The sequence below is a fragment of the Flavobacterium sp. CAU 1735 genome, assembly GCF_039888695.1.
Lineage (GTDB): Bacteria > Bacteroidota > Bacteroidia > Flavobacteriales > Flavobacteriaceae > Flavobacterium.
Map to the genome: position 1 here is coordinate 1 of NZ_JBDQQQ010000011.1, position 43581 is coordinate 43581.

The window sequence follows — 43581 nt, forward strand, 5'->3', positions numbered from 1 at the left end:
GTGTGATTAGCTTACCGTTAAATATTAAAGTAGCTGAGTGGTTGTACTTGTGTGCCACTGTTTGTACGGCTATACGTAGCTATGTCTGTACGTTGAAGTGTAGGATCTAACATTAATCTAATTGGTTAATGGAAATATTGTATGAATCCTCTTTCTCCGCGACTATCTTCTGAATAATGAAGAAAGAACAAATTTGTCGCTAAGATTTTTAATCTCAAGGCTTATTATTTTGTAAACGTGGTAATGACAAATAGTGATAATTTGATAAAAAATTGTTCTTTTAAATCGTTACAGAATAGTTACCATGGATCGAAAATGTAGCATAATATACCTCAAACTTATTATCCGAACAAAGTATATAAACGCAAAGTCTTAGGATAATAATCTTTGAAATAAAGGATTATATTATGAACTCTATTGACTATTTCAAACTTCAAGCAAAAAATCTACATAGAGATTTTAAAACAAAGACTCCCATTTTAGACAAAACGACAACTACTTTTCTATTCGAATACATACCAGAGTATTTTGACATACAAATTGAATGTGCAAACAAAAAGTAGAGTAAAAGTTTAGCGGCATTTTTATACATAGCTATTTTTTTACGCCATTCTTTCATCAGTTATATCTAAAGTTTTGTTCATATCTCTAATTCCACACAAAGTTAGCATATCCAGTGTAAGACTATAACTGATGTTTTTTGTCAATAAATTTAATGTATCTTTAAAAAAAATCTAAAATGAATCAATTAATTAAAACATGCGTTGTCACAGACCTTGACGACACAGTTTGGGATTGGTTGGGTATGTGGTACAACTCTTTCAATCCATATTTTAATGCATTAAAGGAAAAGTTTAATATACCAGATACTGAATTAAAAAAAGATTTTAAAAAACTTCATCAAAAATATAATACTACCGAAGTATCATTCGCGTTTAACGAACTTATTACTTTAAGTGATGATCAAAAGGCGGAAATCTCTAGGAAGCCAAATGTTTTTACCAAAAGTATACATCACCAATATAATAGTAATAAAAAAAATAATTTGGCCCTGCACCCTGGTGTCTTATCAACTCTCAAAGAATTAAAAGAAAGAGGTGTATTAATCGTTGGATTCACTGAATCAAACGCTTTCTTTACCAAATACAGACTTAAGCACTTAGGATTAGATGGTTTTTTTGATTGTATTTATACGCCACTTGATACCGGAGTGCCAAGTTCAACATTGCAATATAATGACAAAGATTATTGGGAGCCTGAACTTACTGAAATTAGATACCTACCAAAGTCAACCAAGAAGCCAAATAGTGAAATATTAGAGATTATCTTACGTGATTTCAAAGTTAAACCCAACAATGCAATCTACATTGGAGATAAGATTGATAGGGATATTCGAATGGCAAAAGATGCTGGCATCACTAGTGTATATGCGAAATATGGTAGTGCGGTTGATGGAGAAAAATATGCATTACTTACTTCCGTAACACATTGGAGTGATGAAGATGTTGCTAGAGAAAAAGAATTTGCAGAAAAACATAAAAATGATATTATTAGTGCGGAATATACAATTGAGAAATCATTCGAAGAAATTTTTGATTTCTTCAACTTTGCACCCCACCACAAACTAGATAAGGATCTAATACCTCATGTTTTAACTATGTGGACACAATCAGTTAGCGTGCAGCAACACTTTAACGATATAGCATTAAGAATAAGAAATTTAACTTTAACTGCTTTCACTTTTATTATTGCCGCATTAGGATACGTGGTAAAAGAAAATATTGCTTTTTACATATTCGGCATTGAAGTTAAAGCATTAACAGTATTTAGTATTTTAGGAGCAGTAATTATAGCAATGTTCTTTTTCATGGACAAATTTTGGTATCATCGATTTTTGCGAGGTGCTGTTTCTCATGCATTAATGATAGAAAATAAGTGGAAAAAATTAATTCCAGAAATACGTCTTAGTAGTAAAATTGGTGAAGCAAGTAATTTAAAAATCATGAGAATGTCATTGCAATCTAATCGGAGATTCTTGCTTTTTTATATACCTTTGATTTTTATTTTTTTACTTCTTTTTTCTTCTTCATTTTTTATTTCATATAATGGTAAAAATGAAAAAGATAATTTAAAATCTTCGCGACCTGATAGCGGCAGTATTTTGTTTAAAAATAAAAAATACGAAAAACCAATTCGAAATATTAATAATGAAAATGATACTTTAAATCAGATTATTCTCAAGAAATCAGCCAAAAAAAAATAGCGACTAAATATAATTTGTAATTACCAATTAAATAATGAATTCAAAGGTTTTAAATAAAAATTTAAATATTGCTAAAGCTTCAAAAAAAGATGAATTTTATACACAACTAACAGATATAGAAAAAGAATTAAAGCATTACAAATCGCAATTTAAAGATAAAGTAGTTTTCTGCAATTGTGATGATCCAAGAGTGAGTAATTTTTTTCATTACTTTTCATATAATTTTGAACAACTAGGATTAAAAAAATTAATAGCTACATGTTATAAAAATCAGGACTCAAATCTATTTACAAAAAATAAAAGTAAAAAAGCCATATATCTAGAATATAATGGTGACAAGAATGGAGATAACGTTCCTAATATTGATGAAATTGGTATTAAGCCTTTAAAAGGTGATGGTGATTTTCGAAGTAATGAATGTATTGAGCTACTGAAACAGGCAGATATAGTTGTGACAAACCCACCTTTTTCACTATTTAGGGAATTTGTAATGCAAATAATGCAATATGATAAGAAGTTTCTTATTATTGGTCATCAAAATGCAATAATTTATAAAGAAATTTTTAAATTTGTTAAAGAAAATAAAATTTGGCTTGGTGTAGATAATGGTGGAACTAAGTGGTTTGAAGTCCAGGATCACTACGATATTGGAACAGAATCGCGAAAAAAGATTGAAAACGGCAGGAAATTTTTCAGCATGGGGAGCGTCGTTTGGTTTACAAATCTTGACACGAAAAAACGTCATGAAGATTTAATTTTGTATAAAACGTATAACAGTAATGATTACTTAAAATACGACAATTACGATGCCATCGAAGTTTCCAAAGTTTCAGACATTCCTGTTGATTATGATGGTGTAATGGGTGTGCCAATAACATTTCTAGATAAGTACAATCCTGACCAATTTGAAATAGTTGGTAGTAACAGAGGTATAGATCAAGATGAAAATGGCATTTACGGTAGAGGATCATTTGTAAATGGTAAAGAAACATTTAAAAGAATATTTATTCGTAATAAAAGAATAGTATAGATGAATATTGATCTGAAAAAGATATCAATTAGAGAACTATCTTTTGGTTTTAGCGATAATGCTGAGGAAGGGATAGTTGGTTATGGTGGAAATCTGGATATTCGACCACCTTATCAACGCGAATTTATCTACAAGGATAGGCAGAGAGATGCTGTTATCGATACTGTTATAAAAAAATACCCTTTGAATGTAATGTATTGGGCAATAAATGAAGACGGAAAGTATGAGGTAATTGATGGTCAACAACGAACAATTTCCATTTGTCAATACATAAATGGTGACTTTTCAGTGGAAGGTTTAGCATTTCATAACTTGACAAAAGATAAAAAGGAGAGTATTCTTGATTATGAGGTAATGGTTTACTTTTGTTCTGGAACAGATAGTGAAAAACTCGAATGGTTTAAAACTATCAATATTGCTGGCGAAAGACTAACTGATCAAGAACTGCGAAATGCGGTTTACTCTGGTACATGGATTTCGGACGCTAAGAGATATTTTAGTAAGGTTGGATGTCCAGCATATAGAATTGGGAGTGATTACTTGAATGGATCACCAATTCGCCAAGAATACCTAGAAACAGCTATAGATTGGATATCTAACGGTAAGATTGAAAACTATATGTCTAGCCATCAGCATGACCCTAATGCAGGTATATTATGGCGCTATTTTCAAGATGTGATCTCTTGGGTAAAAACTACTTTTACTATCTATCGAAAAGAAATGAAAGGTGTGCAGTGGGGACCTTTATATAATAAATATAAGGATATTGCGTATGATACAAAAGAATTAGAAGATCAAATCCTGAAGTTGATTGACGATGATGATGTTTTAAATGTGAAAGGAATTTATCCATTTTTATTAACTGGTGAAGAAAGACATCTAAATTTAAGAGTTTTTGATGATAAGATTAAACGTAAGGTTTATGAAGCACAGAAAGGTTTTTGCCCGAGATGTGGAGATAAAGTTCATTATCAACTAACCGAAATGGAAGCGGATCACATTAAACCTTGGCATGAGGGAGGTAAAACTGTTGAGGGAAATTGCCAGATGTTATGTAAAGATCACAACAGAAGAAAATCCGGTAAATAAAGCAAATATATGGATAGTAATTATTGGAAGGACAGGTATAAAGATAGCTGGGATAAAGCTGCACAGAAAGAAAAAATGGTAATAGAGCTAATTGAAGCTCATACAGGTAAGAAAGTTGAACTATACGGTCTAGGTGCTGGTACTACAGACTATATCACCGGCTCCGCTCAGCAAAACAATTCAGCAAAAGGTGATGCTGATCTCTATTTGAAAGACTCTGAGATTTTTCTTGAAGTTACAGGTCCAAATATCAAGGTTTTACCACAGGATTCCTTCTGGATAAGACCTGACAAGATTAGTAATGCGTTAACAAAAATTGAAAATGGTATTAGTAAAGGAACTTACGTAATTCATATCATTGAAAGAAAAGATGTTCAGGATACTCTCATCCGTGTTATTCCAATCACACATGAATTGACCCAATTCCCAACTATAAAACCTACAATACATGGTACAATTGAAACGTATATCGAAATACCCTCAAATTATCAAGGAGCTATGTCAATAAAAGATTTTATTGAATTAATAAAAAGTTCGTAAAATTTAGATGTGAGATAGCACTAGTACATCAGAAACTATTCTATTAGAAACAGATTTATTGAAATTTTGACCATCCAGTGATTTGGGGATCATCTGAGCTTCTCTAAAAAGGTTATGTGAGGGTTGTTAAAACTGGCACTAAACACATTTTTTTTATTAATTCCAATTTTTCTATTCCTCTATGTTCCTGTATTATTCCCATGTACCAAAGATATTTACTAAATATTTTAAACACTTTATGTTTTATAAAGCGTTGAATCATTTTTTTTTATATTTTAATATTACGTAGTTTGAGACCACAAGATTTAATTAATGACATATTGTTTGAGTTCTACAAAAAATTCAACATTAAGCATAAAATTACTGGCGATGATTCCGTAGGTTTATCGAGATATTATAATTTCAGATTAAAATTTATTGAGGCAAAACCGCGTCGTGTTCTTATCTCTAAGGAATCTATAAAAAATATTTTTCTGTCAGATCATAAAAATGATATACTCCTCTTGCTTGATAAAATGAAGAAAGGAATGGATATAAATCCTTACCAAAGCAAACAGTCTTTTAATGCTGACTATCATGACATGTTGTTTAACGACTGGGGAATAAGACATTTCCATCTTAACCATAACAAGCAAAAACCAAATGATTACTTTCATATAAGAACCGGGAACCTACTATTTGCTAAATTTGAGGGTGATGAGGCTTACATACTCGACGTGAAGCACCACAAGGACAAAAATGTGTGGAGTAATACTGATATTATCCGGCTGATTCGAAATAATTGGAATCATATACTAGAGCCTTATGAAGTAGGTTCCGGAAGTTGGTATCCTAATTTTAACGATGAAGAAATAGGTATAGTAAGAAACAAGGGGTATATATTTTCGATAAATGTTGATGATAAAACTTATATGATGCTCGGGGATGGTTATGCGGTTTCAGGAGATAATATGGAAGCGACCAGACTGGCAATTGAAGTATATAGGTGGATTGGAAAAAATCTTGAGCTATTTGAAAAAGATGTGGAAACTTTTAAAAAGCAACTTAAAATGCGGATGCACCTTTAGGCCATGTATAAGTATAGCTTAGCCTTTTGCCAAAGCTATAACTACATATATTGAAACCCTGAAAGTGCAGACAAAAAGTAGAGTAAAAGTTAAGCTGTATTTTCACATTTTTGACTTTTGATTTGTCTCATCTGAAAATTTTCCTACTCTTGACAAACTAGGTCTTCCATAATTTAATGTATGTTTTTGCTTGAATAGATCAGGAACATGGCAATGAGTAGCTTGGATCTAAAATATTATTATATTTGGACTGAGTTGTTTCAAGTCAAAAATGTGACAACAACTGCCTAATGATGACAGTAATTTAGTTACCAAATCGTTACCATTTTTATTTGAAAATTTGAAAAGCCTCTAAACAGGTGGCGATACACGAAATAGGGCGCATATCCTCTTTCTATTAGTATTAGAACTACAAATAGCCTACCAGCCATTCCATTATATATTTTCCAAAAGAAAAACAGAAAAAAGAAAGTAATCTAGACACATTGGAAGAAGCGGACAAACAAAAGGAAACGCAATAAGTCCCCTTGGGGTGGTTTGTGAGCGTGCGAACAAGCCATTATGGCGTAGTCTTTTGGATTGTCATACGCTTTTCCAATGTACATTTACGGTCTTTTTAATGGTTTAATTTTGAGTATTTATAACCAGTCGTAGGGTTTACCTAGTCTGTTTAGGTAACAATACATCTCTTCTTTTTTTAACTCAGGAAAAAGTTCAATAGCGCTATCAATCCCATAATTCGGTAAAAAATAGATTTCATCGCGTAATGCTTTTATTACCCTTTCATAACCGTAAAAACGTACTAACTCATCAGCTTCTTGCTGTGATCCACGTTCTATAATCCTGCCAATTACCATTTTGTAGGCTTCATCCCAATCCATCTGGTCAAAATCATATTCCCAAAAGAATTTTGGATCAAGATTAGGGACATCCTTATTTATGTTTTTGATTTTCATCCTTATAAAGTTAAGCAAACTTTTACTATTATCTTATCTACGAAATCCTTTTGTATTCTTTTTTTTAGGGATTTCTATCGTATTGGTTAGCTTCTTTTCTACAAAATTTTTAGTCGGCTCAAATACGGCTTCTTTAAAACGTTCCTTCATACTGTTCCAGTTTCTTTCATTACCATTTAATATCTTAACCATCTGTGAAGATGCTATATTTTTGTGATACAGCATAGCGATCCCCGCAAGCTTTGCATTACCCTCGTATTTCTGTTCATAGGCATCTAAATACGTTTTTAAGGGATGATGATCCAGTAAAAAGTACATATCTACAAAATCTTTTATTCTACTACCGCTTTGAACAATTGCATGAAGTTTCATTGCTCCAATATCTTCGTTTGAAACCATCCTAATTCCCATTATATCCTCAATGGGTTTTAATAGCGGATATTTATGAGTAATAATATCAACTTTAACTTTTTCAACATAAGCATTTATTGAGTTTTTAGTGCATCTTTTCAAAATAGCATTATAGCTGTTCTGTAAATGGATTGCTAAATTTTCTACATTAAAATCCTTATTTGTAAATAAGTCTATATCAATTGATTCTCGATGTCCTATTTTTAAGGATAGTGCTGTTCCTCCAACTAAAACAAATTCTTTTAGCAATTCATCTTTCATTAGCTTTTGTAGCTGTACCCATAACTCCTCGCTTACCGTTTCTCTATATATCATAATCTTATGGTTTAAATATTCTACGATGTTTTGTAATTGATTAATTACTGTTGAATAGATAAAACTAATTGATTAGTTTACAAGATGTTGTTGGTAAATACGGTGAATTAGGGGGCATTATACAGTAAACCACAACAAATAAAATAATAGCCGGAAAACTATTCGGAGATGAGTATATAGGATTGAAATCAAAACAATAAAATCAAAGCAAAATTAGCAGATGCGTACTACTACGCGCGCATAATGGTACAGCCAAAACTGCACCACCCTTTGGGACTTATAGCGCTTCGTTGCCCTTACATCTGCTTTTGAAATGGCTTTCTTTTTTTCGTTTTTCTTTTGAAAATGATATGAAAGTGATTCCCTTAGTCAGACAAACAGTACCTATCAGAGACAAAGGACTATAAAAGTTTTAGGACAGCTATTTATTATTGAGTTTAATATTAATTTAGAATAGCTAACCGAACTACCCAAGTGACAAAAAAGAGCTAACCCTGGGCATATTTTGATTAGGGTATGAGTTCTTTAATTATTTAATTTTATTGTTTTGCAAAATGCAGTAAAGAATTGATGTGAAAGTGATAAAAAGTATAGGGGTTTACCATTGATGATGTAGGATTAAAATGAAGGAGATATGGAATTAACAGTTTTGGACATTCAGATTGTGGATGCATTATGTAGGGAAATAAGAGAAGTTTCCGGATTGGTGAGAGAGATTACGGCACCGCACAGGGCATTACAGCAGACAAGTAAATGGTTGGATCAGCAGGAAGTTTGTCAGTTGCTTGGTGTCAGCAAAAGAACCCTTCAAACCTATAGGGCAAAAGGAATACTCCGTGCAACACAAATCAACCGAAAGAATTTCTTTAAGTCGGTTGACGTGGAAAGGTTAATGCAAACCCAGTTACCTTTAAAAAAGTAATGGATATGAAGTCAATCGGAGACTCAAATCAGGATATGCTTGCCTTACTGGAAGTAGTGGTAGGCATTAAAAACGAACTATTTCATATTAGGGAACATTTTCAGCCATTATTAAAGGGAGAAATCTATCTTAACGGGGAACAGGTTTGCGATATGTTACATATTAGCAAACGAACATTACAACAGTATAGAGATGATGGACTGATTCCTTTTATTAAGTTGGAGAGAAAAATTCTTTTCCGGGAATCGGATATAGTAAAGGTACTGGAAGAAAATTATAAGCGGTAGCCCGGTAAAAGTGTTTGGTTCTTTCAGGTGAGTAAAAAATCAGCCCATTGCTAAAAGCAATGGGCTGATTGGTTTAATATGGTCGTTATAACTATTTACAGGCTTGTCACAAAAGAACTTTCTAAGCCTTTGAATTTGTGGGCTACTTTCTGCATATCCTTACCGACTTTTTCGTTAAGAATCTTAGCATAAATCTGTGTTGTAGCGATGTTTTTGTGTCCCATCATCTTGCTTAGACTTTCAAGTGGAACACCTTCGCTTAAAAACAGGGTTCCAAAAGTATGGCGAGCCAAATGAAACGTAACCTTTTTTTCGTTTAGGCATTCTATTTCCTGTGATAATCGCTTTAAAAAATTATTACAGGTCACGTTACATGGCATAGGAAATAGCTTTCCGTTTTTTGTTAATCCTGCATATTTTTCAAGGATCATCTTTGCCATATTCAATAGCATTACGTTTGAAGACGTGGTTGTTTTCTTTCTTCGGATTATGATCCATTGGTTACCATCAAAAAACTGTTGAAGATGACTATTTTTTAAGCCTTTTATGTCAGAATATGAAAGGCCTGTAAAGCAACTGAAAACAAACATATCTTTCATAAATTCATCTTTTGATCTTGTGCATTTATAGCTGATTATTTCTTCGAGTTCAGTACGTAATAGGTAACCACGGTCTTTATCTTCTTTGGTATTCTTGTACTCGGAAAATGGATTAAAAGCAATATGCTTTCTACTTATCGCTAAACGGCATACTGTTGTAAAACCGATCATGTATATCCAAATACTGTTATGTTCCAAGCCCAGACTATCACGAAGGTAGTAATCGAATTCCTGTACAAGATCGCAGGTAAGGTCATTAAATGAGAAGTCGGAACATCCATATTTTTTGGTTGCAAAAGAACGAAGGTGTCCTAATAGAGTTTTGTATTTACTCAATGTGTTATACTGTCTGATCCCACTATCAACCTTTTTCTGAAAATCGGCAATATATTGATCAAAGAACTTGAAAAATGTTAGTTCTCCATTACTTAATCCAAGATAGGTGTTTTTGAGTTTTGCACTGTTCACCGTCCCCTCATTCTTTAATAGTTTGGTGTGGCACTGTTCTAAGTCCAAACGAATTTTGTCAAGATCGGCATTAAGGGTCTGTGCTTCCTTACTTTTCCCTAAAACTCTGCCGTATTTCATATCCCAGTTGGATGCTGAAACATCTAGTTTGGCACTGAATGCAGATTGCTTTCCGTTGACCGTAATACGGCACATGATCGGAACTGTTCCGTTCTTTTTTGGTGCATTTTTTTTAAGGTAAAACAATACCTTAAACGTTGATCTTTTTGTCGTTTCCATAACTCGCTACGCTTAATGTTAAAATTAAATTTTCGTGAGTTGGGAAACAAGATGAAGAATAATGCAACAAACTGAAAAATGACATTTTAATATTAGGTTACTAAATCTAAACAGGTAACGATTTAGTAACCTAACTTTGGTTTTTCTTTGCTTTTTACTGCTTTCTAATTCATTGCCTACAAATAAGAAAACGGCTGTAAAACCCTTATTTACAACCGTCTTCAACTATCTTGCTTTTTAAAGCATTTTTAGTAAACTTTTATTTTAAAAGTGTAAAAAATAAAGGTAAGTGGTAAACAATCAGTTATTTATACTATGTTTGTAAGAGATGTTTTAAAAAACAAAAATGAAAAACTGGATTTTATTTTTTGGATTAGTTGGAACACTATCATCCGGTATGGCGCAGGAAAAATCGATAAAAGCGTTGTCGCAGGAGTTGCGTACCATAGGAGAGAACGATCAGAAAGACCGCGCACAAATTGAATATATTCAGAGCAAATACGGTAGTCAGTCGCCCGAAATGAATGCCTTATGGAAATCAATAGGAACGAACGATTCGATCAATATTATAAAAGTCAGTGCCATCTTAGATCGGTATGGTTGGTTAGGTCCGGACGAAGTGGGAGAGGAGGAGAACCGAACCTTGTTTTTGGTTGTCCAGCATGCCGATTTGCCGGTTCAGGAAAAATACCTGCCGATGATGCGAAAAGCTGTAATCGATAAGAAAGCCAAAAGCAGTAGTCTGGCCTTATTGGAAGACCGTGTGGCTTTACGTCAGGGAAAAAAACAAATCTACGGTTCCCAGATCGCATGGGATATGAAAAATAACCGCAATTATATTTTACCGTTGGAAGATCCGGACAATGTAGACAAACGTCGTGCTAAAGTCGGACTACCACCCTTAACGGAATATATTGCCTATTGGAATATGAAATGGGATCCGGAACAGTATAAAAAAGACCTGCCGGAAATTGAAAAAATGCAGCAGTTAAAAATGAAATGATCAGTTAAGTTGCTGAAAACGAGGTTTTAATTGTACTAAAAAAGGCGTATATTTAAAGCTATACTCTACGCCATGTTAGTAAAAGTTTTTGGAAGCGCCGTTTTTGGAGTGGAAGCCACTACGATCACGATTGAAGTCAACATCGATAAAGGAATTGGGTACCATTTGGTTGGATTACCGGATAATGCGATAAAAGAAAGCAGTTACCGTATCGCGGCCGCACTTAAAAACAACGGCTACCAACTACCCGGAAAAAAGATTGTGATCAATATGGCACCGGCCGATTTGCGAAAAGAAGGATCGGCCTACGATTTACCCATTGCGATTGGAATTCTGGCTGCATCCGGTCAGATTAATCCCGAAAACACCGACCGGTATATGATAATGGGCGAATTGTCCCTCGACGGTAGCCTTTTGCCTATTAAAGGTGCGTTACCCATCGCGATCAAAGCCCGAGAAGAAGGGTTTGAAGGATTGATTCTTCCAAAAGAAAATGCACGCGAAGCTGCTGTAGTTGAAGGAATAACGGTTTACGGTATTTCAAACGTAACCGAAATCATCGATTTTTTTAAAGGTATTGCCACACCTCAACCGGAAACAGTCGACTTTGAAAAAGAGTTTGGTCCGTTATCGGATTATTCCGAATTTGATTTTGCCGATGTCAAAGGTCAGGAAAGCATCAAAAGATGTCTGGAAATAGCTGCAGCGGGCGGCCATAATATTATATTGATCGGTCCACCGGGTTCGGGTAAGACTATGCTGGCCAAACGATTTCCGGGGATTTTACCTCCCATGACGATGCAGGAAGCGTTGGAAACGACCAAAATTCACAGTGTCGCCGGTAAGATCAAAGAAAGCGGATTGATTCGGCAACGACCATTCCGGTCACCGCACCATACGGCTTCTTCCGTTTCGTTGGTTGGCGGCGGCAGTTATCCGCAACCAGGTGAAATTTCACTGGCGCATAATGGTGTTTTATTTCTGGACGAATTACCCGAATTTAAAAGAGAAGTACTCGAAGTGTTGCGACAACCGTTGGAAGACCGTGAAGTGACCATCTCAAGGGCAAAATTTACCATAACCTATCCGGCTTCCTTTATGTTAGTAGCGAGTATGAATCCCAGTCCGGGTGGTTATTTTAGCAGTCCTGATGCGCCAATTGCTTCTTCACCGATGGAAATGCAACGGTATTTGGGAAAGCTGTCCGGTCCGTTATTGGATCGGATCGATATTCATGTGGAAGTGAATCCGGTGCCGTTTGAAAAATTATCGGATATCCAACCCGGTGAAAGCAGTGTGATCATACGGGAACGCGTAACGGCAGCCCGACAATTACAAAACCGACGTTTTGAACATCAGAAAAACATTCATTACAACGCCCAAATGACTACCCGCCAGATTCGGGAGTATTGTATTCTGGACGATCAGGCGTTGCAATTACTCAAAAATGCTATGGAGCGACTCAATTTGTCTGCGCGTGCTTACGATCGTATCTTAAAAGTAGCCCGTACCATAGCCGATCTGGAAGCTTCAGAATCGGTACTTCCGGTTCATATTGCCGAAGCGATACAATACCGTAGCCTCGATCGGGAAGGTTGGCTCGGATAATTTTAGTGTTTCCCGGAATGTATCATTTTAAAAAGATGCAATACGTGTGGAAACAGCGCATCCATCGACTCTTTGGCACCGTTTGTAGAGCCGGGTAAGCAAATGATCAGCGTATCACCGATAAGACCGGCCAGACTTCGTGACAAGATGGAATACGGCATTCGATTTTGTCCGTATTGCCGCAGGTATTCTCCGATACCCGGTATTTCCCGATCCAACATCGGCCGAATAGCTTCCGGAGTGAAATCCCTTTTGGATAATCCCGTACCGCCGGTTAGTAGAATCAACTCGATATTTTCGGTAAGATAGTGCTTGATCTTATTTTGTATGGAATCGACGCCATCGGGAATAATGGTATAATCCAGGATCGTTACCGGATGCGCCGCTAGTTTTTCGATAGTAGCTTTACCGGAAGCATCTTCTTTTTGGCCTTTACTAATGGAATCCGAACAAACCACCACCGCTGTGGCAATCGGATTTTCAAAAAACTCCCTGTGATCCGATTTACCGCCTGTTTTTTTTAATAAGCGTATACTTTGAATTTCGATTTCCGAATCGATAGGTTTTAGCATATCATAAAAAGTGAGTGCAACAACCGATGCGGCATGCATGGCTTCAACCTCAACACCCGTTTTATAAATCGTTTTGACAGTAACCTGTATCGTTATGTTCAAATCTTCGATAGCATACGAAATTCCGGTATATTCAATTGGGATCGGATGGCAATCGGGAATCATATCGGGTGTTTTTTTTGCGGCAAAAAGCCCGGCTGCTTTTGCCATCTCAAAAACATCTCCTTTTGGAACGGTTTTATTCCGGATTGCATCAATTGTTTCGGTTTTACCTACTTTAACCACTGCCTGAGCAATGGCGGTTCGCAAGGTGTTATTTTTAGGAGTAATATCTACCATAGTGTATTTGGTTGCATTAATTAGGGTTGATCAATCTGCCGATTGACTTTCCAGTGATAGGATTCGTCTTCAAAAATTTCTTTTCCCCAGATGGGAACTTCCGCTTTGATACGTTCAACGAGTTCATTACAGGCTTGTATTGCTGCTTTTCGATGTTGGGACGAGGTAAAGACAAAAAAGCACAATTCACCGGTAGTAATCCGACCAAGACTGTGATAAATATGCATACAGACCAAATCGTATCGTGCAAATATAGCCTCCCGTATTTCGGCTATTTTTTGCTCGGCCATTTCGGTGTAGGCTGTAAATTCAATAGATTCAACCTTTTTACCATTAATCAGATCCTTTCGGACTTGTCCGAGGAAAATGGAATGCCCGCCAATTTGCGTTTTATGCAGATGTCCGGCGATACTTTCCGCTACTTTTTCCGGTGAAATCGGACCTTCAATAAAGCTGTTTTTAAGTTGTCTGTTTTTCATTTTGTAAATAAGGCAATGCCGTTTTTGAGGTTGTAGTAATTTTTATCGGGATACTGTTTTTGTACCAATGCGATTGCTTTTAGGCTACGGATACCGCTCTGACAGGTAAAAACCAATGTTTCGGAATCGGCCAGTTGCTCCAGGTGTTGTTCGAGTTCCGACAAGGGAATCGCCATCACATTAAAGCCGACGATTTTGGGTAATTCATCTGTATTTCGGACATCAATTAACACTGTTTTTTTCCGATTAAAAACGTTTTTTAAGGTTTCCAAATCATTGATATGTGCTATCGTTTTACAACTATATTCATAGGATTGGTTTAGAATATCGGCTTTATTTTTTGGTTTGAATACCGTGGTTTTCGATTTAAACCGGAGTAATTCCGATTGGTAATCCAGAGAATTAAAGGTCAATAATTGTCCGGACATGACTTCCCCGATACCGGTAATAATTTTAAGGACTTCATTTGCCTGAAAGTTCCCCATAATACCGGTCAACACACCAATTACACCGGCTTCGTTACAAGACGGAACATATAACGGATTTGGGATTTCCGGAAAAAGATCCCTTAAATTGGACGGATTTTCACCGTAATGAAAAACGGATAATTGCCCTTCAAATCGGAAAAGGGCAGCATAGACCAATGGTTTTTGCAGTAGTTGACAAACATCATTTAACAGATACCGCGTTGTAAAATTATCGGTACAATCTACAATAATGGAATAGGAGTCAACCAGTTCAAAAACAGTATCAATACACAGACGACACGGATAGATACGAATGGTGGTGTCACTATTTAGTATTGCGAGTTTTTTTTGTACGATTGTAACTTTCAGATCACCAATATCCTGTTCGTCGTATAGCACCTGACGTTGTAAATTACTAAGTGAAACCGTATCCGGATCGACCACGCCTAGTTCGCCAACACCGGCGGCACAGAGATATTGTAAAACGGGACAACCCAAACCTCCGGCGCCAACAACAAGTACCTTGGCATCGGTCAATTTTTGTTGTGCGGTTATCCCAAAACCCGGTAAAATAAGCTGTCTGTTATAGCGTTCCATAGTATACGTTTTATCCACCTGAAAAAGGAGGCAATAAGGCAATTTCACTCTCTTCGGTTAGTAGTAACGTTTCGTCTTCATTCATTTGCTGATCAATAGCGATTTGAAAACTAATGGATCGGAGTTCCGGGAAATGTTGGTGTAAAATGGTTTTGAAGGTTCCTAAAGAAACCGGATAGTCTACCGCAAATGGTTTGTTCACGATATCGTTGAGGTTTCCAAATATTCGTATGGCCATAGATTATACTGTTTTAAAATTGTTACTGATTTCATATTCGGCTTTCGATAATTCTTCCGGCGTATTGATGTTTTGAAAACCGTTGCTTTCGAAAGGTATCGATACGATATTGGCGTCATTTTCGGTTACAAAATCCATCATTTTGAGTTTATTTGCGATCAAATTACTTTCGATTTTCGGCAACAACTGAAAAGGATATAAACCGCATAAAGGCTGTATTTTACCTTTGTAATCCAATACGTTAATTCGATCCGCTATATGGTGTCTGATCAGGTATTCAATAGCCTTCGAATCCACAAAAGGCGTATCGGCACTAATAATAAGAACGGTTTCCCAGGCGTGAGAAAGGGCGGTATAAATACCTCCTAATGGTCCTTTGTCTTTGATTTTATCCGGAATAACGGTCAGACCAAACGATTTATAACCGGGATGATGCGCAATGATAACCGGGATAATATCCAACTGTCGTAACGTATCTACCAAATAAGAGATCATTGGTTTTCCGGAAAGGGATTTTAGTCCTTTATCTTCTCCCATCCGGGAACTTTTTCCTCCGGAAAGCAAATAGGTTTTTATGGTGATCATTTGTTTATGGTGTTATATCCTTGTAATTGCGAAAGAAAATGATCCTGACTTTTTCGCCGATTTTAAAGTCTTCCTGTTCTTCATTTAATACGACAAAAGCATTGGCCTGAGCGTAGGTATCCATTTGGTACGAAAGCTGTTTGTCCAATATTGTCGCTTTTCCACCTTGTACTCGTGCTTTTACAAAATGCGTCAGCCCGCTTTTTTTACGATAAGGTGTTAGCAATATCGCATTGTGTTCTGTTTGCGGTTGATCTCCGGTTAGTTGTAGCAAAGCGGGTTTTATATAAGCATGAAAACAAGTAACCACCGCACTTGGATTTCCGGGAAGTCCGAAAAAAAGTGTACGATCCTTTTTCCCGAAAAACAAAGGCTTTCCAGGTTTTTGTCGGACTTTATAAAAGATTTCGGTAGTACCAATTTTATTCAGTACCGATTTTACAAAATCATAATCGCCAACCGAAATACCACCGGTAAGTAGTAATACATCTATTTTGGTATGGTTTTCAGAGACAAAATGAAACAATTCGGATTCATTATCGTCAATCCATTGGGAAAAGACAACAGGAATCTCCAATTGTTGTAATAATGCTTTTAAAGCGACCGAATTGCTTTCGTAGATTTGTCCGTTTTGCAATGGGCTTCCGACCGGGACAAGTTCCTTCCCGGTTATAATAATTCCGACTTTCGGTTTGGGAAAAACAACAACAGAATCGATTCCTAAAGTGGCCAAAAAACCGATATATTCAGCGGTAAGCAGCTTCCCTTTGGATAGAACCCGATCGCCTTTTCGGGTTTGTGTTCCCTGTTTTCGAATATGATCACCTATGGAAACAGCTTGTAAACAATTTAGAATTCCATTTTCAACCGTACCATTTTCCTGTGGTATTACGGTATCGGCACCAATGGGAATCGGTGCTCCGGTAAAAATACGAGCGACTTCTCCTTTATGGACTGTTGGTATTTCGGTTTTTCCGGCTTCGATCTCATACTGTAGCTGTAGTGGAATCGTATTTTTGAGGTCTTCGTAGCGGATCGCATAGCCATCCATAGCCGAATTATCAAAACAGGGTACATCCATAGGAGCGTAGATTGTTTCGGCCGCAATAAAATTACAGGCGCTATCCAGTGGAATACGAATGGGAGGCAAGGTATGACACTGCTGTTGGATATGGTGTAAGGCTTCTTTTACAGGTATCATTTTTACGGTTTTACGTTTAACCACCAATTTTGATCATGCTTCGGTTTTGCAATTTGTCCGGGTCGACATGTGTATAATCATCAAATTGACCGCCGAGCATTTTATGTTTTTTCAGAAGACACCGTTCGATGATAGGAATAATATTTTCACCCTTTCGGAAAGCACCGAGGAGGTCAAATTCCTCCGCACCAAACAGGCAGTTTTTCATCTTACCGTCGGCCGTGATACGCATCCGGTTACAGGTACCGCAAAAGGAATCGCTCAAAGTGGAAATAAAGGAAACCGTACCGGCGTGACCAAAAATCCCGAATTTTTTAGCGGTGTCATTTTTGTCGTCCCGGAGTTTAAACAATTCATATTGTTGTGCGACGGATTCCAATACCAGTTGGTTATGAACCACTTTATCTTTATTCCATTCATTTTTATCAAAAGGCATAAATTCGATAAAACGCAGGTGTACCGGAAGGCTTTTGGTCAGCCTTATAAAATCGAGTACCTCATCGTCGTTAAAACCTTTGATCAAAACGATATTCAGTTTGACATAAATCCCATGATCCATACACATCAGGATATTATCCCATACTTTTTGAAACTGATCTCTTTGCGTAATCTGTAAAAACTTAACCGGATCGAGTGTATCGAGACTAATATTAACCGACTGGATTCCGGCTTTTTGAAGCACCTCTTTATAGCGATCCAATAATACGCCATTGGTTGTAATTGTCAACTGAACCGGAAGTGTGGACAAGCGTTGGATTATAGCTGCAAAATCTTTGCGAACCAGAGGCTCTCCACCGGTTAAACGAATTTTTTTGACACCGAGTGTTGTGAATATTTCCGCAATACTAAAAATCTCATCGGCCTGCATTAGTTTTTTCTGCGGGATCAACGAAATCGACTCATCCGGCATACAATAAGTGCAACGAAAATTGCAATTGTCCGTTAACGATATCCGAAGATAATCATGGATTCTATTGTACGTATCGTGTAGCATTTGTTTAATTTTTCTGGTTTTAATGTGCTTTTCTCGGTAAGAAATACAACCATATCACACTGGCGAGGAATAGGACAGAAGACGCGATAAAAGTGCTGTAAGCTACTTCCGGATGTCCTTCCAGTGCATTGTTAAGAGCGGTATACAACAACCAGATCTGAATAAACAAATTTGCAAGTAAGACAGTGATCAACGCAGACATGATCATGCTTTTTTTCTGCGGATGCGATTGTTCCTGTGCGGTTCTGAAAGTACTCATACGGTTTCATTTTTAGGATGTTGTACATAAATAGTGTCACCTTCAAAAGTAACATCCAGTTTTTTTAGAGGTCGTGGCGGTGGTCCTTGTATAACATTGCCGGTTTTCACATCAAACCAACCGTTATGACAAGGACATTCGATCGTTAAGGTTCCGGGTTTATAGTATACGGCACAGGACAAATGGGTACATTTTTGTTCGTAGGCATAAAATTCGCCTTCTTCCGTATGGATCAGGATATAGGGAACGGTCTCATTTTCTAAAACAAACGATTTGGTTCCGCCAACCGGAATATCTTTTTTGCTGCATATTTTTTGTTTTTTTTCATTTTCAGGCTCATTAAAGAAAGCCGCTTTTGCGGCAATAGCGGCGTTACCAACAACCATTCCGCCGGAAACCACAGCGAGTAGCCTTGCAAAATCCCTACGGCTAACCTGATTGGCTTCCGATCTGTTAATCGGGAAATCTTGTTTCCAATGTTTATCTTGATGACTCATTATTGTGTTTTTTAAAATATTTTTAATTCGGTACTACCTTTTGGCATCATGATGTTTACTTTGGTTTTGACTACTTCCTGACCAAAAACAAACTGATTAACAGGAGCGGAGTTTGGACGCATTTTTTCCATTTTCTCCCGTGTTCCGTAAAACAAGGCACCACTCGGACAAACGGTGGCACACATTGGCTTTTTACCCACACTGGTTCTGTCGTAACACATATTGCATTTCATCATCAGATCGTAGTGTTCCACTTTTTTCGGTACGCCAAACGGACAAGCCATTACACAATTGGAGCATCCGATACAACGGGATGTATTGGCCGTATGTACGATACCAAACTCATCTTTGGTAATCGCATCGGCCGGACAGACATTCGCACAAACAGGATCTTCACAATGCATACAAACCTGTACAGTGGTTTGGATCGTTATGGCCCGATCTACATAATTGACGTGAATCATAGACTCTTCACCATTGGTTTCACATTCTGCACAGGCCGTTTCACAGGATTTACAACCGATACAACGCTGCATATCCACAAAGAACTCTTCTTGTAGTTTATAATATTGATTCATATTTATCGTAATTAAATTCAACCAAAATGGATAACTGAAATCCGTTTTAGCAAAGACTTAAAAATGATCTGGGGGAAGGATAGCTTCTTTGCGTTTTGTATTAATTGCTCTTATAATCGAGCGCATCTTTAGCAACGTAGGCTTTTTTACCGGTCGGGATAAGCTGACAGGCACTAACTTTAAATTCGGGGATTTTTGAAATAGGATCCAAATGACCGCTGGTTAATTGATTGGCCGATTTTTTTCCCGGCCAGTGATAGGGAATAAACACGGTATCTTCCCGGATGGTTTCGACAATAGTAGCCGGAAATATAGCCTCACCGCGTTTGGTGATTACCCGGACTTCTTCATGTTGATGGATATTATACTGTTCGGCCAGTGTTGGATGAATTTCGAGTAACGGTTGTGCAAATTGCTCGACCAGTTTACCGATTCTTCGGGTTTGAGTTCCGCTGAGATACTGGGAAACCACACGGCCGGTTGTCAGGATAATAGGATATTCTTCGTCTACCGGATCCATACTGGGATGGTACTGTACCGGATTAAAATGGGCTTTACCATCGGGCGTTTTAAATTTTTTATCTTCCCATAATCGGGGCGTACCGGGATGATCCAGATCCGGACAAGGCCAGAAAACCCCCATGTTTTTTTCAATTTTATCGTAGGTGATTCCATAATAATCGGCCGTTCCGCCTTTGGAAGCCACACGAAGCTCATTAAAAACGGCCTCGCTATTCACAAAATTAAATTTATCCCCGGCACCTAATCGTTCTGCCAGTTCGATTAGGATTTCAGAATCGGTTCGGGCATTTTTTGGTGGATCGACAACCTTACGGATTCGGACTACACGTCCCTCGGCAGTGGTTACGGTACCTTCTTCCTCTTCGTGAAGCGAACCCGGTAAAATAATGTCACAATGCCGCATGGTTTCACTCATAAAAAAGTCGATGCCAACATAAAACTCCAGTTTTTCCAATGCTTCACGGACATAATTGCTGTTGGGTAAAGACACCAGCGGGTTAAAACACAGGGAAAGCAAGCCCTTGATCTCACCACGGTGAATGGCCTCAATGATTTCGTAGGCTGACAAGCCTTTACCGGGTAATTCTTTTTCATCGATACCCCAGACTTCAGAAATATACTTACGATGTTCCGGGTTTTCGATATCCCGGTTTCCCGGTAATTGATCACATTTATGTCCGTGCTCGCGACCACCTTGTCCGTTTCCTTGTCCGGTTATGGTACCATAGCCGCAATAGGGTTTTCCGATTCTACCGGAAGCCAGCACAATATTGATACAACTCAGCACATTTTCAACACCTTTGGTATGGTGTTCAATTCCCCTTGCGTGTAGTAAAAACGACGTAGCGGCTTTCCCCCAAAGTTGAGCTGCCGCTTCAATTTTTTCTTTTTTCGCACCGGTAATGCTTTCTGCCCATTCTAAAGTATATTCTTTTACGGCTTCTTTGGCCGCTTCAAAACCGGAAGTATAGTTTTCTATAAAATGATGATCAAGCATGTCATGCTGAATCATATAATTTAGTATTGCACCAAAAAGAGCCGAATCCGTTCCGGGGCGGATATCAAGATGAATATCTGCCGTTCGCGCCAATGGAATCACCCGCGGATCGACAACAATTAATTTGGCACCATTATCCCGTGCGCGCCATAACCAGTAGGTAAGTGTCGGAAAAGTTTCCGATACGTTTGCTCCGGTTACAATGATCACTTCGGCTTTTTCCAGATCTTCATAATTATTAGAGGTACGATCCAATCCGAAAGCTTTTTTATTTCCGGCTCCGGCCGATACCATACACAGTCGACCGTTATAATCGAGGTTTTTGGTTTTTAAAGCGATACGGGCAAACTTTCCAACCATATACGATTTTTCGTTGGTCAGTGAAACACCCGAGAGAACCGAAAAAGCATCATTGCCATATTGTGTTTGTATTCGTTTTATTTCCGATACGGTTTTAGCCATCGCTTCCTCCCAGTCAACAGCCTTATAACCGAAGCCCGGTACATTTATTAAAGGTGACTTTAGTCGGTCGGGATGATTGTCCTGCATATAACGTTGTACACCTTTAGGACATAAGCGCCCCTGATTGAAAGGAAACTCCATCCAGGGTTCGAAGCCTACGATTTTATTGTCTTTTGCGAGTAGTTTGATACCACACTGCATACCGCAAAAACAACAGTGTGTTTCGACAATTTTGTCCGGTTCGTCGCGCCCGGAAATTCCCTCTGGTTTAGGGAAATTGAGTGTTGGCCCAAATTGTTCGATAATGCGATCGATGTCGATAGGAAGTTTTGCCATACTAAATATAGTTTTATGGTTTAGAACCGGAAATCATCAGCTATTTCGATTTCCGATTGTAAAGCGGTTATACATTTTTTAGTAGGTTTTTTGATTGGGAGTGGGTTTATCCGAAAAAGGTTCCGGATTCTTGTCGGGCTTTTAAATGTGCCATCGCTAATAAATCTCTTTTTCCTTCGGGGCTGTAATCCAGTAGCGATTGTCCATTTTCCGATTCGAGTCGGAATCCTAATTGACGGGTGAGTTTTTTTAAATCCGAAATATGAAGTTGGGGAGCATATTCTTTTCCAGTATGTTTACAGATCTGCATGCCTCTTTTTTTGCCGACTTCTTTATAGATATGTGCGCCAATTTGAGCCGGTCGCTGGATAATATGGAAGAATTTACCAAACGGCATCCAAACCAGAAAAACGATTACAAAAAAAGCATGGGTAACGGCCATAAATTCATACGTCTGTCCTTTCATAAATTCATAATCGAGCGTTAATCCCAGTCCGGTTAGCGATACTAATATCAATAATAATAAAGGTAGGATATCGCCTTCAAAGGTCTGAGTAGCGATTAGTCCGGGATCTTTTAGTCGTTTTTGCAGAAAATAGGAAGCACCGATGATCACCAGTAACGAACACCAGTTTAAGGCTCCGAATGTTAGAAATCCAACAACGGATTTTACCGGAAAATGCATTACATCAAATCCGAAAAAATGAGCCGTATAGATAGGTTCCAGAAGAGGATCCAATCCGGAAGCCGGATCTAAGGAAAAGTGAATCCAGCCGAATGTAAGCGGAAAAGTAATGGCAAATGCGATTGTACAGCCTATTGCCATTGCTATATGCGCAAGACCTCTTTTTTTTCCTCTTTTAAAAATAAAATTCTGAAAGACTATATTTTTAAAGAAATCCTTAATAACATATAGCAGATAATAAACAAATTCCTTAGAAAAAAGAATCCGGATGCTACTTTTAAAATATAGTTGGGTAGGTGGCCTTTGAATCCATACCATATAGCGATACACTATTCCGAAAATTGCGAATAATGTTCCAAACAGGTAAGCGACCAAAGCAGCATCAAAATTTTGCAGGCTACGGGATCCGATAAGCACCAGTAGTAAGGTCAAAATCGTAGCAATAACAGCTACAATAAAGGCTTTAAGGTTGATTATTTTTAACATATTGTAGATAAAAATATTTGTTTTGTGATATAAAGTTATAAAAAATAAATATAATTCATATTATGTTATAAAAATATTTTTGATTATCTTTACAAAGTAAACCCCAAGGGAGTAGCTTTTTATGGCTATTCGCTGGGGTTTTTTTATTATTTGTAATCAATAAAAATTGAGTTTATGGAAAATAATCTACGATCTGCACACAAAATTCTTTTTTTAAATACACTGGCTTTTACTATTTGTTTTGCCTGTTGGACAATGAATGGTGTTTTAGTCACGTATTTGGTAGATAATGGGATATTTAACTGGTCGGTTGTTGAAACCGGATGGCTTTTGGGAATACCTATTTTATCCGGTTCTATCACGCGATTACCTTTGGGTATACTTACCGATAAATATGGCGGTAAAGTGGTTTTTGCCTGGCTGTTGTTATGCTGCTCGGTTCCACTTTTTTTAACCTATTTTGTTACTTCCTATTGGATCTACTTTTTATTAAGCTTCTGTTTTGGTATGGTAGGAGCCAGTTTTGCTGTTGGAATTGCATTTACTTCGATCTGGTATCCCAAAGAATGGCAGGGAAGAGCATTGGGTATTTTCGGAATGGGAAATGCGGGTGCTGCGTTAACAACCTTTTTAGCGCCTGTTACTTTAAATGCTTTGTCGGCCTCTGATCCGCAAAACGGATGGCGATGGTTGCCGGTAATCTATGGCTGTATGTTAATTCTGATGGGACTCATTTTCCTCTTCTTTGTAAAAAATAAAAAAGTAACGGGTCAGGTAAAAACAACAGCGGAATTACTTGCTCCGCTAAAAAAAACACGGGTATGGCGTTTCGGACTATACTATTTTCTGGTTTTCGGTTTGTTTGTAGCTTTTTCACAATGGTTATTGCCTTACTATGTAAATGTGTACAAAACATCGTTGGTATTAGGCGGTTTACTGACCTCAGCATTTAGTTTACCGAGTGGTGTGATCCGAGCTTTGGGAGGTTACCTGTCGGATAAATTCGGCGCCCGAAAAGTAATGTACGGGGTATTGTACTCCTCACTGATTATAAGCGGATTACTAATGCTTCCCAAAATGGATATCCTAACACCGGGGAAAGGTATTGTCACTAAGAAATCGGCTGTTGTCACGGAAGTTACCGGAAATAAAATCGTATTGGATAATGAAACAATCGCGGTAAAAGAAAAGCCGGAAATCCCGGAACAAACAAAGATACTACCCGAGTTTTTTTCGTGGCAGGAAATAGTGGTCAAACAAAATCAGCAAGTCCATAAAAAAGAACTTCTGGCTGAAGGAGTTACATTGATCAAATTTGAAGCCCATATCTGGGTCTTTTCCCTGTTGGTAATTGCTATAGGGATTGTCTGGGGAATAGGAAAGGCTGCGGTCTATAAACATATTCCGGAGTACTTTCCTAATGAAGTGGGAATAGTGGGTGGAATGGTTGGTCTTATTGGTGGATTAGGCGGATTTATCGGGCCCATTCTATTCGGATATCTACTGGATTTTTCAGATTTATGGACGAGTTCCTGGATTTTTGTCTTTGCCATTTCGGCCGTTTCTCTTTACTGGATGATCCACACCATTAAAAAAATGACACATAAAGAAGCACCTCATCTTAAACACCGTATCGAATAATCGGGTATAGGAGTTAGAACATTAACCTACTGACACGGCTATACGAATAGAATTGTTAACATTAAACTATTTTATATGAATTCACAATGGCTGACGAATTATGATCCCAATGATGAACAATTTTGGGAAAAAACAGGCAAGAAAATAGCTTGGAAAACACTTACTATTACAACAATTGCGCTAACCATTTCTTTTATCACCTGGTTTTTGTTTAGCGTAGTAGTGATTAAATTACCAAAAATCGGATTTGATTTTTCGGATGACCAGCTTTTTTGGCTGGCAGCAATGCCGGGTCTGGCTGGCGGTTTACTGCGAATATTGAATACATTCCTGATTCCGCTTTTTGGAACAAGAAAAGTCATTACGATAACGACATTAATTAAGATCATTCCGTTGTTAATGCTCGGTTTTGCGGTGATGAACCCGGAAACGTCGTATCGCTATTTTATGCTGATAGCCTTTTTAATGGGAATTGGAGGAGGCGATTTTTCGTCATATATGCCATCCACCTCTTTATTTTTTCCTAAAAAAGAATTGGGTACGGCATTGGGAATACAAGCCGGAATCGGAAATTTTGGGGTTTGTCTGGTTCAGTTGCTATCGCCTTTAGTACTGAGTCTGGGGATTTTTTCCTTTGTAGGCGGTGGTGAAATCATTGCCGCAACCGGTCAGGTGATGTTTCTGGAAAACGTAGCTTTTATCTATGTGGTACCTTTGTTTCTGGTTGGAATCTGGGCTTGGTTTTCGTTAAAAAATATCCCGGTAACGGCTTCGTTTAAAGAACAGTTGGATATATTCGGAGACAAACATACCTGGTATTGTACTTTGACTTATTTTATGACGTTTGGAACATTTGCTGGTTTGGCAGCCGCTTTTCCGATGATGATAAAAAGCCTTTATGTACCGTTGGAAGCCGATTTGGATCCTTTGCGATACGCTTTTTACGGTCCGCTAATCGGTTCTTTGGTTCGCGTGATTTTTGGTAAAGTTGCCGATAAAACCGGTGGTGCTATTCTGACACATATAACAGGTGTTGCTTTGATAATTCTATTTGCTATATTGATTTTAGGAGGCTATCTAACACCGACGTCTATTGAACAATTTCCGGTATTTGTGACGATCATATTGTTGATTTTCTTTTTCACAGGAGTTGGTAATGCCGCAACATTTAAACAATTCCCGATTATCTTTTCGGATTCTCCGAGAAGAGCTGCCGGTGTAATCGGATGGACCTCGGCAATTGCTGCTTTTGGACCTTTTGTATTTAATGTGTTAATTACGCAGTCCAGAGCCATTACCGGAGATACCCGTTTGTTTTTCGGATTGGTGTTTGTAATCTGTATATGGGCCACTTTTGTCAATTGGAAATTCTATACCCGAAAAGGGTGCGAACGCCCAAGCTAAAAAAATAAAAACTCCCCCTTTTATTTAAGAACAATTTTTTTCGGCATAAAGCTACCCGATAAACTAATTATTAATTAAAAAATCAGGATATGTTAAAAAAAGTAATGGTGTTTTGCCTTTGCTGTGGCTATTATTTTGCCAATGCACAGGTCGACAGTCTTAAAATGAATATTGATTTCAGGACACGTATGGAATTGGATAACGGTCAGAAAACCTTAATTCCAAAAGGAAAAAATGCAGAAGCGACGATATTTTCAAGAGCCAGAATCGGACTGGATTATTATTATCAGCATCTGGAAATGTATTTTTCGGCTCAGGATGTGAGAATATGGGGAGAAACCGCTTCAACTCAAATTAAAAATCAAAATTTTACGGTTAATGAAGCCTGGGCGAAATACCAGTTTAACCCGAAAGTCGGATTAAAAATTGGACGTCAGATACTTTCGTATGATGACGAAAGACTTTTAGGAGCACTGGATTGGGCTATGCAGGGAAGAAGCTTCGATGCTTTAAAAGGGATTTTTTCTTTGGGAAAAAACTCAAAATTAGAAGCAGTGGTGTCGTATAATAACGATGGTGATGATACAAACGATACACCAACTAACGAAGTATATGGCATTGCAGACAGCGGTGAAAAAACAAAATCCTTGCAATTGCTGCACTACCAGTATAAAGGTTCGAATAAATCACGATTTTCCGTTATTGCGATGAACAATGTATTGCAAAATGCAGATGGAACACATTATGATATGCTGACAGCAGGAGTGAACGTCGGAAAATATTTTGAGGGCTTCGGGATTTTTGGATCCGGATATTACCAGACCGGTAACAATACAGCAGGACAAAGTAAAAAAGCGTATCAGTTTTCGCTTAACGCCGATTTTATTGTGAGTAAACAATTTAATGTAGTAGTCGGAACGGAGTGGTTATCCGGAAATAATTATGATACGGCTGCCACCGAAAACCGATCTTTTAGTCCGATGTATGGAACCAATCATAAATTCAATGGTTTTATGGATTATTTTTATGTGGGGAACCATTTTAATACATTCGGACTTAACGATTATTATATCCAGACAAAGATGAAATTCAGCCCGAAATCCAGTCTGGCCGGGAATATTCATGCTTTTATGACAAATGGCAAACAAGGTATAGATAGTAACGGAAAGGATTTGTCTAAATATCTGGGAACCGAACTGGATCTGGTATTTCAGCACAAATTGAACAAGCAATTCGGACTTTTTATCGGACATTCTTTTATGTTAGCATCCGACAGTATGAATACGCTGAAAAATGTCAGTGATCCGAAAAATTTACAAACCTGGACCTGGTTGGCGCTACACTTTAATCCATCTTTTAAATTAAAATAAACCATTTTCGGTTACGCATAAAGTAAAACCCCGAAAACCATAGGCTTCCGGGGTTTGTTTTTATATAATCCCTAATGAATTATTAGTTTAATTCGGCAAAAGTATCACCTTTTCGGATATCACCGGTTTGATAACCGCGTTTGAACCATTCGATACGTTGTGCTGATGTACCATGCGTAAAAGAATCCGGGGTAACATGTCCCTGCATTTTTTTCTGGATGGCGTCATCACCAACTGCTTGCGCAGCGCTAAGGGCTTCTTCAATATCGCCTTCTTCTAGATATTTCTGATTGTAATGCGCCCATAAGCCGGCATAAAAATCAGCCTGTAATTCCAATGAAACAGAAAGTTTATTAGCCGCTGTCTGACTAAGTCCTTGTTGTAATTTTCGAACTTTTCCGGACGTTCCCAATAAGGTTTGGACATGATGACCTACTTCATGTGCAATTACATAAGCAATCGCAAAGTCACCACCTTTGGCGCCAAAACGGGTTCGTAATTCTTCAAAAAAGGCCAGATCCATATATACTTTGCGATCGGCAGGACAATAAAAAGGCCCGGAAGCAGCGGTAGCATTACCACAAGCGGTGGATACATTGTCGGTAAACAATACCATTCCAGGATTTTCATAAGTCATTCCGTTTTCCTGAAATACTTTAGCCCAGGTTGTTTCGGTAAATCCAAGAATAGTAGCGGCAAAATCACCCAGTTCTTTTTCTTCCGGGGTTAATTCCCGTTGTTGTACCTGTTCTGTCGATTGTCCTTGTTGCAACTGTTCCAAAACAGGTGTCAGTTGCTGGACATTTTCACCTCCAAACATATTGATCAGTAAAATAATAATACCGATAAGACCTCCACCGGCAGCTATTTTACCACCGGAAGACATACCGCGACGGTCTTCAACGTTTTCACTTTTACGTTCGCCTTTCCATTTCATAGGCTAGGGTTTTAAAGGGTTAGAAAGAATCATATCGGCCGATGTCTTCAATTTCACTTTCATCGGAACCAAAAATGTTTTTGTAAATGGTGTAATACATACAATAAATATACGGAATGGTAAAGAATACACCCAAACAAAAGGCAATCAAACCGGTTAAAGCTCCTATAAAAGCGACAATTAACGCTAATAAAACGGTTAGAGGCGCTTTGTTGACCAATGCAATACTGTGTATAATAGCATCTTTAACGGATAGATTTCCTAGAATAATAAGCGGTAGGGTAAGGCAGGTCAGAAAACTAATGATCATACTTACAAATGTCCCTACGAAGTTCATGTTTAGCAATTGTAATAATGCTCCGATCAAAGCGGATGTCAGTGCAATGATAAGGCTGGCTGTAAAAACGGGAATAAACTTAGTTGATTTATAATATTCGAAAGCCGTACCAACACTAAATTCACGATTGTTATCCGCATCGGATGACATTTTGATGATTCCAGCCGAAAACGGCGCCGTAATAGCCGCTATCACCGTATTGACTAAAGCCGAGACAATAATAAAATTGCGAGAGATACCATTTTGTTCCAAATGAGAAAAATCCTGTACGTAGCGCTCCAGTCCGTAAAAAACGGAAACACCGCCAATCAGGAAAACAAAAATGATAATAACCATGATCAGAAAAGCCAAGCCGGCCATCAGCGCAATTTTTTTATAGTTTTCAAAACTCTGGTCGATTAGCGCACCGGTTTCCAGATGCAATCCATTTCTATTAATTTCTTCGAGTCTTTTTTTAATGTTTTGCTGCATTTTTTGTTCTTTTAATTATGATTTTGGAGTTTAAAAACCTATTCGGAAACCTAAATAGGCATCGGCTTGTTTGGTATTACTCAATAAGGCGGTTACTATAGATCCCGAGCCCAGATAAAATCCGCCTAAACGGAACCCGATACCTCCGGTTATTCCGGAAATTTCGTTGCTGGACCAAGGAGAATAAATCTCGTAGTCCTGAGCCGAAAAACGAGGTGTAATTGTAACGACATTCTGAGCCGTAGCCAGGTCATTTTTAGTATCGTCAACTACTTTTTGTTGCATATAGGCGGTTACATACCACTTATTATGTACATGTACATCGGCATAAGCCGAAATAAGTGTTGGCATTTTTACCTTAAAATCTTTGGTGGTATTGTCAATGGTAACATAACCACTGTTTATAAGGATTTGTTCGATTTCTTTTACATTGTCAACACCTTCAAACTGGTTCAGGTCAAAACTTTGTAAACCTTCAACCGACAGGCTATAATTTCGGGAAACATTATTATCGGCTTTAAAAGTCATACTTCCGATGTTTCGAACGGCCAGTCCGGCATTAATTTTATAGCCACTGTCATCTTGTTCTTTCCACTGGTAATTCACGCCCAAATCAACCGCATAACCGTGGATTCCGTTACCAAAAAACTGATTAAAATTGCTACTGTCGGTAAAACCATCGGCCAACGCACCGGAATAGGAAACATTCAAGGCGGCATGCGCATTGGTCAATTCTACATCGCCTACTACATTGGTAACGGTACCGCTAAATTTATCCGCGGCAATATTGGCATAAGAACCCGGGAAAAGCAATTTTAAAGTAGCTCCGCCGCTAAATTTATGCTGATGATCTTCAAAAACGATACGGGAAGCCGAAAAACCGATTTCACCCCATGTTAAAGCATTGACACGTTGGTTGTGGTCGAGTGCAATCATAGACGAACCGATAAACGAGTTGCGTACGGCATTGGCTAAATTGACGTCAACATCGATTAAATTGGCCTTAATTTTTGCAGAAGAAGTAACCGCAAAAGCCCATTTATCATGTTTCATAGCGAAAGAAGGACCTAGAATTTCGGCATCCAGACGCATATTGACCGCTTTGTCTCCTTCAAAAATTTTATCTTCCAGGTTACCTCCGTTTACAATATCCTTAAAGCTGATTTTATTATTGGAAACGTTTGCGCTGGTATTAAAAATATTGACTTCAAACCGGTTACTCAGATTACTTAATTCCGCCGGATTTACCGAAGCATTCAGTATTCCGGTTCTACGGGTGGTATTGATACCGCTGAAATGCTCCTGAGCATATAAAGACGAAATAAACAGACAACAGGAAGCGACAAGTATTTTTCGCATAAAAAGAAAGATTAACAATTAAGTGTTAAAAATAATAAAAAAATCAAATGCTTTTCCAAATACTGTCATCAGGTGTTGGCGCAGTTAGTACCAATACTTCTTTACTGACCGGATGGGTGAGTACCAGTTTTCGGGCGTGAAGATGAATACCGCCATCAGGATTGCTACGATCGGAGCCATATTTCAGATCGCCTTTGATCGGACTTCCAATAGCCGATAATTGCGAGCGGATCTGATGATGTCTTCCGGTATGCAAATCGATTTCCAGAGCGGTATAATTTTGAAGTACTTTGATCACCGAATACGTAAGACTGGCCATTTTGCTATCCGGAACTTCTTTTGGATAGGCCTTGGAAGTATTGTTTTTAGGATTTCGCTTTAAAAAGTGAACCAGTGTGGCAGTATCCGGTACAGGGCGGTTTTTTACCACCGCCCAATAGGTTTTTTGAGTTTCCCGGTTTTTAAACAACTCGTTCATACGGGTAAGTGCTTTCGAGGTTCGGGCAAACACAACGATACCGGTTGTAGGGCGATCCAGACGGTGAATAACACCCAGGAAAACCTCGCCCGGTTTGTTGTATTTTTCCTTTAGATATTCTTTAACCACATCGCTGAGCGGTTTGTCGCCGGTTTTATCACCCTGTACAATATCGCCTACACGCTTATTGATCACAATAAGGTGATTGTCCTCGTAAATAACCTGTAAATTATCTTTGTTCGAAACGGTTTTTTCGGTCACAGAATACGATCGTATTAATATTGTTCATTGGCATTCGGGAAGTCCTGTGATTTTACATCACTTACATAACTTCCGATTGCTTTGCTCATATCGTCATAAAGGTTCATATAGCGTCTTAAGAAACGCGGACTGAATTCGTGTGTCATTCCAATCATGTCATGCAACACTAATACTTGTCCGTCAACACCACCTCCGGCACCGATTCCGATTACCGGTATCGAGATACTTTCGGCTACTTTTTTAGCTAATGCCGATGGAATTTTCTCCAGAACTACGGCAAAACATCCGATTTTTTCAAGCATTTTGGCATCTTCGAGCAGTTTTTCCGCTTCGGCTTCTTCTTTGGCACGAACGGTATAGGTTCCGAATTTATAAATGGATTGAGGTGTTAACCCCAAATGTCCCATTACCGGAATTCCGGCATTCAGGATTCGTTTGATACTGTCTTTGATTTCACTTCCACCTTCCAGTTTTACAGCATGAGCGCCGCTTTCTTTCATAATTCGGATGGACGAACGTAAAGCTTCTTTTGGATCCGATTGATAGGTTCCGAAAGGTAAGTCAACGATAACCAGTGCACGGTCAACTGCGCGAACAACCGAAGAAGCGTGATAGATCATTTGGTCCAAAGTGATGGGCAATGTAGTTTCGTGTCCCGCCATAACATTGGAAGCGGAGTCACCAACAAGGATAGCGTCGATTCCGGCACTGTCAACGATTTTTGCCATGGTATAATCATAGGCCGTTAACATAGAGATTTTCTCTCCGTTGCTTTTCATTTCAATCAACGATTTTGTTGTAATTCTTTTGTAGTCTTTTTTAGCAACTGACATAAGTTTCAAATTTTGGAAACGTAAAAGTACTACAATTTCTATCAATACTGTAACATAACCGGGATTAATCCTACTGATGATGTAACCAAAGCGTATAATTATGAAATATAAATTACTGCTAGTCATGATCTGTCTGTCATTTGGAATGTATGGACAGGAAAAGGATGTTGAAACGACCATCCGGACTTTTTTCGATGGATTTCACGCAAAAGACACCCTGAAAATAAAGTCGGTTTGTCATGATAAAATGATTTTACAGTCGATACAGGAAAGCCCAAAAGGGAACCGACTGACAGAAGAAACATCGGCCGCTTTTTTTAAAACAATCGCTACGTTTCCGGCGAAAATGACTTTTCAGGAAAAAATTCTGAGCTATAAAATTCAGATCGACGGGACGATGGCACATGCCTGGACACCCTATGAGTTTTATATCAACGGAAAATTAAGCCACTCCGGAGTCAATTCGTTCCAATTGTTTAACGAAAACGGAACCTGGAAAATTATTTATATTGTTGATACGAGAAGAAAATAATGACCTATTACAAAAAAGCGGAATCAATATTGATTCCGCTTTTTTGTATCGTTATTAGAGGCAATTAACAGTCGGCCATATTTACAGCGACGGCCAATCCACCTTCGGATGTCTCCTTATATTTATTATTCATATCTTTTGCCGTTTGCCACATCGTATCGACCACTTTGTCCAATGGCACTTTTGCATTTTTAGGGTCGGTTTCCAAAGCCAGTTCGGCCGCATTGATCGCTTTAATGGCGCCCATAGTGTTACGTTCGATACATGGAATTTGTACCAGTCCGCCAATAGGATCGCAGGTTAAGCCCAGATGGTGTTCCATCGCGATTTCGGCAGCCATTAATACCTGTTCCGGAGTTCCGCCCATCAGTTCGCACAACGCTCCGGCAGCCATCGCAGAGGAAACGCCAATTTCCGCCTGACAACCACCCATTGCTGCTGAAATTGTCGCTCCTTTTTTAAAGATACTGCCAATTTCTCCGGCTACCATCAGGAATTGTTTGATCTGTTCTTCGTTGGCTTCGTGATTTTCGATCACCATATAATACATTAAAACGGCAGGGATCACACCGGCACTTCCGTTGGTCGGAGCGGTCACAACACGTCCCAAAGAGGCATTTACTTCGTTTACAGCCAGAGCAAAACAGCTTACCCATTTCAGGATCTGACGGAATTTTACTTCTGTCATACGGATAATTTCCAGCCAGGATTGCGGATTGTCATAGGGCACTACGCCAATCAGATTTTTATGCATGTCGTAGGCGCGACGACGAACGTTTAAACCGCCCGGTAAAGTACCTTCGGTATGACATCCGATATACATACATTCCAGCATCGTATTCCAAATCCGTAGCAATTCGCTGTGAATTTCGGTTTCCGAACGCATGGATTTTTCATTTTCATAAACGATTTCCGAGATTTTCTTTTGTTCGGACTGACAATAAGCCAAAAGTTCTTCGGCTTTTTCGATCGGAAACGGGAAATTGCGTTTGGTGGTTTCCTTAGCCGTATTTTCTTCCTGCGTTTCTTTTACCACAAAACCACCACCAATCGAGTAGAAGGTCGAAGTATATTCCTGTGTATCGGTATAAACGGTAAAGGTAAGTCCGTTGGCATGAAATGGTAGGAAGTTCCGATTAAAGACGATATCTTTTTCCGGATCGAACGGTATAATGATTTCGTTTCCTAAAAAAAGTTCTTTTTTATTATTAATGGCAGAAATGATCACATCGATACTTTCTACCGGGATATATTCCGGATCGGCACCACTAAGTCCAAGCATGACAGCCAGATCGGTGGCATGACCTTTTCCGGTTAGTGACAGTGAACCGTATAGGTCGACCGTAATACGATTTACATGATCAATAAAGTTACGATTTCTGATTTCAACAAGAAACTGTTCGGCTGCACGCCAAGGGCCTAAGGTGTGCGAGCTCGAAGGACCGACACCGATTTTAAGCATATCAAATACAGAAATACACTCCATATATAGTAATCTAAATGTTTATTTGCTAAAGCAAAGATAATCCGATAATTCAATAAATAAAACGGATATAACACACTTTTAGCGCTACGGGTGATTTCTGGGTATGGTTTTACCGTTAATTACTTCGTATTCTTAAAAATGCCGCCACTGTCAGTCGAAATAAATACGATAAACTCACAAAGGGAGTGGGACTTGTGATATTATTTTCGAAACCAGTTGGGAAATAGCTGACGGCAAAAATGTCATCTTGTCAGTATTTAAAAGACAGAAAATACGGTATTTATGACAATTTTTAACACTTTTGGCGAATGGCACAATCATTGACTTATACCAATCAAGTTGAAAAAACGAAACGAAAAAAAATATATAATAAGGAGATTTAATTATGAGTAAAATTATTGGAATTGACTTAGGGACGACTAACTCTTGCGTTTCTGTAATGGAAGGTAATGAGCCGGTAGTAATTCCTAATGCAGAAGGAAAAAGAACGACACCATCTGTAATTGCTTTTGTAGAAGGTGGTGAAATCAAAGTAGGAGATCCTGCCAAAAGACAAGCAGTGACAAATCCAACGAAAACGATCGCTTCGATCAAACGTTTTATGGGTAACAAATACTCAGAAAGCCAGAAAGAAGCTGGAAATGTTGCGTACAAAGTGGTAAAAGGCGATAACGACACACCACGTGTTGATATCGACGGAAGACTTTATACGCCGCAGGAATTGTCGGCAATGACACTTCAGAAAATGAAGAAAACAGCCGAAGATTATTTAGGAACAACAGTAACGGAGGCGGTTATTACGGTACCGGCCTACTTTAACGATGCGCAACGTCAGGCGACTAAAGAAGCCGGAGAAATCGCAGGTTTAAAAGTACGTCGTATCATTAACGAACCAACGGCTGCAGCTTTGGCTTACGGATTGGATAAAGCCGGAAAAGACCAGAAAATTGCAGTATATGACTTAGGTGGTGGTACTTTCGATATCTCAATCCTGGAATTAGGAGACGGTGTATTTGAAGTATTATCAACAAATGGTGACACGCACTTAGGAGGTGACGATTTCGATCAGGTGATCATCGATTGGTTGGCAAACGAATTCAACAGCGAAGAAGGTGTTGATTTACGTAAAGATCCAATGGCTTTACAACGTTTGAAAGAAGCGGCTGAAAAAGCAAAAATCGAATTATCGGCTTCTGCACAAACAGAAATCAACTTACCTTATGTTACGGCTACGGCTTCCGGACCGAAACACTTGGTAAAAACATTAACCCGAGCGAAATTTGAACAATTGGCAGACGAATTGGTTCGTCGTTCCATGATCCCATGTGAAAAAGCCTTAAAAGACGCCGGAATCTCAAAATCGGAGATCGACGAAGTAATCTTAGTTGGAGGTTCTACCCGTATTCCTAGAATTCAGGAAGAAGTAGAGAAATTCTTTGGTAAAAAACCATCAAAAGGAGTAAATCCGGATGAAGTAGTAGCTGTTGGAGCTGCAATTCAGGGTGGTGTATTAACCGGAGACGTAAAAGACGTATTATTATTAGACGTTACACCATTATCCTTAGGTATTGAAACTATGGGAAGTGTAATGACAAAATTAATCGATGCCAATACAACTATTCCGACTAAAAAATCACAGGTTTTCTCAACAGCGGCGGATAACCAGCCATCTGTGGAAATCCACGTGTTACAAGGGGAAAGACCAATGGCAAACGATAATAAAACAATCGGTCGTTTCCACTTAGACGGAATTCCGCCAGCACCAAGAGGTGTACCGCAAATTGAAGTAACATTCGATATCGATGCCAACGGTATTATTAAAGTATCGGCTACTGATAAAGGAACCGGTAAATCACACGATATCCGTATCGAGGCTTCTTCAGGATTAACTCCGGAAGAAATCGACAGAATGCGTAAAGAAGCAGAAGCAAATGCTGAAGCGGACAAAGCAGCTAAAGAGAAAGTAGATAAATTGAATGAGGCTGATGGAATGATCTTCCAGACCGAAAAACAATTAAAAGAGTTTGGTGATAAATTATCAGACGGAAACAAATCGGCTATCGAAGGTGCTTTGGATGAATTGAAAAAAGCGTACGAAACAAAAGACGTAGATACAATCCAGCCGGCATTAGACAAAATCAACGAAGCATGGAAAAATGCATCGGAAGAATTGTATAAAGCACAGGCAGATGGTCAGGCTTCTCAGGCACAACCGCAAGGTGGTGATGCGAATCAGGGTGACCAGACGCAGGATGTTGATTACGAAGAAGTAAAATAATAGCAACCGTAATGGTTCGGAAACCGGGACAAATGTCCCGGTTTTTTTATGCCGTATCGCGAAAAACAGCCGGATATGTTAAAAAAATGTTATAATAAGATTTTTCCTGTAACGAAATGAAAAGTGTCGCGTCTAAACTGTAACAATCAAAAATAATTTAAAAAATCAATCATCATGAAAAAAACGATCTTTATTTTAGGAATGGCTTTAGTAGCTTTTACAAATGTTGCTACAGCTGCTACAGTTACAGAAACAAAAGTGTATACTGTAAACACCTATGGTGCCACACCACTTTGTACAGCAATCAGCAAAGGTGACGTTGCGACAATCAAAAAATTCATCGAGTATGGAGCAGACGTTAACGAAAGAACAAACAATCTTACACCGTTAATGTATGCCGTACGTTACAACAACCTTGAAATTGTAAAATTATTGGTTGAAAAAGGAGCTGATTTAGCAGCAGTTGATCAAAATGGAAATACCGCTTTAAAAATTGCTGAAATGTTCAAAAACAGTGACGTTATTGAAACATTAAAAACGGCTGGTGCCAGAAAATAATTGAAACGTAAAAAACAGGAAAAGGGAGTCGGAAGACTCCCTTTTCTTTTTTAATTCATGACCATCACATCGAAATAAAATTGCCCGGTCCAGCAATTCGACGTCTGACTGGCAAAAAGATCGGCTCGTGCAATATTGACCGTTATCGAGTTTTGCGATTTATTAGCATAATTGATCACAAAAGTATCCGGAAAACCACTCGAATTATAAGCGTTAAAAATAATCCCCAGCGGATTAAAAGGCAATTGCGGTGAAAAGTCGTAACGAACCTGCAAACGTTCGGCCGTTATAGGAGCCAATGCAACAGTATTGCCCGACAACGTTGCAGAGGCACTTCGGATTTGTTTGCCCAATATAGTCCAGGTAACCGTGGTGGTTACGCCCCGGATCGGAATGGTAAACGAACCCGAACTTCCATTGGAATAGGAATCACAAACAGGAATGATCATTCCCTGAAAAGACGCAATATCCGGTAGGTTAGTACTCTTCCAGCTCGCATAACCATTCGCATCCGAAGTGAGCACTTTTCCATTTCCCTGACTACCATCAACAATGCGAATCGCCGGTGAAAGCGTTTGCGTATTGGCAATCACAACCTGATCGATAAAAGCGGCATCCAAACCCGAATTGGTAGAGCTGTCTTTTTCATAACGCCAGGATAAGGTATGACTCCCAGCGGTTAATGTTCCGGAATACGTTGCCCAGGCCACCGTTCCGGACCATTGATTTTGCTGAACACCATCGATATAAAAACGCAGATAATCATAACCCGATTCGCTATCCACACGATAATTAAAGGAAAAAGAAGAACCGCCGGCAGGAACAGAAACACTCAGATCCAGATTAGACGAACTGCTATGAACACCCGAACCGGATTTAATTCCAGACAAACCGACATTAAACTGACCGGCTGTTGTGGTAACTGTCCACGATCCACCGCTACCGGAAGTACTAAAAGGAGAAATGGTACCACTTTCGAATCCGCCCGAAAAAGGAGCGATACTAGCGCCCGAACTATTTTCAACATGAAATTTAGCCGTAGGTGCGGTTACACCAACACCCACATTTCCGGAGTTGGCATTATACATGTCATTTCCAACAATAACCCAATCGTTATGCGCTCCGGATATTGGAACCCATTTACTGCCATTCCAGTAATAAAAACCAACACCGGTTGTTGCATTGGTATTGTAAACGAGCAGACTATTGGCCGGACTGGAAACCGGAGCGGCCGCGTTTAGATTCGGAATGGCGATACGAGGAACAAGTAAACCTTTATCGGTTGCCGTTACATCGAGGATTGAACTGGCATGTGGCGTAGTGGTGTTGATTCCGACTTGCGCAAAAAGCACTATTGGGCACAGAAGGATCAGGAGTAGTAGATTTTTCATAAAGTAATTATTATTTAATAATTTATTAACACAAAAATTATTAAAACGAATCACCGTTTAAAAAAACTGGGATATAATCCAATACTTCCGGGATAAAAGTTTCGAAGCCTACTGTTTTAAGGACGAATGATGTAAGCTATTGAAAACAATGTCTTTATAGGTCTTTGAAACGGGGATGTTTTGACCGTTAATAGTAACCACATTTGACGAAAAGCTTTGTATCTTGTCGGTATTAACGATAAACCCTTTATGGGTTTTAATAAAGTTATCGGGAAGTTTTTCCAGAAAATCCGTAACAGTGGCCCGGATTCGGTATTGTTTATGAGATGTGGTAAGAATCAGGTAGTTTTTCTGACTCTCGATATAATAAAGATGATCGAGGGTTACTTTTTCAAAAATATCCTGATGCTTTACAACAATCGAAGCTGGAGTCTCTTTTTTGACTTGTTGGCATTTGTTAAAGTTGATCAGCGCAATTTCAATTGCAGAAAATAAAGCCGCTTTTTGAAATGGCTTTACCAGATAACCGTACGGATTGGTGGCGATAGCATTTTTCACCGTCACTTCATCCACGTAGGCGGTCAGGAAAATATAAGGAATCGCATAGTGTTGGTGTAGTTTTTCGGCCAGCCAGATTCCGTCTTTTTCTCCTTTAATGGTGATATCCAAAATTACAAAGTCTACTTTATGCTGGTTTAAGTAGCGCAGTGCTTCATCGGCTTGCATGGCACAACCCACCACATGATAGCCCATTTCCTTTAGGAAAACGGTAATTGTTTTTTGCGTGATATATTCGTCTTCAACAATAAGGATTTGTAATGGTGCGCTCATGATTGGGGAGTTATTTCATTAAACGTGATATTGATTTGGGTTCCGTTTTGGTTATGCCAGGTTACTTCACCGTCGAGTTGTTTGGTCAGACCCATGATCAGATCAAAACCAATGGAATGTAAATTCGTCGGATCAAAATGATCCGGAAGTCCGATACCATCATCGATAATGCTTAGTTTGTAGTGATCATTTAATTTGGAAAGCCGGATATCGATACGACCTTCGGAACGATTCTTAAAAGCGTGCTTAAAACTATTGGTGATAATTTCGTTAATTATAAGACTAAGCGGTATGGCAGTATTGATATTGAGTTCAATTTGTCCGGCGTCGACTTCACAGTGTATGGTTTTGGTTTCATCCTGATAGGTTTTTTGTATCGCGGAAATCAATTCGTTCAGATAGGATTCGAAAGAAACACGGGCAAAATTATCCGAATGATACAACGCTTTGTGGATAAGTGCAATCGACTGGATACGCGCCTGACCTTCTTGTAGTATAAGCCGTATCGAATCGTCGGTATTATACATTTGCTGAAGTGCCAGAATACCGGATATCATTTGAAGGTTATTATTGACCCGATGATGGATTTCACGCAGTAAGGTTTCCTTTTCGGAAAGAGATTCTTTGATCACTTTATTTTTAGCCGAAATCTCTTCATTCATCTTCTGAATTTTTAACTGCTTTTTACGTGAGTTGATCATATAAATAAAAGCAAATAAAGTGATGATCAATAAGGCGGAAAGGATAATCTGTAAAATGTATTTTTGTTTGTGCTGAATGGCTGTTTGTTGTTGTGCGATTAAATCGTCCTGTTGTTCCAGATGGTATAAAATTTCATTCCCACCCAATAATCGGGATTGGTTTTGTTTGTTGATCGAATCGTTTAATTGGAACGCTTTTTTATAGTAGGCATAGGCCTGGTCGGTTTGTTGAAGGGCTTTGAGTAATTCAGCTTTGGTTTTGTAAAAATAAACCAAAGTGGATGGTTGGGTAATATGAGGAAGAAATCGTTCCACATCCTGTAAAACCGTTTTCGCCCGGTCGTATTGTTGTAATCGGGAATAGCATTCGGAAAGTAATATCCGACTGGTTGCACTGCCCAGATCATCGTCTTTGTTTCCGGAATTAACCGAAATATCTTCCTGTAATAATGGAATCGCCGTTTTATAATCGTTCCTTTTGCAATATAAAACCGCCATATTTCCTTTAACGGTTCCGGTAAGCCGATTATAGGCGTCGGGTTGTGACTTTTTTAAATGTCGTTCGGATAATTGAAGACTGCGTTTATAGTAATAAAAAGAACTGTCAATATTGTCATTGAGCGAATAATAAAACCCCAGGTCGTTATAGGCCGAAGGAATGATCAAATGATCGTTTTGTGCGTAACGCTCTAAATCCCGTATTTCAGATTTTAACTGACGGATTGCCTTTTCGTATAAATAAAGCCTGGCATACAACTGACTTTTGATGTTATAGCTCCAAAGCGGAAAATAAACACCTTTTTTTCGGAGGGTTCCAATTTCGGAATTGATCTGAAATACATTCGAATACAGATTTAAATTCAGGTAGGATTTTTGCAACGCCACCAACAGATTCATATATTCGGTATCGGACAATTTGTACTCTTTATCGTTCCGGATACTTTTAAGTACATTAATCGCATTAATCTCGTCACCCTTTATATTATAGACTTCGGCAAGAGCAAACCGATAGCGGATGTCATTTTTTTTGGAATTTTGAATAAGCCGATCCTGAGACAATCGGGGAAAGGAAGTATAAAAGAAATCCTGATAAGATCTTTTGGTGTTCAGATCCAGTTTTTCGTAAAAAAAGACCTTATCAATAGCGTTTTTAGAACCGTAAGCGTTCCTGATACTGTCTTTTTCTTCAGCCGCTTGGCAAACCGAAATAAAAAGCAATACTATTGATAAGGCCGTTTTAAATATTCCGAAGCGGAACATTTTAATTATTTGAAATACGAGAAAGTCTCATTGTTTTCAATTTTTAGGATACTTTCATAAATCAGACGAATCACGTTTTCCACATCTTCACGGTGAACCATCTCTACCGTGGTGTGCATATAACGTAGCGGAAGTGAAATCAGTGCCGAAGCCACACCGCCATTACTGTAGGCAAAAGCATCCGTATCGGTACCGGTTACTCTGGAAGACGCCAGTCGTTGGAAAGGAATCTTGTTGGTTTCGGCTGCATCGATAATCAATTCTCGTAATTTGTTTTGTACGGCAGGCGCATAGGTAATTACCGGACCTTTTCCGATTTTGGTATCACCTTCAATTTTTACGTCGATCATCGGTGTGGACGAATCGTGACAAACATCGGTAACGATGGCAACATTCGGTTTGATTGTTTTGGTGATCATTTCAGCACCGCGTAAACCGACTTCCTCCTGTACCGAATTGGTGATGTATAATCCAAAAGGCAGTTTCTTTTTATTTTCGTGTAACAAACGAGCGACTTCGGCAATCATAAAACCACCCATACGGTTATCGATGGCGCGGCAAACGAATTTATTTTCATTTAGAATCATAAAATCGTCCGGATAGGTGATCACACAACCTACGTGTACGCCCAGTTTTTCAACTTCTTCTTTGGTTTCGCATCCGCAGTCGATAAAAATATTGTCGATACGAGCTGCTTCCTCTTTACCGCGGTTACGAGTATGAATAGCCGGCCAACCGAAAACGCCTTTTACAATTCCTTTTTTGGTATGAATATGAACCCGTTTGGAAGGTGCGATCATATGATCACTTCCTCCGTTACGGATCACATAAATCAAACCGTTATCGGTTATATAGTTTACATACCAGGAAATTTCATCGGCATGTCCTTCGATCACTACTTTATAAGGTGCGTCGGGATTAATCACACCCACAGCTGTTCCGTAGGTATCGGTAATAAAAGTGTCAACGTAAGGGGTAAGATATTCCATCCATATTTTCTGTCCACTTTCCTCATAACCCGTAGGAGAGGCGTTGTTTAGGTATTTTTCCAGAAAAGTCAGTGATGATTTTGTTAATATAGATTTTGTTGCCATAAATATTTTTTTGCTAATTTATAAATTTGGTATTATAGTTGCTCAGAATATTGTCTAATTTTACACATTAATTAGTATTATATGAAGCACTTATTTATTCTATCAGGATTTCTATTTTTCCCCGCTTTTTTTTACGCACAGGTTAACCCTCAGGATTCCCTTAAATCGGAAATTCCCAATACGGTAAAAGATACTTCGGTGAGTTATATAATTCAGATGGATGAAGTGATTGTTGGGAAGAACGCGGCCTATGCTGAAGAAATGAAAAAATTACGGATACTCGAGCGAAGAGTATTAAAGGTATATCCGTATGCAAAAGTGGCTGCAGAAAATCTAACCATTTTAAATGCTAATATGGCTAAGCTTTCTTCGGATCGCGAAAAAAAGAAATACTTTAAAATCGTTGAGAATTATTTACAAAATGAATTTGAAGACCGACTAAAGAAATTTTCCCGAAAAGACGGTCAGATTCTGGTAAAACTGATCCATCGTCAAACCGGTGTAACAACTTTTGAGTTGATTAAGGATTTGAAAAGCGGATGGAAGGCATTTTGGTCGAATAATACCGCCCGGTTGTTTGATATAAACCTTAAAAAGGAATACAAACCTTTCGGTGATTTAGAAGATTTCTATATTGAAAGTATTTTGATCAAGTCCTTTAAAAGTGGAAAACTCCAAAAACAGGATCCTGCCACTCCAATTGATTTAGCAGAATTGGCGGCAACCTGGCGATTAAAAGCGGAAAAGTCCAAACAAATCCGAAGTGAAAAGGAAGCCAAAGCAAAAGAAGAGGTACAAAATTAATCACAGTATATATAAAGGACACCCCGGTTTTACCGGGGTTTTCTGTTTTTATACAGGATCAACAAGTTTTTAGGATCTAAAGATTACCGGAATTATACTATATATAGGTATGCTTTTACTAATTTGTGATGACCTGACAGGTTTTTGCAACCTGTCAGGTCTTGCTTTTGCGTAATAAAAAAGGCAAAAAACCCGGTAAAACCGCATAATGACGCCAAAGACACCAAATAAAGCTAAAAAAAGTATTATTGTTAAGTCTTTGTAATGAGAGCATTAAGAAAAAGATTTAAAAAAAGGTTATATAAAGTTTGTGAAACCGGAAAAAGGTTCTAGTTTTGCAGCCGCAATAAGGGAGTTCATTGAAGTAGAGTACAGCAGATTGGGATTGACTAAGGTTAGAAAAAAAGTCAAAAAAGATTTGCGA

41 protein-coding genes are annotated in these 43581 nt (G+C 38.5%); 16 read left to right on the top strand and 25 right to left on the bottom strand.

The features are described 5' to 3' along the window. Window positions 1–739 precede the first annotated feature (739 nt). The 5 genes from AAFN64_RS17360 (at window position 740) to AAFN64_RS17380 (ending at window position 5989) form a co-directional block, all read left to right on the top strand. Window positions 740–2263, top strand: a complete 1524-nt coding sequence (locus tag AAFN64_RS17360; protein ID WP_347761438.1) for an HAD hydrolase-like protein — start codon at window positions 740–742, stop codon at window positions 2261–2263. A 34-nt stretch (window positions 2264–2297) separates the two neighbouring features. Next, a complete protein-coding gene (locus tag AAFN64_RS17365; protein WP_347761439.1) occupies window positions 2298–3293 on the top strand; it encodes an adenine-specific methyltransferase EcoRI family protein in 996 nt (331 codons plus the stop codon). Next, window positions 3294–4382, top strand: a complete 1089-nt coding sequence (locus AAFN64_RS17370) for a DUF262 domain-containing protein (RefSeq protein WP_347761440.1) — start codon at window positions 3294–3296, stop codon at window positions 4380–4382. It begins immediately after the preceding gene. Window positions 4383–4391: 9 nt separating this feature from the next. Next, window positions 4392–4922, top strand: coding sequence for a hypothetical protein (locus AAFN64_RS17375; RefSeq protein WP_347761441.1), 531 nt, complete (start codon window positions 4392–4394; stop codon window positions 4920–4922). Window positions 4923–5212: 290 nt separating this feature from the next. After that, window positions 5213–5989 (top strand): hypothetical protein, encoded by a 777-nt coding sequence (locus tag AAFN64_RS17380; RefSeq protein WP_347761442.1) that lies wholly within the window; start codon window positions 5213–5215, stop codon window positions 5987–5989. A gap of 638 nt (window positions 5990–6627) precedes the next feature. On the opposite strand, the gene AAFN64_RS17385 is transcribed toward AAFN64_RS17380, so the two are convergent. Both AAFN64_RS17385 and AAFN64_RS17390 read right to left on the bottom strand, forming a co-directional pair. Further along, window positions 6628–6945, bottom strand: a complete 318-nt coding sequence (locus AAFN64_RS17385; RefSeq protein ID WP_347761443.1) for a hypothetical protein — start codon at window positions 6943–6945, stop codon at window positions 6628–6630. Window positions 6946–6978: 33 nt separating this feature from the next. Continuing rightward, window positions 6979–7671: a nucleotidyl transferase AbiEii/AbiGii toxin family protein gene (locus AAFN64_RS17390; protein WP_347761444.1), complete on the bottom strand. Its 693-nt coding sequence runs from the start codon at window positions 7669–7671 to the stop codon at window positions 6979–6981. Between the two features lie 634 nt (window positions 7672–8305). Here AAFN64_RS17390 and AAFN64_RS17395 point away from each other — a divergent pair. Both AAFN64_RS17395 and AAFN64_RS17400 read left to right on the top strand, forming a co-directional pair. Beyond that, entirely contained in the window at window positions 8306–8593 is a 288-nt protein-coding gene (locus AAFN64_RS17395) for a helix-turn-helix domain-containing protein (RefSeq protein WP_347761445.1), read from the top strand. 5 nt (window positions 8594–8598) lie between these two features. Then, window positions 8599–8880, top strand: a complete 282-nt coding sequence (locus tag AAFN64_RS17400) for a helix-turn-helix domain-containing protein (RefSeq protein ID WP_347761446.1) — start codon at window positions 8599–8601, stop codon at window positions 8878–8880. 95 nt (window positions 8881–8975) lie between these two features. Here AAFN64_RS17400 and AAFN64_RS17405 read toward each other — a convergent pair whose 3' ends face one another. Beyond that, a complete protein-coding gene (locus tag AAFN64_RS17405) occupies window positions 8976–10226 on the bottom strand; it encodes a site-specific integrase (protein WP_347761447.1) in 1251 nt (416 codons plus the stop codon). Window positions 10227–10572: 346 nt separating this feature from the next. Here AAFN64_RS17405 and AAFN64_RS17410 point away from each other — a divergent pair, with 346 nt between their 5' ends. Both AAFN64_RS17410 and AAFN64_RS17415 read left to right on the top strand, forming a co-directional pair. After that, entirely contained in the window at window positions 10573–11229 is a 657-nt protein-coding gene (locus AAFN64_RS17410; RefSeq protein WP_347761448.1) for a DUF6624 domain-containing protein, read from the top strand. Window positions 11230–11301: 72 nt separating this feature from the next. After that, window positions 11302–12837 (top strand): YifB family Mg chelatase-like AAA ATPase, encoded by a 1536-nt coding sequence (locus tag AAFN64_RS17415; RefSeq protein ID WP_347761449.1) that lies wholly within the window; start codon window positions 11302–11304, stop codon window positions 12835–12837. A 2-nt stretch (window positions 12838–12839) separates the two neighbouring features. On the opposite strand, the gene moaCB is transcribed toward AAFN64_RS17415, so the two are convergent. From moaCB to AAFN64_RS17475, 12 genes are all read right to left on the bottom strand, one after another. After that, the gene (moaCB, locus tag AAFN64_RS17420) at window positions 12840–13748 is read right to left on the bottom strand and encodes a bifunctional molybdenum cofactor biosynthesis protein MoaC/MoaB (RefSeq protein WP_347761450.1); all 909 of its coding nucleotides are present in this window, start codon (window positions 13746–13748) and stop codon (window positions 12840–12842) included. 20 nt (window positions 13749–13768) lie between these two features. Next, window positions 13769–14227, bottom strand: a complete 459-nt coding sequence (locus AAFN64_RS17425) for a molybdenum cofactor biosynthesis protein MoaE (RefSeq protein WP_347761452.1) — start codon at window positions 14225–14227, stop codon at window positions 13769–13771. Further along, on the bottom strand, window positions 14224–15291 hold the full coding sequence (locus AAFN64_RS17430) for a HesA/MoeB/ThiF family protein (protein ID WP_300487117.1): 1068 nt from the start codon (window positions 15289–15291) through the stop codon (window positions 14224–14226). The genes AAFN64_RS17425 and AAFN64_RS17430 overlap by 4 nt, the downstream gene beginning before the upstream one ends. 10 nt (window positions 15292–15301) lie before the next feature. Further along, window positions 15302–15529, bottom strand: a complete 228-nt coding sequence (locus AAFN64_RS17435; RefSeq protein WP_300487115.1) for a MoaD/ThiS family protein — start codon at window positions 15527–15529, stop codon at window positions 15302–15304. A gap of 3 nt (window positions 15530–15532) precedes the next feature. Next, window positions 15533–16114 (bottom strand): molybdenum cofactor guanylyltransferase, encoded by a 582-nt coding sequence (locus AAFN64_RS17440; RefSeq protein ID WP_347761453.1) that lies wholly within the window; start codon window positions 16112–16114, stop codon window positions 15533–15535. 4 nt (window positions 16115–16118) lie between these two features. Continuing rightward, entirely contained in the window at window positions 16119–17315 is a 1197-nt protein-coding gene (glp, locus tag AAFN64_RS17445) for a gephyrin-like molybdotransferase Glp (protein ID WP_347761454.1), read from the bottom strand. Between the two features lie 16 nt (window positions 17316–17331). Continuing rightward, window positions 17332–18309 carry a GTP 3',8-cyclase MoaA gene (moaA, locus tag AAFN64_RS17450; RefSeq protein ID WP_347761455.1) on the bottom strand — a complete coding sequence of 326 codons (978 nt, stop codon included), beginning with the start codon at window positions 18307–18309 and terminating at the stop codon, window positions 17332–17334. A gap of 19 nt (window positions 18310–18328) precedes the next feature. Continuing rightward, window positions 18329–18568, bottom strand: a complete 240-nt coding sequence (locus tag AAFN64_RS17455) for a DUF6755 family protein (RefSeq protein ID WP_300487104.1) — start codon at window positions 18566–18568, stop codon at window positions 18329–18331. Beyond that, window positions 18565–19065 carry a Rieske (2Fe-2S) protein gene (locus tag AAFN64_RS17460; RefSeq protein ID WP_300487101.1) on the bottom strand — a complete coding sequence of 167 codons (501 nt, stop codon included), beginning with the start codon at window positions 19063–19065 and terminating at the stop codon, window positions 18565–18567. The genes AAFN64_RS17455 and AAFN64_RS17460 overlap by 4 nt, the downstream gene beginning before the upstream one ends. Before the next feature lie 11 nt (window positions 19066–19076). After that, window positions 19077–19643 carry a 4Fe-4S dicluster domain-containing protein gene (locus AAFN64_RS17465; RefSeq protein WP_347761456.1) on the bottom strand — a complete coding sequence of 189 codons (567 nt, stop codon included), beginning with the start codon at window positions 19641–19643 and terminating at the stop codon, window positions 19077–19079. Between the two features lie 100 nt (window positions 19644–19743). Next, a complete protein-coding gene (locus AAFN64_RS17470; RefSeq protein WP_347761458.1) occupies window positions 19744–21960 on the bottom strand; it encodes a molybdopterin oxidoreductase family protein in 2217 nt (738 codons plus the stop codon). Between the two features lie 106 nt (window positions 21961–22066). Further along, window positions 22067–23131: an MFS transporter gene (locus AAFN64_RS17475; protein ID WP_347761460.1), complete on the bottom strand. Its 1065-nt coding sequence runs from the start codon at window positions 23129–23131 to the stop codon at window positions 22067–22069. Between the two features lie 174 nt (window positions 23132–23305). On the opposite strand from AAFN64_RS17475, the gene AAFN64_RS17480 reads away from it, so the two are divergent. From AAFN64_RS17480 to AAFN64_RS17490, 3 genes are all read left to right on the top strand, one after another. Next, the gene (locus tag AAFN64_RS17480) at window positions 23306–24772 is read left to right on the top strand and encodes an MFS transporter (protein ID WP_347761462.1); all 1467 of its coding nucleotides are present in this window, start codon (window positions 23306–23308) and stop codon (window positions 24770–24772) included. A gap of 75 nt (window positions 24773–24847) precedes the next feature. Next, entirely contained in the window at window positions 24848–26176 is a 1329-nt protein-coding gene (locus AAFN64_RS17485) for an MFS transporter (RefSeq protein WP_300491409.1), read from the top strand. A gap of 89 nt (window positions 26177–26265) precedes the next feature. Further along, the gene (locus AAFN64_RS17490) at window positions 26266–27546 is read left to right on the top strand and encodes an alginate export family protein (RefSeq protein WP_347761464.1); all 1281 of its coding nucleotides are present in this window, start codon (window positions 26266–26268) and stop codon (window positions 27544–27546) included. A gap of 82 nt (window positions 27547–27628) precedes the next feature. Here the strand turns inward: AAFN64_RS17490 and AAFN64_RS17495 are convergent, their stop codons facing one another. Genes AAFN64_RS17495 through panB form a run of 5 tightly spaced genes read right to left on the bottom strand, consistent with a single transcriptional unit; the run spans window position 27629 to window position 32222 of the window. After that, window positions 27629–28483: a neutral zinc metallopeptidase gene (locus tag AAFN64_RS17495; RefSeq protein WP_347761466.1), complete on the bottom strand. Its 855-nt coding sequence runs from the start codon at window positions 28481–28483 to the stop codon at window positions 27629–27631. Window positions 28484–28502: 19 nt separating this feature from the next. Beyond that, complete coding sequence (locus AAFN64_RS17500) at window positions 28503–29291, bottom strand: hypothetical protein (protein WP_347761468.1); 789 nt, start codon at window positions 29289–29291, stop codon at window positions 28503–28505. A gap of 30 nt (window positions 29292–29321) precedes the next feature. Next, a complete protein-coding gene (locus tag AAFN64_RS17505; protein ID WP_347761470.1) occupies window positions 29322–30650 on the bottom strand; it encodes a hypothetical protein in 1329 nt (442 codons plus the stop codon). Between the two features lie 43 nt (window positions 30651–30693). Beyond that, window positions 30694–31389: an RNA pseudouridine synthase gene (locus AAFN64_RS17510; protein WP_347761472.1), complete on the bottom strand. Its 696-nt coding sequence runs from the start codon at window positions 31387–31389 to the stop codon at window positions 30694–30696. A 14-nt stretch (window positions 31390–31403) separates the two neighbouring features. Then, window positions 31404–32222, bottom strand: coding sequence for a 3-methyl-2-oxobutanoate hydroxymethyltransferase (gene panB / locus AAFN64_RS17515; RefSeq protein ID WP_300491397.1), 819 nt, complete (start codon window positions 32220–32222; stop codon window positions 31404–31406). 100 nt (window positions 32223–32322) lie between these two features. On the opposite strand from panB, the gene AAFN64_RS17520 reads away from it, so the two are divergent. Next, window positions 32323–32754: a nuclear transport factor 2 family protein gene (locus AAFN64_RS17520; RefSeq protein WP_347761474.1), complete on the top strand. Its 432-nt coding sequence runs from the start codon at window positions 32323–32325 to the stop codon at window positions 32752–32754. 64 nt (window positions 32755–32818) lie between these two features. On the opposite strand, the gene AAFN64_RS17525 is transcribed toward AAFN64_RS17520, so the two are convergent. Further along, complete coding sequence (locus tag AAFN64_RS17525) at window positions 32819–34240, bottom strand: L-serine ammonia-lyase (protein ID WP_300491391.1); 1422 nt, start codon at window positions 34238–34240, stop codon at window positions 32819–32821. Between the two features lie 385 nt (window positions 34241–34625). Between AAFN64_RS17525 and dnaK the strand changes: the two genes are divergently transcribed. After that, complete coding sequence (gene dnaK / locus AAFN64_RS17530; protein WP_300491389.1) at window positions 34626–36518, top strand: molecular chaperone DnaK; 1893 nt, start codon at window positions 34626–34628, stop codon at window positions 36516–36518. Window positions 36519–36692: 174 nt separating this feature from the next. Beyond that, window positions 36693–37076: an ankyrin repeat domain-containing protein gene (locus AAFN64_RS17535; protein WP_300491387.1), complete on the top strand. Its 384-nt coding sequence runs from the start codon at window positions 36693–36695 to the stop codon at window positions 37074–37076. Window positions 37077–37126: 50 nt separating this feature from the next. On the opposite strand, the gene AAFN64_RS17540 is transcribed toward AAFN64_RS17535, so the two are convergent. The 4 genes from AAFN64_RS17540 to AAFN64_RS17555 form a co-directional block, all read right to left on the bottom strand. After that, window positions 37127–38467: a hypothetical protein gene (locus AAFN64_RS17540; protein ID WP_347761478.1), complete on the bottom strand. Its 1341-nt coding sequence runs from the start codon at window positions 38465–38467 to the stop codon at window positions 37127–37129. A 108-nt stretch (window positions 38468–38575) separates the two neighbouring features. Next, complete coding sequence (locus AAFN64_RS17545; RefSeq protein ID WP_300491383.1) at window positions 38576–39298, bottom strand: response regulator; 723 nt, start codon at window positions 39296–39298, stop codon at window positions 38576–38578. Further along, window positions 39295–41259, bottom strand: a complete 1965-nt coding sequence (locus AAFN64_RS17550) for a sensor histidine kinase (protein WP_347761480.1) — start codon at window positions 41257–41259, stop codon at window positions 39295–39297. The genes AAFN64_RS17545 and AAFN64_RS17550 overlap by 4 nt, the downstream gene beginning before the upstream one ends. Window positions 41260–41264: 5 nt before the next feature. Continuing rightward, window positions 41265–42353, bottom strand: a complete 1089-nt coding sequence (locus tag AAFN64_RS17555) for a M42 family metallopeptidase (RefSeq protein ID WP_300491379.1) — start codon at window positions 42351–42353, stop codon at window positions 41265–41267. Window positions 42354–42434: 81 nt separating this feature from the next. On the opposite strand from AAFN64_RS17555, the gene AAFN64_RS17560 reads away from it, so the two are divergent. Then, window positions 42435–43157, top strand: coding sequence for a DUF4294 domain-containing protein (locus AAFN64_RS17560; RefSeq protein ID WP_347761482.1), 723 nt, complete (start codon window positions 42435–42437; stop codon window positions 43155–43157). The last annotated feature ends 424 nt before the right edge of the window (window positions 43158–43581 follow it).

What these genes read in the sequence shown, in the direction of transcription:
- AAFN64_RS17375 (WP_347761441.1), top strand. Translation starts at nt 4,392, where the DNA reads ATGGATAGTAATTATTGGAAGGACAGGTATAAAGATAGCTGGGATAAA.
- AAFN64_RS17470 (WP_347761458.1), bottom strand. Translation starts at nt 21,960, where the DNA reads ATGGCAAAACTTCCTATCGACATCGATCGCATTATCGAACAATTTGGG.
- AAFN64_RS17535 (WP_300491387.1), top strand. Translation starts at nt 36,693, where the DNA reads ATGAAAAAAACGATCTTTATTTTAGGAATGGCTTTAGTAGCTTTTACA.
- glp (WP_347761454.1), bottom strand. Translation starts at nt 17,315, where the DNA reads ATGATACCTGTAAAAGAAGCCTTACACCATATCCAACAGCAGTGTCAT.
- AAFN64_RS17505 (WP_347761470.1), bottom strand. Translation starts at nt 30,650, where the DNA reads ATGCGAAAAATACTTGTCGCTTCCTGTTGTCTGTTTATTTCGTCTTTA.
- AAFN64_RS17560 (WP_347761482.1), top strand. Translation starts at nt 42,435, where the DNA reads ATGAAGCACTTATTTATTCTATCAGGATTTCTATTTTTCCCCGCTTTT.
- AAFN64_RS17425 (WP_347761452.1), bottom strand. Translation starts at nt 14,227, where the DNA reads ATGAAAAACAGACAACTTAAAAACAGCTTTATTGAAGGTCCGATTTCA.
- AAFN64_RS17410 (WP_347761448.1), top strand. Translation starts at nt 10,573, where the DNA reads ATGAAAAACTGGATTTTATTTTTTGGATTAGTTGGAACACTATCATCC.
- AAFN64_RS17525 (WP_300491391.1), bottom strand. Translation starts at nt 34,240, where the DNA reads ATGGAGTGTATTTCTGTATTTGATATGCTTAAAATCGGTGTCGGTCCT.
- AAFN64_RS17390 (WP_347761444.1), bottom strand. Translation starts at nt 7,671, where the DNA reads ATGATATATAGAGAAACGGTAAGCGAGGAGTTATGGGTACAGCTACAA.
- AAFN64_RS17430 (WP_300487117.1), bottom strand. Translation starts at nt 15,291, where the DNA reads ATGGAACGCTATAACAGACAGCTTATTTTACCGGGTTTTGGGATAACC.
- AAFN64_RS17365 (WP_347761439.1), top strand. Translation starts at nt 2,298, where the DNA reads ATGAATTCAAAGGTTTTAAATAAAAATTTAAATATTGCTAAAGCTTCA.
- AAFN64_RS17455 (WP_300487104.1), bottom strand. Translation starts at nt 18,568, where the DNA reads ATGAGTACTTTCAGAACCGCACAGGAACAATCGCATCCGCAGAAAAAA.
- moaCB (WP_347761450.1), bottom strand. Translation starts at nt 13,748, where the DNA reads ATGGTAGATATTACTCCTAAAAATAACACCTTGCGAACCGCCATTGCT.
- AAFN64_RS17360 (WP_347761438.1), top strand. Translation starts at nt 740, where the DNA reads ATGAATCAATTAATTAAAACATGCGTTGTCACAGACCTTGACGACACA.
- AAFN64_RS17370 (WP_347761440.1), top strand. Translation starts at nt 3,294, where the DNA reads ATGAATATTGATCTGAAAAAGATATCAATTAGAGAACTATCTTTTGGT.
- AAFN64_RS17485 (WP_300491409.1), top strand. Translation starts at nt 24,848, where the DNA reads ATGAATTCACAATGGCTGACGAATTATGATCCCAATGATGAACAATTT.
- AAFN64_RS17385 (WP_347761443.1), bottom strand. Translation starts at nt 6,945, where the DNA reads ATGAAAATCAAAAACATAAATAAGGATGTCCCTAATCTTGATCCAAAA.
- AAFN64_RS17540 (WP_347761478.1), bottom strand. Translation starts at nt 38,467, where the DNA reads ATGAAAAATCTACTACTCCTGATCCTTCTGTGCCCAATAGTGCTTTTT.
- AAFN64_RS17435 (WP_300487115.1), bottom strand. Translation starts at nt 15,529, where the DNA reads ATGGCCATACGAATATTTGGAAACCTCAACGATATCGTGAACAAACCA.
- panB (WP_300491397.1), bottom strand. Translation starts at nt 32,222, where the DNA reads ATGTCAGTTGCTAAAAAAGACTACAAAAGAATTACAACAAAATCGTTG.
- AAFN64_RS17460 (WP_300487101.1), bottom strand. Translation starts at nt 19,065, where the DNA reads ATGAGTCATCAAGATAAACATTGGAAACAAGATTTCCCGATTAACAGA.
- AAFN64_RS17495 (WP_347761466.1), bottom strand. Translation starts at nt 28,483, where the DNA reads ATGAAATGGAAAGGCGAACGTAAAAGTGAAAACGTTGAAGACCGTCGC.
- AAFN64_RS17465 (WP_347761456.1), bottom strand. Translation starts at nt 19,643, where the DNA reads ATGAATCAATATTATAAACTACAAGAAGAGTTCTTTGTGGATATGCAG.
- AAFN64_RS17490 (WP_347761464.1), top strand. Translation starts at nt 26,266, where the DNA reads ATGTTAAAAAAAGTAATGGTGTTTTGCCTTTGCTGTGGCTATTATTTT.
- AAFN64_RS17405 (WP_347761447.1), bottom strand. Translation starts at nt 10,226, where the DNA reads ATGGAAACGACAAAAAGATCAACGTTTAAGGTATTGTTTTACCTTAAA.
- AAFN64_RS17415 (WP_347761449.1), top strand. Translation starts at nt 11,302, where the DNA reads ATGTTAGTAAAAGTTTTTGGAAGCGCCGTTTTTGGAGTGGAAGCCACT.
- AAFN64_RS17440 (WP_347761453.1), bottom strand. Translation starts at nt 16,114, where the DNA reads ATGATCACCATAAAAACCTATTTGCTTTCCGGAGGAAAAAGTTCCCGG.
- AAFN64_RS17545 (WP_300491383.1), bottom strand. Translation starts at nt 39,298, where the DNA reads ATGAGCGCACCATTACAAATCCTTATTGTTGAAGACGAATATATCACG.
- AAFN64_RS17520 (WP_347761474.1), top strand. Translation starts at nt 32,323, where the DNA reads ATGAAATATAAATTACTGCTAGTCATGATCTGTCTGTCATTTGGAATG.
- AAFN64_RS17480 (WP_347761462.1), top strand. Translation starts at nt 23,306, where the DNA reads ATGGAAAATAATCTACGATCTGCACACAAAATTCTTTTTTTAAATACA.
- AAFN64_RS17475 (WP_347761460.1), bottom strand. Translation starts at nt 23,131, where the DNA reads ATGTTAAAAATAATCAACCTTAAAGCCTTTATTGTAGCTGTTATTGCT.
- AAFN64_RS17400 (WP_347761446.1), top strand. Translation starts at nt 8,599, where the DNA reads ATGAAGTCAATCGGAGACTCAAATCAGGATATGCTTGCCTTACTGGAA.
- AAFN64_RS17555 (WP_300491379.1), bottom strand. Translation starts at nt 42,353, where the DNA reads ATGGCAACAAAATCTATATTAACAAAATCATCACTGACTTTTCTGGAA.
- moaA (WP_347761455.1), bottom strand. Translation starts at nt 18,309, where the DNA reads ATGCTACACGATACGTACAATAGAATCCATGATTATCTTCGGATATCG.
- AAFN64_RS17395 (WP_347761445.1), top strand. Translation starts at nt 8,306, where the DNA reads ATGGAATTAACAGTTTTGGACATTCAGATTGTGGATGCATTATGTAGG.
- dnaK (WP_300491389.1), top strand. Translation starts at nt 34,626, where the DNA reads ATGAGTAAAATTATTGGAATTGACTTAGGGACGACTAACTCTTGCGTT.
- AAFN64_RS17500 (WP_347761468.1), bottom strand. Translation starts at nt 29,291, where the DNA reads ATGCAGCAAAACATTAAAAAAAGACTCGAAGAAATTAATAGAAATGGA.
- AAFN64_RS17550 (WP_347761480.1), bottom strand. Translation starts at nt 41,259, where the DNA reads ATGTTCCGCTTCGGAATATTTAAAACGGCCTTATCAATAGTATTGCTT.